Here is a 57,671-nt window from a genome sequence, read left to right on the forward strand (position 1 = left end):
TTGAGGCGTGTGCTCGGAAAGCCCGCCGGCTGATGCCGGATTATCAGATCATCACCGACGGGCAGGGTGAGGTTTTCACCCCTGAGGCGAGTCAGGCACTTCACCGTGAGGCGCTCGGCTGGCTGACCCAGGCGCTAAGTGAACCTTTTGAGGGCCCGCGCGTGGTCATCAGCCACCACGCGCCACTTCGCGACTGCATTCCCCTGCAATACGTCGGCGATGTGCTCTCCCCGGCGTTCGCCTCGCACCTGGCACCGCTGATGGGGCGCATGGATCTCTGGATTCACGGCCATGTGCACGAGCCGGTGGATCTGGTGCAGGAGGGAACGCGGGTGGTGGCCAATCCGGGCGGGTATCCGGAGGAGGTGGGCCGTTATCGCTTTCGCGAGGATCTGGTTCTGCACCTTTAACGTTGCGATCGTCTTGACGCCGTCATGACATAAAGCTTGATTCGGTTTCGAGAACAAACACCCGTTTTTTACAGTTCAACGTTGATCAAGGATTAAACTTTGGTCGCGTTTTCGGTTTTTACGCTTGCCCCGTACAGCGCTTGTTCTTAATCTCCTACTTGTATGATGTATTATCAATAACTTCTAAAGTACCGCCTGCAGTGCGCCAGACGTTGTCAACCATCAGGTGGTGGAAGGTCGCCAAGGGCCTTGAGACGAAGAGCCGTTCTCTTTAAAGCAACAACTCACTATGAACGCAAAAGGTACGCTTATGCTAACCAAAAAAACGCTGATGAGTGTTAGTGTCGCTGGTCTTATGACAGGGCTCGCCCTGAGTTCCGGTGTCGTCATGGCGCAGGATGCCCAGCTACGCGGCAACGTCCGTGTCGTGATCGGGTCGACCTCGACCGGCGGCGATACCTACCAGAATGCCAGCATCGTGGTAGACCGTCTGGCCGAGCATCTCGGTTTGAACATGAAAGTCGATGCCGTGGGCGCAAGCTCTGCGTTTCGCACGCTGGATCGGGATTCCCGGGGCAATACCCTGATGATTTTCCACGATCAGTCCTATCTTGGCCATCTTTACGGCGTCGAAGGCTACGACGACGTTTTCGAGAACTACACCGTTGGGCCGACGATCGCCATCAACCCCGGCAATGCTTACCTGGTGCCCATGGACTCGCCTTACCAGACGCTCGACGATGTCGTCGCCGCGGTAGGCAATGGCGAAACCGTGCGCGTGGCCATTCAGCCTGGCGGCGTTTCGGAGATCGGTTACAGCGCGCTTAAAAATGCGATTGCCATCGAGCATCCGGGCCAGGAAGAGAACCTGGTGGCCGTCAATACCGGCTCTCAGTCTGACAAGAACCAGCAGCTGTTCGACGGCCAGGCCGATATCATCAACGGCAGTGTCCAGGCCAACGAGCAGTACACGCGTCTGCCGGAAGACGACCAGAAGGCCATGCGCTTTATCTGGCTGACCGCGCGCCAGGACACCATCGAACAGGCGCCGGAAGAGGGGCTGGGTCAGACAAGCCGCGAGCAGCTTCTCGAATACGTCGAGCCTAACGTGACGGTCACCATGGGCGATGACGAAAACTTCACCTTCGATAAGGAGTTCTTCTTCCTTTATAACAAGGAGATGGATCAGGGCATCGTCGATCAAATCGACGAGGCGCTGGCCGAGATCTACGACGAAGGCGAGATTCAGCAAGCCCAACTGGACGCCTTCTTCATCCCCGATTTCAAGCCTTCCGCTGAAGCCTCCGAGTATCTGCAAGAGAAAATGTCGCGCTACGAAGAGATCATCAGCAACCTTGATTAAGCAAACGGCGACCGGTGGGCCTGCCCATCGGTCGCTCATCCCCAACTAGGCGCGTGACGGACTTTCTCCCGAGAGCCCGGCGCGCGCCGAGTTTACGTTCTTGGAGCCGTTATGGCGTCAGATCCGTTGAGCGTTTCGATCGATTTCGAAACGTCGCACCTGTTTTTCCCCCACATCGTTCACTGGGTATTGGCTGGGCTGTTCGCGCTCATTCTGGTAACGAAAGTGGTGCCTTTTTTGGCCGCGGTCAAACGCGGAGAACGCACGCTGCCCATCATCGGTGAGTCGAGAGATTCCGCGCGCTTTTTCGGCACGCTGGCGCTGATCTGTGCCTACTTCTACCTGATGGCCGTGGTTGGCGATCTGTTCCCCTATACCGGGTATGGCTTTTTGTTCGTGTCGATGGCTTTTGTGCTGGTCATGTCACTGATGTATCTCCACGAGTGGACGAAAAAAGCGCTCATCATCGTCGTGATCAATGCCATCGTCGCGCCGACGCTTGCCTGGTTCGTGCTCGCCAAGCTCTTCACCATTACTCTGCCGTGACCGGAGCGGGTATATCGCCATGGAATTTCTAACCTTTATCGATCTCTCCTTTTTAATGCTCGTCAGCTTTGGCACCCTCGTGGGTATCATCTTTGGCGCGATTCCAGGCATGACCGCCACCATGGCGGTGGCCGTGTGTTTGCCGCTGACCTATGCGCTGGGCTTGAATCACGGGCTTGCGCTGCTGCTGGGCCTCTACGTCGGCGGTATTTCCGGCGGCATGGTGCCGGCGGTGCTGTTGAATATTCCCGGCACGCCGTCCTCGATTACCACGACCTTTGACGGCTACCCCATGGCCCAGAAGGGGGAAGGCGAAAAGGCGCTGCGCGTCTGCGTGATCGCCTCATTGGTGGGCGGGCTGGTCAGCGCGCTGGTACTGTTTTTGTTTGCGCCGCTTCTGGCCGACTTTTCGATCAAGTTCTCCTACGTGGAGAAGTTTCTCATCATTTTGCTGGCACTTTCCGTCATCGCCTCGCTTTCCAGCAGCATGCTGATCGGCATTTTCAGCGGCGTGATCGGCATCTGGCTGAGCCTGATCGGTGATTACAGCATCTCCGATGGCGGCAACGGCCATACCCGGCTGATGTTCGATTTCATGGAACCCTATCTGTTCGAAGGCTTTTCACTGCTGCCCGTGCTGATCGGTATTTTTGGTATTTCCACCATTTTGCTCGAGGCGGAAAAGGGCGTGAAGCGCGACATGGCCGGTGAGCGTATCAAGATCGGCAAGGAAGGCAGTTTCTCGTTCTCGATTTTCAAGGGTAGCTTCACCAATCTGACGCGCTCCTCGTTCATCGGGACCTTCGTCGGCATGCTGCCAGGCGTGGGTGGCAGTGCGGCATCCGTGCTCGCCTACACCCAGGAAAAGAATCTGGCGAAGGACTCCTCGCAGATGGGCAAGGGCGCCCCGCAAGGGTTGATCGCGTCGGAATCGGCCAACAACGCGCTGACTGGCGGCGCCTTGATTCCGCTGTTATCGCTGGGTATTCCGGGAGACTCTACCACGGCCGTTTTGATCGGCGCGTTCACCCTTCAGGGCATCCAGGTCGGGCCGCTGTTCATTCCGGAAAACCACGACACCTGGTACGTCATGATGACGGCGCTGGTGCTGGCGAACTTCATCATGTTCGGACTGATGTTCTTTGCCATCAAGCACATCGCCAAGGTGGTGATGGTGCCCAAGCACATTCTGTACCCGCTCATCGTCATGATGTGTGTGGTGGGCGCTTACGCGATCAATTACGGCATCATGTTCGATGTCTGGACGCTTTTGATCTTTGGGGTGCTGGGCTATCTGATTCAGAAAATCGGGCTTGAAGTCGCGCCGCTGATCATTGGGTTCATTCTGGGTAGCCAGGCGGAAGTCTACTTCGTCAAGAGCCTTGAATCCTTCGGCACCTATGGCATTTTCTTCACCAAGAGCCCGATCGCCATGGTGCTCTGGGGGCTGATTGCCGCATCCGTGCTGTTTGCCATCGTGATGGGCTTCAAGTCCCGCGCTCGGCAGAAGATGGAGCTGAGTCAAATGCATGACCCTTCGCACACCGATTCAGGAGCGCATCATGACTCACGTAACGACTAATTCACGCGTCATTCAGGTACACCCGAGCGACAACGTTGCCATCGTGATCGAGCATGGCGGCCTCGAAGCGGGGGTGACGATCAACGACGACTGCACGACCACGATGCCGATCCCGCAGGGCCACAAGGTGGCACTCAAGCCGATCGAGCAAAACGATGACATTGTGCGCTACGGCGAGGTGATCGGCACCGCGGTCGTGGCCATCGAGCGCGGCGCGCACGTCAACGAGCACAACGTGCGCCTGCCGGTTGCCCCGGCGCTCGAGGAGCTGCCGCTGGCAACCCGCCAGCCCCCGGCGCAGGAGCCGCTCGAAGGCTACACCTTCGAGGGGTTTCGCAACCCCGACGGCAGCGTCGGCACCAAGAACGTATTGGGGATTACCACCAGCGTTCAGTGCGTGGCCGGCACCGTGGAGTACGTGGTCGCGCGGATCAAGCGCGAGCTTTTGCCGCGTTTTCCCAACGTCGATGACGTGGTCGGGCTCAATCACAGCTATGGCTGCGGCGTGGCGATCAACGCGCCGGCGGCGATCGTTCCCATTCGCACGCTCAAGAATATCGCGCTCAACCCGAATTTCGGCAACGAGATCATGGTGATCGGGCTTGGCTGTGAAAAACTCCAGCCCTCGACGCTGCTCGAAGACCGCCCGGTGAAGATTTACGAAAATACCGAAGCCGCCGATCCCGAAGCCAACGTATTGAGCCTGCAGGACGAGAGCTTCGAAGGCTTTGGCGAGATGGTCGACGGCATTCTGGCCATGGCCGAGCGCCATCTCGAGCGCCTGAACAAGCGAAGCCGCGAAACCTGCCCGGCCTCGGAATTGGCGGTCGGCATGCAGTGTGGCGGCAGCGACGCTTTCTCCGGCGTGACGGCCAACCCGGCGGTGGGCTTTGCCACGGATCTGATCGTGCGTGCCGGCGGCAGCGTCATGTTTTCTGAGGTCACCGAAGTGCGCGATGCCATTCATCTGCTGACCCCGCGGGCCATCGACCGTGACGTCGGCCAGGCGCTGATCGATCAAATGGCCTGGTACGATGACTATCTTTTGCAAGGCCAGGCCGATCGTAGCGCCAACCCATCCCCGGGTAACAAGAAGGGGGGGTTGAGCAACGTGGTCGAGAAGGCGCTGGGCTCGGTCATCAAGTCCGGTAATTCGCCGATCGTCGACGTCATCGGCCCGGGCGAGCGCCTGCGGCGCAAGGGACTTACCTTCGCGGCCACGCCGGCCAGCGACTTCATCTGCGGCACACTCCAGCTGGCCGCCGGCATGAACCTGCAGGTCTTCACCACCGGGCGCGGTACACCCTACGGGCTTGCCATGGTGCCCGTGCTCAAGGTGGCGACCAACTCGCACCTGGCCAAGCGCTGGCACGACATCATCGACCTGGACGCCGGGCGTATCGCCACCGGCGAGGCCAGTATCGAGGATCTTGGCTGGGAGCTTTTCCATCTTATCCTCGATATCGCCAGCGGCCGTAAACAGGCCGCTGCGGACCGTTTGGGCATTCACAACGACCTGGTGCTTTTCAATCCAGCGCCGGTTACCTGAACACCTTTTATCGCTTTCACTGGTTTCAACAAGAGAGTCAATCGCCATGTTTCCCAAAATCAAATCAATGAAGGTCGTTCCCGTTGCTGGCTACGACGGTTTTCTGCTTAACCTGAGCGGTGGCCACGCGCCCTGGTTCATTCGCTGCGTCGTCATCCTTGAAGACGATGCGGGCAACAAGGGGGTAGGGGAGATTCCTTCGAGCGAAGGCATTCTCAAGGGACTGGAGCAGTGTCGCGATATCGTCGAAGGCTCGACCATCAACGCGTTCAAACAGACGCTGAACAGCGCCCGCGTGGCGCTTTCAAAAAACGGGCGCGAAGAGCGCGGTCGCCAAACCTTCGATCTGCGCGTGGCGGTTCACGTCATCACCGGACTCGAGTCGGCGCTTCTGGATCTTTACGGCCAGGCCGTGGGCCTGCCGGTGGCGGATCTGTTGGGGCAGTACGGCCGCCAGCGCGATGAAGTCGAGGCGCTGGGCTATCTGTTCCTGCTGGGCGACCCGGGCAAGACGGACCTGCCTTACCCGAAAGCGACCGACCCGAAAGACGCGTGGGACGAAGTGCGCTACCAGGAAGCGCTCACGCCGGACGCGGTTGCCAACCTGGCCAAGGCCGCTTATGAGCGCTACGGCTTCAAGGACTTCAAGCTCAAGGGCGGGGTGCTCAGAGGCGAGGAAGAGGCCGACTGCATCCGCGCGCTGCACGACGCGTTCCCGGAGGCGCGCTTGACGCTCGACCCCAACGGTGCCTGGAAACTCGATGAGGCCGTTCGCGTGCTGGATCCGATCAAGCACCTTCTGAGCTACGCCGAGGACCCCTGCGGTCAGGAAGAGAGTTACTCCGGCCGCGAAACCATGGCCGAGTTCAAAAAGCGCACGGGCCTGCCGACCGCGACCAACATGATCGCGACCGATTTCAAACAGCTGCAGTACGCCGTTCAGCTCAACGCGGTCGATATTCCGCTGGCCGACTGTCACTTCTGGACCATGCAGGGTGCGGTCATGGTGGGTGAGCTTTGCAACGAGTGGGGCATGACCTGGGGCTCGCACAGCAACAACCACTTCGATATTTCGCTGGCCATGATGACCCACGTGGCCGCGGCGTGTCCGGGCGAGATCACCGCGATCGACACGCACTGGATCTGGCAGGACGGCCAGCGCATCACCAAAGAGCCGTTCCTGATTCGCGACGGCAAGCTGAAGGTACCGTCGACGCCAGGCCTTGGCGTCGAGCTCGACGAAGAGCAGCTAATGGCCGCGCATCGACTCTACAAGTCGCTGGACGTGACCCAGCGCAACGACGCCATGGCGATGCAGTACCTGGTCGCGGGCTGGGAGTTCGATCCCAAGCGCCCGGCGCTGGTTCGCTAACACGCGAGTTTTATTAGAAAGTGGTAAGGGCCATCAGGCGTTCAACGCCTGTTTGGCCCTTTTTTTTGGCCTAGCATCATTAATAAAAGAGAGGGCCGGGTAATATTTTCCCTCCACGGTTTAGCCTATCTTCAGAGCCGAACACTTTGCGTTTTTAACTTGCAATACCGCTTGTCATTTCTTCTGAAAAGTTTGATTCGTTGGCTATCGAGATTTAAAAGTTACCGCTTAGTGGTGCGCCGCTTTCGGGTGGTTTAAAACACTGACTTTGGTCGTATGTTCAAACGCTGAAACTGCGGCTAGCTTGTAGCTGTATGATTAAATACATATGACTTTAAAAACGATGTTGGTTGCAACTATCTAAAAATCAAAAGCCAATAACTGGGGCAATAATAATGAACAAGATGAACGGTTTATTCGTGGGCGCAGCGTCGCTGTCGCTACTGCTGGCGGGAAGCGCTGCCATGGCTCAGGATTTTCAGGGGCCTGTCAGGATCATTGTGCCTTTTGCGCCAGGCGGTACGTCCGACATTCTCGCGCGCTATATAGCGCCGGAGCTCTCCGATGCGATTGGTCAGCCCGTTATCGTCGAGAACAAGGCGGGCGCGGGCGGCAATATTGGCGCCGACTTCGTTGCCAAGGCCGACCCCAATGGCCATACACTACTGCTTTCCGATTTGACCGCGCTATTGGCCGCCCCCAGTGTTTTGCAAAGCGTTGCCTACGATATCGAAACGGACCTAGACCCCGTGACGATGGTGTCGTACTCGCCCTACGTACTGGGTGTTTCACCCAATCACGAGTTCGAAAGTTTCGATGCCATGGTCGAGTATTCCCGCGCCAATCCCGGCGAACTCGCCGTTGCCACGTCGGGCGTTGGCGCCAACAACCATATTACGACCGAACGGTTGATCCAGGAGCTGGGATTGGACTGGACCGTTATCGCTTACCGAGGCGGCTCTGATGCGACTCGCGCCGTGGTATCCGGTGAAAGCGATATGCTGCTAAACGGCACGACCGCTTCGCTGCCGTTTGTCCTGAACGATCAGATGCATGCGTTGGCGGTCACCGGGGAAGAGCGGCTTGAAGAGCTGCCCGACGTGCCTACGTTTCGAGAGCTGGGCCTTCCAGGCGAGCTTGATGGAACCTATCAGGGCATTCTCATAACGGCCGGTAGCCCACCCGATATCACCGAGCGCCTTCAAGCCGAGCTTGCTGCCATCCTGTCGACCGAAGAGCTTCAAGCGAAAATCGCCGAGCAGGGTGGCCAAGCCAGGCCGTCCGAGTCACCTGACGAGCTGCGAGCGTGGATGACGGCGCAGAAAAGCGAGCTTGAAAGCTTCATTGAAAGCGCGGGTATCGGTCAGTAATCGTGTTCCTGTGAACTGACTCAAACATGTCCTGCTTGAAAGAGCAGGGCATTGTTCCTTGGCTACGTTCTTTTGGATACGAGATGCGCGCCATGCATATATTTACCAACCGCGATTTTTTGGCAGGGCTCGTTTGCCTGCTCATATCGGCGCTCGTTCTCTGGCAGGCGCAGGCGTATGACATGGGCAGTCTAAGGAGCATGGGGCCCGGCTATCTTCCCCGTTTTCTTGGCATGTCGCTTTGTGTTCTTGGGCTTGTCACCATGGCAATGTCGGCTAAAACGGCAACCGCGTTTCCCAAACTCAATGTGAGAGCGTTGGTATGCATCACGGTGGCGATCGTGGTCTTCGCCTTGCTCATGAGGCCGGCGGGGCTTTTCCTGGCGACCATGATGCTGGTGTATCTATGCGGTCTTAGTGAAAAAACCTTCAAGCCCATCAAGCTCACCGCGCTGGGGTTGGTGCTGTGTTTGATCTCCTACCTCGTCTTTATCCTGAGCCTTAACATGCCCATTCGCCTGTTTCCCTGGAGTTTCTAATGGAAATTTTAAATAACCTGGCGCTCGGGGTCTCTGTTGCTTTTACCATCGAAAATCTCATGTACTGCGCGCTGGGCGTCACCGTGGGGATGCTGATCGGCGTCATTCCCGGGGTGGGGCATCTGGCCGCCATCTCGATGCTGCTGCCGCTCACCTACTACGTGCCCGCCACGACGGCTCTGGTCATGCTGGCCGGTATTTATTACGGCGCTCAATACGGAGGGTCGACGGCCGCTATTTTGTTGAACCTGCCGGGTACGCCTTCATCGTCGGTGGTATGCCTTGACGGGTATCCCATGACCAAGGACGGGCGGGCCGGCGTTGCGCTATTCATGACGACGATCGCGTCGTTCGTGGGAAGCTTTATTACCGTGATCGTGCTGGCCGCCTTCGCCCCGCCGCTGGCCAACTTCGCCGTCGCTTTCAACTCGGCCGATTACTTCGCCATGATGCTTTTAGGGCTGGTGGCGGCCGCGATTCTCGTACAGGGCAACCCGGCAAAAGGGCTGGCTGCGGTCGTGTTCGGCCTCATCCTGGGCGTGGTGGGGACCGATGTAAGCACCGGGCTTCAGCGCTACACCTTTGGTTTCACGTTTCTTTATGACGGCCTGAATATCGTTGCCATTGCCATGGGCATTTTTGGCGTCACCGAGGTGGTGGCCAACGTTGGCAAAGTGATCCAGATAAAAGACGACAAAAAGATCACGTTCAAATCGCTACTGCCGACTCGACGCGATATCAAGGAGAGCATTTTCCCGATGTTGAGGGGAACGGGCATTGGAACGGGCATCGGTATATTGCCGGGAACCGGCACCTCGATAGGGTCGTTCATCGCCTATGCCGTGGAAAAGCGAATTTCGAAAAACCCGGAAAAATTTGGCAAGGGCGCCATCGAAGGAATCACGGCGCCGGAGAGCGCCAACAACGCCGCCGCTCAGTCAGCGTTCATTCCTACCCTGACGCTGGGGATACCCGGCGATGCGGTCATGGCGCTGATGCTGGGGGCGCTTTTGATTCATGGCATTACGCCTGGACCCAACGTGATTTCCGATAGTCCGGATCTTTTCTGGGGGCTGGTCATCAGCTTTTTGATTGGGAACGTGCTGCTTTTGATTCTCAATATCCCGATGGTCGGCTTGTGGGTAAGGCTTTTGAAGATACCCTATCCGATTCTCTATCCCTCGATCATTCTTTTCATCGTTATCGGCGTTTACAGCATTAATTACTCGAACATGGATATCGTGCTGGTCGCGCTGTTTGGCGTGATGGGATGTTTGTTTTTACTGTTGGGGTTCGAGCCGGCGCCCTTGCTTCTCGGGTTCATTTTGGGGCCGATGATGGAGGAGAACTTCCGTCGCGCCATGCTGCTTAGCCGTGGCGATTTGATGGTCTTCCTCGAGAGGCCGGTGAGCGCCGCTTTCTTCGCCATGATCGCTGCATTGATCGTTTGGTCGATCGTGTCAGCGCTTCGAAAGAAGCGGGTACCCGTAAGCGCCGAGTATTAGCCTTTAGGTGTTCCATGAAAAGCGCCTTGTCGAGCTACTACAGCCGTATTATGAAGCGATCGGCCGGTCAGCCAGGGAAAATACCAGGACTCATTTTGAGTTCATGAAGGATTAGCCTAAAGTCTAGAGGTGTATTTGTATGATGTATGACAAGATGCACCAATATACTGCTGCTGCCCTCGTTTCGAGCGCCCTGCGTTGGGGCATTGCACCATCGTCAGCTACGTTAGCTTGCTAAACTAACAAGAGGATTTGTAATGAATTTTTCTAAACAAGAGCTTAAAGCCTCCATTACCGATGGCCTGCTGTCATTCCCGGTGACCGACTTCGATGCCAATGGCAAATTCGATGCCGACAGCTATCGCAAGCGCTTGCTGTGGTTGAAGGAGTATGAAGTCTCTGCGCTGTTTGTCGCCGGTGGTACGGGCGAGTTTTTCAACATCACCCTGGACGAGTTCCGCGAAATCGTCGAAGTCGCGGTCGAAACGATCGGTGGCCACGTGCCGATTATCGCCAGTGCCGGCCAAAGCGCCGAGCTTGCCCAGCAGCACGCGAAGATCGCTCAGGAAGCCGGCGCCGACGGTATCCTGCTGATGCCTCCTTACCTGACCGAGTGCTCTCAGGAAGGCATCGTCGAGTATGCGGCGAGCGTCTGCCAGTCGACGGACCTGGGCGTTATCTATTACAACCGCGCCAACGGCTATTTGAACGTCAACGCCGTCAAGTCGCTGGCCGACCAGTGCGACAATCTGATCGGTTTGAAAGATGGCAAGGGCGACATGCAGGCGCTCAACATCACTATCAAGACGCTGGGCGACCGCCTTGGCTACGTGGGCGGCGTACCGACGGCCGAAATCATCGCCGAAGCGTACCTGGCGATCGGCGTGAGCACCTACTCGTCTGCGGTCTTCAACTTCGTACCCGACATGGCCGTCAAGTTTTACAAGGCGCTGCGTCAGGGCGACAGCGAGTTCGTTGCCAAGGCCACGCGCGAGTTCTTCATTCCGTTCGTCACGCTGCGCGACACCACGCCTGGCTACGCGGTGAGCCTGATCAAGGCCGGCGCTGACATCGTGGGCTACCCCGGTGGCCGCGTACGTGCGCCGCTGACCATGCCCAACAGCGATCAAGTCGGTCAGCTGAAAAAGCTCGTCGAGAACGCCAAGTCGCTCTAAGCGTTTGAAAAAAAATCGCCGGGTAGTTCGGCCTGCCCGTTGTTGCCCGGCGAGTGCAAATGATGGTTCATGCGCGCATGGATCGATGGAGACGTGTATGCCCACCCCCAATACGCCCACTATCACCGACATGCGTGTCATTCCCGTTGCCGGGCGTGACAGCATGCTGCTCAATATCGGTGGCGCCCATTCCCCGTATTTCACCCGTAACCTGATTATCCTCACGGATAGCGCCGGCAACGTTGGCGTGGGTGAAGCACCCGGCGGCGATACGATTCAACAGTCGCTGGAGAAAGCGCGCGCGCTGGTCGTGGGTCAGTCCCTTGGCAAGCTGCGCTCGCTGGTCGCCTCACTCAACCGTGATGGCCAGAGCGCTGACTTCGAGGATTTTGGCAAGGGCTCCTGGACGTTCGAGCTTCGCATCAACGCCGTCGCCGCCCTTGAAGCCGCGCTGCTTGACCTGATGGGCAAGTTTTTGGGCGTGCCCGTGGCGGAGCTATTGGGCAACGGCAAACAGCGCGACGCGGTCGATGTGCTGGGCTATCTCTTCTTTATCGGAGAAGGGCATTCGACACCGCTGGATTTCCGGCGGGGTACGCAGGGGCTGAGCCACGATTGGTATCGCCTGCGCGACGAGGCGGCCATGACCCCGCAGGGGGTCGTCGAACTCGCGCAAGCGGCTCATGACCGCTACGGCTTCAAGGATTTCAAGCTCAAGGGCGGGGCGCTTCCCGGCGAGCAGGAGATCGAGGCGGTCACCGCGCTACACAACGCGTTTCCCGAAGCGCGCACCACGATCGACCCCAACGGCGCCTGGTCACTTCAGGAAGCGATCAGGCTGTGCAAGAACCTGCATGGCGTCATCGCCTACGCCGAAGACCCGTGTGGGGCGGAGCAGGGATTCTCGGGCCGCGAGATTCTCGCCGAGTTCCGTCATGCAACGGGCCTGCCGGTGGCCACCAATATGGTGGCGACGAACTGGCGTGAAATGGCGCACGCGCTGATGCTGCGCTCGGTCGATATTCCGCTGGCGGATCCGCACTTCTGGACGCTGTCTGGCGCGGTGCGCGTCTCGCAACTATGCCAGGACCATGGCATGACCTGGGGTTCCCACTCCAACAATCACTTCGATATTTCGCTGGCCATGTTTGCCCACGTGGGTGCCGCCGCGGTTGGGCGCACGACGGCGCTGGATACGCACTGGATCTGGCAGGAAGGCGATGCGCGTTTGACGCACAATCCGCCGGAAATCAAAAACGGCCAGGTGGCGGTCACCGATGCGCCAGGGCTTGGCATCGACATCGACATGGCCGAAATCGAGAAAGCCCACGCGCTTTATCGCAGCCTACCCGCCGGTGGCCGCAACGATGCCACGGCCATGCAGTACCTGATCGACGGATGGACGTTCGATCCCAAGCGCCCGGCGCTGGTTCGCTAACCGTCGATGCCCGGATATGACTCGCTCACTATCCGGGTTTTTCAACCTGAGTAAGAGGTCAATCAACAATGAAAAAGCTACTCGGTAGTGTCACGCTCGCCATCACGATGGTGGCCGCAGGCCAAGCGGCTGCGGATTACCCCACCAAAAACATCAGCATGATCGTACCGTTCTCTGCCGGCGGTGGTAACGATACGTTCGTGCGTGCGCTTCAGCCCTTGATCGAAGAGCAGCTGGGCCAAACGCTGGTGATTCGTAACATCGCCGGTGGCGGTGGTGCGGTCGGCATGTCGCGCGCCGTTGCCTCGCCGGCGGACGGCTACACGCTGCTGGCAGCCAGCAACGCGATGCTCACACTCGAGGCGATGGGCAACGTGGCGTTCACCCACGATGATTTCGATTTCATCGCCAAAATCGTCGAAGAGCCCTATTTGGTCGCGGTCAGCAGCGACAGCCCCTACCAGGATCTCGAAAGCCTGGTAGAAGCGGCTTCGGCCGGCTCCATTCGCGTTGGCTCTTCCGGCGTTGGCTCGTCGGCCTATATCACCGCCAACGCCATCGCCGATCGTACGGATACCACGTTCAACCTGATTCCCTACCCGGGCGGCTCGGAAGCCATTTCCGCTGCCATGGGCGGGCACGTCGAAGCCGTCGTGTTGGGCGGTGCCGAGCTTCGCTCCGCGCTCGAGTCGGGCCGCTTGGACGCGCTCGCTACCACCTACGCCGAGCGCAGCGACAACCTGCCAGACGTGCCGACGTTCCAGGAGTCCGGTTATGACCTGACGCTGACCGTATGGCGCGGCATCGTAGGCCCGAAAGGTCTGCCGGACGAAGTGGAAGAGGCGTGGGTCGCCGCCATTCAGCAGATCGTCGAAGACGGCTCCTACGAAGAAACGGCAAACAATCTGGGGACAGAGCTTGCACCGCTTTATGGTGAAGAACTCGACGCCTTTATCGATGAATCGGCCACTATCATGCGCGAAGCCGCGGGTGATCTGGCTCAGTAATCGCGACCCCCATGCGCTGTTGGGCACCCCGTGCCTGACAGCGTGGCTGTACCAGGCGTTTCTCGCTTGGGTATAAAAGTTGCCAGGTAATCGTATGGAACGTGATATTGGAAAGCCGCTGTTTGATATTTTCCTGCTGATCGTGTCGGCCAGTGCGTTCGTCGCGGCGTCGGCCTTGCCCAACGTCGACATACCCGGCGATCTGTCGGCCTCTTTTTTTCCGCAGTTTCTGTCTGCCCTCGTGTTTATTCTGGCCATTCCCTGCCTGATCAAGGATACCCGGCAGTGGCGGAGCAAACGTGGCGCCGAGCCATCTTCCAGCGCCACTTCTCCGGCGCGCGGTGTGGCCCAGTGGGGGTTCATCATTGCCGCGCTCGTTGCGTATATCTATACGTTCGAACGGCTTGGCTACATCGCCAGCACAGCGCTATTCATCTTTTTATGCGTGATGGGGCTGACCGTGATTGGCGGTACCTGGACGACGCTGTCGGCGCCGAAAAAAGGGCTGTCGGTTTTGTTCGCACTGATTTTCTCGGTCGTACTGGCGGGCTGTATTTTTTACGTCTTTACCGATCTTTTCCAAATTCCGCTCCCGACGTGACCGGACATCCTCGAGTTGATATTTAGGAGGCTTACATGATTTCCGGTTATCTCGAAGGCCTGGGCATGGTGCTTCAGCTGAGCACCTTGCTGGCGATCGCCGGCGGCACGCTGCTGGGCATCATCATGGGTTCGCTACCCGGGTTGACCTCGGCAATGGCGATCGCGCTGCTGTTACCCGTGACCTTCGGCATGCCGCCGGTTGCGGGAATCGGCATGCTGCTGGGCGCGCTCTGTGGGGCAGGGGCCAGCGGCTCGATCCCCGCCATTTTGCTCAACATTCCCGGAACGCCTTCGTCGGTGGCGACCACCTTCGACGGTTTTCCAATGGCGCAAAAAGGCGAAGCAGGGCGGGCGCTGGGTCTGGCGATCGTGGCGTCCTTCTTTGGCGGTGTTGCCAGCATGGTGATTCTCAGCCTGCTGGCGCCGCCCATCGCCGAATTCGCCCTGCGGTTCGGGCCGGCAGAGTACTTCTCTCTGAGTATCTTTGGTCTCGTCATCATCGCGTCCGTGGCGGGCAAGTCGCTGATCAAGGGGCTGATCGCCGGTATCATCGGCTTTTTTATCTCAACAATCGGCACCGACCCCATCACCGGCGTGGGGCGCTTTACCTTCGATGAGCTCTCGCTGCTGACCGGGGTCAATCTGCTGCCCGCCTTGATTGGCTTGTTCGCGGTGTCCCAGGTACTCAAGGATACCTTCGAGTACGACCCGAACGAGCGAATGAAGCAGAGCACTCACCGGATCGATATTGCCCGCCCGCGGTTCATCGAAACGTTGAAGCACTGGAAAGCGGTTTTGGTGGGCATCGTTTCGGGGTCGGTGGTCGGGCCGATACCCGGCGCCGGGGGCAGTATTGCCTCGCTGGTCGCCTACGATCAAACGCGGCGGTTCTCGAAAACGCCGGATAAATTCGGCACCGGGCACGCACCGGGCATCGTCTCTGTCGAAAGCGCCAATAACGCGCTATTGGGCGGGGCACTCATTCCGACGCTGGCGCTGGGGATTCCCGGCGAAGCCGCCACGGCGGTGCTGCTGGGCGGCCTGATGATCCAGGGCATTACGCCCGGGCCGTTACTTTTTGCCGATCAAAGTGGCACCGTTTACGGCATTTTCCTGGCGTACCTGGCGGCGAACATCTTCATGCTCTTGATTATGTGTCTGGGCATCAAGCTGTTCATTCGCGTGCTGATGGTGCCTAGAAAACAGCTGCTGGCGGCCATTCTGGTGTTCTGTTTCATCGGCGTTTACGGCGTCGATGGCGATGTTTTCAATCTCTATCTGATGCTTGGTTTTGGCGTGCTGGGGTATTTTCTCAATCGCTACGATTTTGGTACCGCGCCGGTGATTCTGGGGCTCATTCTGGGGCCCATTGCCGAGGCCAATTTGCGCCGTGGGCTGCAGTCCTTCCAGGGGGACTGGACGCCCTTTTTCACACGCCCCATTAGTCTGGCGTTTCTGGTCGTGGCGCTTGGATTGTTGGCGCTGACCCTGTGGCAAAACTATCGCTCGAGCCAGGCACGCGTGGCGTCCGAGCAGGGCGGCGATTAGTCACTCAATGCCAATTACCCGCGTGCGGGTTTGTTAAACTACACGCGTTCGATTGTGAGCTACACTTTTCGTCTTCGGGAAGGATCATGAGCTCGCTTGGGTTGTCTGACGGATGCGTCAGACAGCCAGAAAAACCACTCTCATCGCAGGAGGCAAGATGAATCTAACAGGTGAAATGCTGATCGGACAGAAAGCCGTCAAGGGCTCTCGTGATCCCATTCAGGCCATCAATCCGGCTACCAATGAGCGGCTGGAGCCTGGCTATGCTGGCGGTACGCAAGCAGAGGTAGATCAAGCCTGCCAGCTTGCATGGGATGCTTTCGATGCGTATCGGGAAACGTCGCTTGAAGACCGCGCTGTCTTTCTCGAAACCATCGCCGACGAAATCGAAGCGCTGGGCGATGCACTCGTCGAGCGTGCCGTGGCGGAGTCCGGACTGCCCCAGGCACGTATTCAGGGCGAGCGCGGCCGTACCTGTGGCCAGCTTCGCATGTTCGCTAAAACCGTTCGCGCCGGCGAGTGGCTGGACGTTCGCGTAGACCCGGCCATGCCGGATCGTCAGCCGATGCCGCGTGGCGACCTGCGCCAGCGTCACATCGCGCTGGGCCCGGTCGTGGTCTTCGGCGCCAGCAACTTCCCGCTGGCCTTCTCCGTGGCCGGCGGTGACACCGCCTCTGCACTCGCTGCGGGCTGCCCGGTGATCGTCAAGGCGCACGCCGCTCACCCGGGAACCGGCGAGCTGGTCGGCCGCGCCATTCAGGCGGCGGTCAAGAAGTGCAGTCTGCCGGAAGGCGTGTTCTCGCTGATGTTCGGCTCGGGCCGTGAAGTCGGCACCGCGCTGGTCAGCGACGAGCGCATCAAGGCGGCCGGCTTCACCGGTTCGCGCAGCGGCGGTATCGCGCTTTGGAAGGCCGCTCAGTCGCGTCCGGAGCCCATTCCCTTCTACGCGGAAATGAGCTCGATCAACCCGGTGTTCCCGCTGCCGGCGGCGCTCAAGGCGCGCGGCGAGGAGATGGGCAAGGCCTTCGTTGGCTCGCTCAACATGGGCGCGGGTCAGTTCTGCACCAACCCGGGTCTGGTCATTGCACTCAAGGGCCCGGCGCTTGACGCGTTCCTGAAAGCGGCAGGCGAGGCCGTCGAGCAAAGCGGCGCGCAAACCATGCTGACGCCCGGCATTTTCGAAGCCTACGAGCAGGGCGTTCAGAGCCTGCAGGAGAGCGGCAAGGCGCAGGAAGTGGCGCGTGGTCAGAAGGGCGAAAGCCCCAACCAGTGCCAGCCGGGTCTGTTCAAGACCAGCGCTCAGGATTTCCTCTCAAGCGAAGCGCTTCAGGGCGAAGTCTTTGGCTCGACGTCGCTGGTGGTCGAGTGCGCCGATGAAGCGGAGCTGATGAAGGTCGCCGAGCATCTCGAAGGCCAGCTGACCGCAACGCTTCAGATGGACGATGCCGATCTGGACGCAGCGCGCAAGCTGCTGCCCACGCTCGAGCGCAAGGCGGGCCGTATTCTGGTCAACGGCTGGCCGACCGGCGTCGAAGTGTGTGACGCCATGGTTCACGGCGGCCCGTTCCCGGCCACGTCCGACTCGCGCACGACCTCGGTGGGTACCGCTGCGATCCACCGCTTCCTGCGTCCGGTCTGCTATCAGGACCTGCCGGAAGGCCTGCTGCCCGAAGCCATCAAAAACGACAACCCGCTCAAGCTGCGTCGTCTGGTAGACGGTAAGCGCGAGCAGTAATCAACGCACTCGCTGGATGCTGCGTTGATGTCATCGAGGCCACCTTCGGGTGGCCTTTTTAGGTCATATCGAGCGGAAACAGGCGCGAAGCCATGCCTTGATTGACGACAAAATAACGATTACAGGATACAGGAGAGCCGTCATGGCCGACGTCAGTTTCGATACCTTGCGCGATACGCTCGAAAAAGCGCTGTTGAAGGCGGGGCTCAAGGCCGACGATGCCCGGGTCTGCGCGCGACTTCACGCCGAGAGCACGCGAGACGGCGTCCACTCCCATGGCATTGGCCGTATTCCCCGGTTCATCGAGTACGTGGGAAAAGGCTGGGTCGACGTGAACGCATCACCCGAGAAAGTGCATGCGCTCGGCGCGATCGAGGTGCTGGATGGGCACATGGGCATCGGCGTCATCAATGCGCTATACGCCACCGAGCGGGCCATTGCGCTGGCTAAAGAGCACGGAATGGGGCTGGTGGCGCTGCGTAACACCACCCACTGGATGCGCGGCGGCAGCTACGGTTGGCACGCCGTCGAGCAGGGCTTTGCGAGCCTCATGTGGACCAATACCGAGTCCTGCATGCCGGCCTGGGGCGCCTCGTCGCCCTCCATCGGTAACAACCCGCTGGTCATGGGCGTGCCCCACGCAGAAGGTCCGCTGGTGCTCGATATGGCAATGTCCCAGTTCTCCTATGGCAAGCTTCAAACGCTGGCCTCGGCCGGCGAGTTCCTGCCAGTAGACGGCGGCTTCGATGAACGCGGCGAGCTGAGTCGCGACCCGGGCGCGATCGCTGCCACGCGCAGACTGCTCCCCACTGGCTACTGGAAAGGATCCGGGCTTGCCGTTCTGCTCGATGCCCTCGCGGCGCTGCTGTCCAACGGGCGAGCAACGCCTGCGATCGATCGAGTCGAGAAAGGAAGCGGGGGAGGGAGCTGCCAGATTTTCATGGTGTTCGACCCGGCTCAAATGTCCGGTCAAGCGACCTGCGAGGCGATTGTGGCGAGCATCAAGGCGCATCTGGGTAACGCGACTCCGGCCAGGCCTGGCACCTCCGTACGCTGGCCCGGCGAGGCGACTTACCGTCGCCGCCAGGCCTCATCGGTAACGCTCTCTCTGGACGAGGACACCTGGCAGCGTGTGTGTCAGCTGGCGAAGTAGCAGACAGAACCTGGCGTTGGGCGGCCCCGGCTTTTGACCTACATCCGCACCGTCGAGCAAGACGTTAAACCGGTTGGACGAGTCGCTTACGGCGACTCGATCGTTTTCGGTAATAGTAGGCAACTCTTTTAATTCACGTTTTAATCCACGCTTTAACTCACATTGTGTCTGAGATCCAAACCGGGTCGTTCGCTTTGATATATAACCCGCGTGCGGGCGAGCCGGTTTTCAGATCGACGCTGTTTTAAAAAAGACGATTGAATCAAGGCGCTTTTATGCCTGATCGATCGTTTATGTTTTACGCGGCCACGTTTTAACGAAGCAGAGTACTTGTAGATTTGCTGCGACCTTTATCCTGTTGAATGAAATATCTCGACGTTAGGGAGCGCTTTAAAAATTCTCTTTTGATCGGCGGCGATCGCGACTCGTCACGCTCGCCGAATTTTTAATATCGGTTTTGATCGATCACTTTTTACTGGTTAAAAGCGATAGCACAAATCAGGGGCTTGGCATTAAACCTTAAAAAAAGCGCTTACTCTTGATTGGGGGCAGAGGAGTCTACTTTGGTAGGGGGGAGAACCTTGAAACTTTAGTCTATTTAGACTTTTTTCTACTTGCCGCGAAAAAATATGTTGGCTAATTTGATTCATGTTCTTTGTATGATGTACTACAAAAGCCTCTCACAATGATTTGATTGGTAAACCTTTTTCCAAGAATAACGAAATTGGGGCAGTGTTTACCAAACCTCCCCAAAAAATACTCGCAAAAGGCTTTGTAGGCATGACGCCAGATGCCATCACGATTTCGCAAGATAGTCGATGCAAGCCGTCTGCATCGATAGGCAAGTGGATATACCCCCTGCCTGCGTCGAGCGTCTGATGAGTCAGCTCGCTCAATGGAAGCTGTAAAACCAACGACATAAAAAGAGGTTTCAAGCGATGAAAACAGCATCAATCCGTCGTCAAACGGTCATGGCGTTTACCAGCGTGACCCTTCTGGCCGCCGCCGTTTCAGCTCAGGCCGATGACTGGCGCGGCTGGAATATTCACCCGGATGGCTACCCCAACACCGTGGCGCTTGAAGCGTTCGCCGAGGCCGTCGACGAGCGCACGGAAGGGCGCGTATCACCGCGTGTTTACAACAACGGCGTACTGGGCGATCAGTCCGACGCTATCGAGCAAACCCGCAACGGCGCGCTCGATTTCGCCAACTTCAACATGGGCCCGATGGGGCCGATCGTGCCCGAAACCAACGTCTTCTCGCTGCCGTTTCTATTTACCGACGTCGATCACATGCACACAGTCATGGATGGCGAAATCGGTGAGCGCTTCGCGGATGCGCTCGAGGACAAGGGCCTGGTCGTACTCTCCTGGTTCGACTCCGGCGCTCGCAGCATCTATAACACCCAGCGTCCCATCCGTACGCCGGAAGACGTTCGCGGCCTGAAGGTTCGGGTCATGAACAATGACCTCTACGTGCAGATGATGGAAGCGCTCGGCGGCAACGCGACCCCGATGGCCTACGGCGAGGTGTATCAGAGTCTGACCACCGGCGTTCTGGACGGCGCCGAGAACAACTACCCGTCGTTTGAATCCAGCAACCACTACGAAGCCGCCGGCTACTTCTCGCTCACCGAGCACCTGATCATTCCCGAGTGTCTGTGCGTGGCCAAGGCGAGCTGGGACGCGCTCTCCGAGGAAGACCAGGAGATCGTTCGCGACGAAGGCATGAAAGCCTCCGAGATGCAGCGTGAGCTGTGGGTCGAAAGCTCTGAAGAGAGCCGTCAGATCGTTCTGGATGCCGGCGTCGAGATCAATGAAGTCGACGACAAACAGGCCTTCCAGACGCTGATGGAGCCGATGTACGAAGAGTTCATCGCCAACAACCCCGGCACCGGCGAGCTGATCGAAGAGATTCGCGCCGCTCAGTAATCTTTCGTTGAATCGTTTTCCGGCGGCCAGGCGCCGCCGGGAGATAAAAGGGACGGTGCCGTGAGTATAGAAACTGAAACGCCGAGCGATCAGAAGGTCCGGGGCTCAAAAGGCTCACTCGATCGCACGCTGGATGGAGTGGCCGGTCTCTGCGTCGGCGTGGCCGGCCTCATGCTGGTCGTTTTGATCTTCATTTTCGGCTGGCTCGTGTTCGGGCGCTACGTGCTCAACGATACTCCGACCTGGGTCGAGCAGACGTCCCTGGTGCTGGTGGTCTACATCACCTGCCTGGGGGCTGCCGCCGGGGTACGGTATCGCAGCCATCTTAATATCGATTTTATCCGTGAGAGTTTTCCGCCGCTTTTGCGTGGGCTGATGCACCACATCTCTGATCTGTTCGTACTGACGTTTGGTGCGTTCATGACGGTTCAAGGGTGGCAGTTGGTCATGACCAACACGCAGCGTGCCATTCCCATGATAGGACTGCCGGAAAGTTATCGCGCCGCCCCCCTGGTGATCTGCGGCGTGCTGATTGCCTTATTCGCCGCCGCCGATATCGGCAAACGATTGATGTCTCGCTCTACTGAGAGGACCTGAGCCATGGGGCTTCTGATACTGTTTGGACTTTTCTTTCTGGGCCTGATCGCCGGGGCGCCGGTTGCTTTCGCTGTAGGCCTGGCGGCGGTGGCGACCTTTCTCTATGAAGGGTTACCGCTGTTCGTGGCCTTTCAGCGCATTCTGTCCGGTATCTCGGTTTTTTCGCTGCTGGCGATCCCGTTTTTCATATTCGCCGGCGAGTTGATGCTCCACGGTGGGATATCGACGCGGCTGGTGCGGCTGGCCTCGGCCATGGTGGGGCGGATGCGCGGTGGCCTCGGGATGGTGAATATCAGCTCCTCGATGCTGTTTGGCGGTATCTCCGGGTCGGCGGTAGCCGACACGTCAGCGCTGGGCTCGCTGCTCATTCCGGTCATGAAGGAGAAAGGCTACGACGCCGATTATGCGGTTAACGTGACCGTCACCTCGTCGGTTGCCGGGGTGGTGATTCCTCCCAGTCACAACATGATCCTTTATGCCGTGGCCGCCGGTGGCGGTATCTCGGTGACACAGCTGTTCATCGCCGGGATCGTACCGGGTATTCTGATGTGTTTGAGCCTGGCCGTCGCGGCGTATATCGTCGCGGTGAAGCGTGGCTATCGAGGTGAGGCTTTTCCGGGTTGGCAGGCGCTGTTTCTGAGTCTGGTGGCATCGCTTCCAGGACTGATGACCGCAGTGATCATTGTGGGCGGCGTGCTATCGGGTATTCTGACCGTGACCGAGTCCGGCGCTTTTGGAGCGATCTACGCCATTGTCGTGACGGCACTGGTCTATCGTGAGCTAACGTGGTCCTCCTTCAGGGCGGCCGTCATTCAGTCGGTCAAGACCACGTCACTGGTCATGATTCTGGTGGGGTGTGCATCTGCTTTCTCGTATCTGCTGGCGCTTTACAACGTGCCCGAAATGCTGACCACGGGGCTGGTCTCCATTTCGGACAGGCCGCTGGTCATCTTTTTGATGCTCAACATCATCCTCCTGATTCTGGGCATGATCATGGATATGGCGGCGCTTATCCTGATCTGTACGCCGATCTTTTTGCCCGTGGCCATGCAGTTCGGCATGGACCCGATTCAGTTTGGTATCATCATGATGATGAACCTTGGGCTTGGTCTGTGTACGCCACCAGTCGGATCGTGCCTGTTCGTCGGCTGCGTCATTGGCAAGATCAAGATCGAGCACGCCGTACGCACCATCTGGCCGTTCTTTCTGGCGCTGTTCGTGGCGCTGATGTTGGTCACCTATATTCCGGCAGTGTCGCTGACGCTTCCCGGTCTTTTTAGATAACGCCAATGCGCCGGGGGCCCGTGGTGTGCGCATCATGGCGCTTCCCGGCAACGCCTGACAGCGCGTGTATCGCCTTTGACGTCACATCCATTTTTACGAGGAGTCAGCATGTTGAATCGTTTACTGGTCACGGGAGCCGCTGGGGGCTTGGGTAAAAGTCTGCGCCCACATCTGAAAACGCTTGCAAGCCACGTTCGCCTTTCCGATATTACCCCGCTCGATAATGCCGAACCCCATGAGGAGCTCGTTCAGGCCGATCTAAGCGACCCGCAAGCTGTCACGGAGCTGGTGCGCGACTGCGATGGCATTATCCATCTTGGCGGTATGTCGGTAGAGAGCCCGTGGCAGGATATCCTGAACATCAATATCGCCGGGACCTATAGTCTTTTTGAGGCGGCGCGTCTCAACGGCAAACCGCGTATCGTGTTTGCCAGCTCCAACCACACGATCGGCTTTTATGAGCGCCATCAGCGAATCGATAATCAGGTGCCCCAACGGCCCGACTCGCTTTACGGCGTATCCAAGTGCTTTGGCGAAAACCTGGCAAGCCTTTACTACGACAAGTTCGGCGTCGAAACCTTGAGCGTTCGTATTGGTTCCTGTTTCGAAAAGCCGGCGGATACCCGCATGATGGCGACCTGGCTTAGCCTCGAGGATTTCGTCAGCCTGCTCAAGCGCGCATTCACGACGCCACGTCTGGGGCACACGGTCGTTTACGGCGCCTCGAACAACGCCGAACAGTGGTGGGACAATACCCACGCCGGTTTTCTGGGGTGGGTGCCCCGGGATAGCTCCGAGCCCTGGCGCGAGGAAACCGAGGCGAAGGATCAGGGAATTGATGGCAATGACGCGGCGGTGCGCTATCAGGGCGGCAAATTTGCGTCCATTGGCCATCCTGACGACGCGCAGTAGCCACAGCCCGGGGTTTTTAAGTTAGAGTGCTAATAACCAACAAGGAACGGATAGCGGGTATGGCCAGGCCAACATCGGAGATAGCAGCGTTTAACGTCAAACGGGTGACCCAAAAGGGAAGTCTGGCCGTCAACGTGGCGGATCAGCTGGAAGCGCTGATCGTTCAAGGGAAGGTCGCCGTTGGCGACAAGCTCCCCACGGAAAACAGTCTATGCGACTCCTTTGGCGTTAGCCGTACGGTCATTCGTGAAGCGATCACTCATCTCAAGTCGCTTGGACTGGTCGAAACCCGCCGAGGGGTCGGCACCTCGGTACTGCGCGCCTCGAAAGTCGAGGCGCTGCCCGCCGAGCGTATCAATCCCACCACCGTCGAAGATATCCTGCATTTGTTGGAGCTGCGTTTGGCAATCGAGCCGGCAGCCGCCGAGCACGCCGCGCTGCGCCATGACGACGATGACAAGGGGCGGCTGGAAAAACAGCACCGCGCTTTTGAGAACGCCTGCGCCGCGCGCTCACAGGCGCGCGAAGAGGATTACCTCTTTCACTTCGCCATCGCACAGGCGACGAAAAACCCCTTCTTTCAATCCTTTTACGAGCAGTGGAGCCAAAGCGTGATTCCCCGGGCCAAACTGGTCAGCAGTGAAATCAACCCGCTTTCGTCCCAGCGCTATCTTGAACGAGTGCAGGAAGAGCACACCCGCATACTCGAAGCCATCCTGGCCCGCGATAGCAAGGCCGCGTACAAGGCGATGCAGCAGCACCTTGGCCGCGCCCGCGATACCTACGCGCAATATCGCGACCAAACGTGATATTTCCGCTTTTACGACGCAGGCCGGCACCCTGTTTGGCCTGGTTTCTTCCTGTCGAACAGGAAAAGGTGCTTTTGGCCATTATCAGGCGGCCTTTACGGAGCTGCAGTTCATTGCCAGCGCGCTGACCGCTTACCGAATCACGCGTCTTTCAATGCTCGCGGTCGAGTGAGCATGCGCCTCACCGCTCGAGCGTCTCAAACGTGCGGGTCAGCGTATCGACGAACAGCGCGATCTCTTCATTGTTGATGCAAAGCGGCGGGCGAATTTTCAGGGTATGTCCGTAAAGGCCCGCCGCGCCGATCAGCACGCCGTTCTCCTTGAGCACATTGATCACCCGAGCGGTCAGCGCTGCGTCGGGGGCGCCTTCTGGCGTGGCGATATCGAGCCCGACGAACAGCCCCGCGCCGCGCACCGCAGCAATCGCCTCGAAGCGGGGCTCAAGCGCTGTCAGCGCCGCCTTGAGAGTGTCGCCCTGGCGTTTGGCATTGTCGATCAGCGCCTCGTTTTCCAGCACGTCGAGTACCGCCATGCCCGCGGCCACGGCCACCGTCGAGCCGCCGAAGGTATTGAAGTAGCCCACCTCGGCGTTGAGCGAAGCCAGAAGCGCTTCGCCGGCCGCAAGCCCGGCCATGGGGAAGCCGTTGCCCATGGGTTTGCCCATCGTCACGATATCCGGCGTTACATTGTGGCGAGCAAAGCCCCACATCCCAGCCCCGGTACGCCCGAAGCCAGGCTGCACTTCATCGGCGATCAAAAGCCCCCCCTGGGCCTGCAGCCAGGCAACGCCGGGCGCCATGAAACCGGGCGGGTCGGCGATAACGCCGTCGCTCGAGAAGATCGAGTCCACCAGCAGCGCGGCGCAGCCGTGGCCGCGGGCATTCAGCGTTTCTACCCCACGCTTTACCTGTGCCTGGAACCAGGCGGCGGGGTCATCGGTGCCGGGCATGTCAGCAATGGGGATCACGTAGACGCTGTCCGGCGGGGCGCCTTTTTTGTAGGAGGCGGGCGAAACCTCGGTCACCGCCGCGGTGTTGCCGTGATAGGCCGCCTCGGACACGATGACGCCGCGCTTGCCCGTCCAGTGCCGCGCCAGGCGCAGCGCCAGGTCGTTGCTTTCGCTGCCGGTGCAGGTGAGTACCAGCCGTGAAAGCGAATCGGGGAGGGTAGCCAGCAGGCGCTCGGCGTAGCGGTGAATGCCATCATGCAGATAGCGGGTATGGGTGTTGAGCGTGCCCATCTGCGCGGTCACGGCCTGGGTGACGTGCGGGTGGCTGTGGCCGATCGAAGGCACGTTGTTGTACATGTCGAGATAGCGCCGGCCCTGGTCGTCGAAGAGCCACACGCCTTCGCCGCGCACCAGGTGCAGGGGCTGCTCGTAAAAAAGCATCGAGGTCGGGCCGACGGTGGTCAGGCGCTTTTGCACCAGCGCGCCCAGCGCCGTGTCGTTGGGGTCGAGCTGCTCAAAACGGAACGCGTTTTGGTCGAGAATGCCGCGGGTATCGCTCATGCTGGTCTCCTCAAGCTCGAGCGGCGTCGCGCGCGGTGCTCAGGTAGGCGCGCGCGAGCGTGGCGGTGCCCGCAATGAAGTCCTCCTCGAGTGCCTGGGCGGCTTGGCTATCGGCGTGGGTGGCAAGCCAGGCGCTCAGCATGATGCGGCGAATCATGATGAACGTGTCGAGCGCGGCGACGTCCTCGGTGTCGAAGTCGCCAACGCGTCGATAGCCGCGAATCCACGCCTCGCGAAGCGTTGGAATCAGCGGGTCGAGCTCGAAAAAGCTGATGGCGGCGGCGAAGTCGAACGCGTACCAGCAAAAGCCGCAGTCGTCGAAGTCGATCACCGCAAGCTCGCGACCCTCGACCAGCAGGTTGGCCAGGCGCAAATCGGCGTGGATGAGCCCGTAGCGCCCGGCGCGCGCCTCATACGTGTCGATCGCGCGGTGAATCTGCTCGACCGCCTGCTCAATGGCGCGCTCGTCTGCCGGTGAAAGCCCCGGCGTGCGGCGCCAGTCGCCCCACAGCGCCTCGGGGCCGATCATCGACGCCAGGTGCCAGCGCTTGCGCACGAAGCCCGCCGGCGGTGCCCAGCGCCGGCTGTGGTCGTGCAGCGTGGCGGTGAGGGCGCCGAGCTTCTCGAACCAGTCGGGCAGCGTCTCGTTCATGGTCGGGGCGTCGCCGGGCAGGTGCTCGAAAGCCACCGCGTGAAAGCGCTGCCCGTCGAGGTCGAACGCGACGACCGGGCCCTGGCCGGTGGTTGGCAGCGGCGCCGGTGTCGTGATGCGCCCATCAGCGCGCAGCGCCGCCGTCCAGGCAAGCTCCGATTCGATCTCTTCCCGGCTGTGGTAATCCGGGCGGTGAACCCGCAGCACGTGCCGGCGCTCGGTCCACGGACAGCGCGCCAGAAACGTCGCATTTTCCGAGGTGGTCAGAAGCTCGATATGGGTATCGGTGGGCAGTTGCCACTCGCCAAGCGAGGCGCTCAGCCGCTCTTCGAGTCGGGCCAGCAGGGTCGAGGTATACATCGCGTCGCTCGAAAGTGCTGGTTCAGGCGCGCGAAGCGGCGGCGGTGTCGTCGAGCTGCTCGGCGGCCTGCTCGGCGTCGAGAATCAGCGCCAGCTCCTCGTCGGCGGTTTTCGCTACCAGATGGTGCCTGGCGTAGGCGAAGTAGTAGGCCGCGCCCAACAAAAACAGCACGATGGTGTAGTTGAACGCGCGCGGGTCGAACGCGTACACCCCGGTCAGCGCGACGAGCGAGAGCACCAGCGCGATACCGGAGGTCACCACGCCGCCGGGCGTCTTGTAGGGGCGGGCGAGCTCCGGGCGGCGCAGACGCAACAGGATATGGCTCAGCGCCATCAGCGCGTAGGAGAGGGTCGCGCCGACCACCGCCATGGCCAGAATGAGATCGCCTTCACCGGTCAGCGAGACCAGAAACCCGAGCGCACCGGGCACTACCAGCGCCCACACCGGCGCCTTGCGCTTGCTGGTCAGCGACAGCGCCTTGGGCAGATATCCCGCCCGTGAAAGCGCAAACACCAGGCGGCTGTAGCCATAGATGATCGAGAAGAACGAGGCGATCAAGCCGGCAAGGCCCAGCACGTTGATCGCGGTGGCCAGTCCTGGGCGTCCGATCACGTTCAGCGCATCGACCAGCGGCACGCCGCTGTCGGCGATCACATCGGCACCCGCCGCGCCGGCGAGCAGAAAGGTGACCAGAGCGGCGGTGAAGAGCAGAAACGCCATGGCGGCGATGATGCCGCGCGGCATGTCGCGGGCAGGCTCGCGCGCCTCTTCGGCGGCCAGCGGTACGCCTTCGACCGCCAGGAAGAGCCACATGGCGAACGGCAGCGCCGCCCACACGCCGTACCAGCCAAAGGGCAGCCAGCCGCCTTCGCCATCGGTGGCGGTGATGGTAAACAGATTGGCGCTATCGAAATCGCCCACCAGCGCCACGGCGGTGGCAAGAATCGCGATGACCGCCAGCGCACTGATGGCCACCATGACCTTCAGCGCCTCGCCGACGCCGGCCAGGTGGACCCCGATGAATACGGCGTAAAAGAGTGCATAGACCAACGGCCCGTTGATACCCACAAGCTCCTCGACGGCAGAGCCAATGAAGATCACGATGGCCGCCGGCGCGAGCGCGTACTCGATCAACACGGCAAGCCCCGTGAGATATCCGCCGGCCGGGCCCATGATTTGGCGGGCGAAGCTGTAGCCGCCGCCGGCGGCGGGAATCGCCGCCGACATTTCGGCAAGCGAAAGCACCAGCGTGAAATACATGATCGCCATCAGCACGGCGGCGATCAAAAAACCGCCCCAGCCGGCCTCGGCCAGGCCGAAGTTCCATCCGGCGAAATTACCGGAAATGACGTAGGAAACCCCAAGCCCGGCCAGCAATATCCAGCCGGCGGTGCCTTTTTTGAGCTGGCGCTTGGCCAGGTACTCCTGATCGACTGCGTTCCCCATGGATATTCTCCCCGTTGTCCGACGACGCGGCCAAGGCCCCGCCTTTGCCCTTTTATTAGTGCCCTTTGCATCGTCTCGCCTACAAGCGATGTAAAAGGAATGAATCTTGCTTGTTATTCGAGAGTAGAGAGCCTCATCCGAGAGCGGTATCGAAATTCGGCAAAAGTAGTCCGGACAGCGTAATGATAACCAGAGCAGCAACCAATAGCGCCACCGCGCGCAATCCCGCCAATCGCCCCGAGGTAAGTACCTTGGGGGCGCGGGCATTTGGGAGCCAACCCACCGGCTTCGCCCCGGTGCCCCATAATGGGCCAGCTATCCCTGCGTCTGCACCCAAGCGGCGCAGCATCGTCAGCCTTGAGGTCAACGAGCAGGCGCTCAACCTGACGCGCTGGGAGCAGGAGTACAACCAGTGTAGCGCCGGCCATTTTACCGGGCGGGTGGACGAGTGCTGCTTCGACGGCGTGCAGGTCATCAACGAATATACCCGCCTGGCGCTTCACCAGCACTGCGCGCCCTGGCACGATTCGCTGTGGATTGCGCTGCCGGTGCGTCACGAAGGCGTGCGCGCCGATGGGCAGTGCGTCGAGCGTAACGAGGTCATATGGCGCATGGGCAGCCGCGCGGTCGAGCTGATGACGCCGGATGATTGTGATCTCATGAGCATGGTGGTGCCGCTCGAGGCGCTTGCCACGCTTGCCGAGCGCGAAGGGGTGGATCTGGCGCACTTGAACCGGGCCTCGACGCCGCGCCTTGCGATCGATGATCGCGATATCCGCTGGTTCACCGACCAGGTCACGCGCATTTTGCGCGAGGACAGCGCAGCCTCTGGCAGCCTGCCGGAGCAAGAAACGCTGCTTCACGGCGTGCTCACGTTGTTGGGGCACGCGCAACTGGATATCCGCGCCGCGCCCAGCTACGCCCGGCGGCGCGCGGTGGTCGACCGCGTGCAGGCGTATCTTAAAAGCGTGGAGCAGGCGCCGGTGAGTATTGGTACGCTTTGCAGCGTCGCCTGTGTGAGCCGGCGCACGCTACAGTACAGCTTCGAGAGCATTCTAGGCATCAGCCCGGTTCAGTTTCTACGCGCCACGCGCCTCAACGACGTGCGTCGCGAGCTGCTGTCTCAAAGCGGCGCCACCATTTCGGATGTCGCCGCCAACCACGGCTTTTCCCACTTCAGCCAGTTTGCCACCGACTATAAAAGCCTCTTCAACGAGCGCCCTTCGGATACGCTCAAGCGTCGGCTGCATTAGCGTTGGGGCAATTTCGCCTAATGAATTTGGCGAACCAACAGCCCGCTGGTGGGCGCGGCCCAGCGGGTATCGACGGTAAAGACGACGTCGCACACCGCGGGCGAATAGTGGCGGCGCACCTGCTCATCGACCCGGTCGCGTAGCTGGTCCTGGGTGGTGAGCGACATCGAATCCTCTTCCCTGGGCAGCACCACGTGGACCATCACGTACAAGAGCCGCCCCGGGCGCACGATGCGCACGCGCACCTCCAGCGCCTCGACGCCTTCGAGCCCTTGGGCCACGGCCGCGCGAACCGGCGCCGCGACCTCCTCCGTAGGGGCCTTGTTGACCAGCTCACCGAGTGACTGGCCCGCCATGCGCACCGGCACGCCCAGGCAAAGCAGCACCACGGCGATGACCAGAATCGAATCGACGTAGGGCAGAACGCGCTCGAATTCCAGGTACTGAAACAGCATCACCAGACAAAAGGCCGAGAGCACCGCCGCGGAGATGATACTGTTCACCACCCAGTTGAGTTTGTCCGCAGCGACCAGCGGGCTTGCGACATGGCGCTCGCTTTTATGCATCACCCAGGCGGTCAGCGAGCAGACGAGTGTGGCAAAGACGGCGTAGAGCACGGCGATGCCCGCCGCGATCTCCCGCCCGCCGGTCAACAGCGCCGCTATGGCGTCCACCAGCGCAAAGATCGAGACTCCAAAAATCAAGAGCCCCTTGCACAAATTGACCAGCGACTCGAAATAGCTGTAGCCGAACGGATAGGCGTCGCTGTCCGGCTGGCTCGCCAGCCGGCTTACCTTGATGGTGACCAGCGCCACCACGAAGTAGATCAGGTTGAAAAGCCCGTCCAGCAGGATCGCCTGCGAGTTGGTGGCAAGCGTTGCAACAATACCGACCACGCCGATCAACAGCGCCATCAAGGCGGAAAATCCCAGAGTACTCGCTTCTGTCTTCACCGATGCTGGCTCTCCTGTGGCAACGTTGGCGACAATTCGACTCCGCCTCAGCATAGCAATTTTCCCGCCCGGCGACGTTTTGGAAAGCTTTTGGGAGTTGTACTAGCCTTTCAAGACAAGCCGTTAGCACGTTCAACCACGTGTTCAGACGACTGTTCAACCAATCTGGAGGGTGACTCGATGCCGCTTTTGAACGCTGGAACCGAACAAGGAACGCCGGTCGAGCTCTATTACGAAGTCCACGGGGCGGGGAAGCCCGTCGTCCTGATCCACGGCTGGCCGCTCAGCTCCCGCTCCTGGGAGCCGCAGGTGCCGGCGCTGGTCGAGGCGGGCTACAAGGTGATCACCTATGACCGCCGCGGTTTCGGCAAATCCACCCAGGCCGACGGTGGCTACGACTACGACACTCTGGCGGCGGATCTCAAGAAGCTGCTGGATGCGCTCGACGTTCACGACGCCACGTTGGTCGGCTTCTCCATGGGCGGCGGCGAAGTGGCGCGCTACATCGCCCACTACGGCACCGAGCGCGTCAGCAAAGCGGTGCTGGCCGCCGCCGTGCCGCCGTACCTGTACAAGACCGATGATAACCCGGAAGGCGGCCTCGATGACGCGACCATCAACGAGTTTCTCGACGGCGTTCGCGGTGACCGACTGGCGTTTTTGGAAGACTTCACCAAAAACTTTTTCACCGCCGGCGACAAAAGCGACCTGGTCAGCGAACCGAATCGTCAGTATCACCGCGACATCGCGGCGTTTGCCTCGCCGAAAGCGACGTTTGATTGCGTCAAGGCTTTCAGCTACACCGACTTTCGCGAGGACTTGCCAAAGATGAAGCTGCCCACACTGATCATCCACGGCGATGCCGATGGCATCGTACCGTTCGAGGTCAGCGGCAAGCGCGCCGGCGAAACGCTGCCGCACTCAAAACTCGAAGTGATCGAAGGCGGGCCCCACGGGCTGAACGTTACCCATGCAAAGGCGTTCAACGAGGCGCTGATCGCGTTTCTGGACAGCGACGAGTAAGCCTGACAGCGCCGGATGATCGTTCGGCCACGCCAACCGCTATGAAAAACGCCGCCTCTTTGAGGCGGCGTTTTCGTGGGTGAGTGGCGCTCAAGGCTTTATCAGCACGCAATCGTTTTCCAGGCGAACCGGCCAGGTGCGAAGCTTCACGCTTTCGTCCTCGAGACACTGGCCGTCGCTCAGGCGAAAGTGCTGCTTGTAAAGCGGCGAGGCGATCACCGGCTCAGCGTCGATATCGCCCACGATCCCCCGGCCGATCACGAACGCGTTGGAGAAGGGGTCAAAATGATCCAGCGCGTAGAGCTCCGGCATTTGGCCCGGCAGGTAGAAAAGCGCGATTTGACAGGGCTCGCCCTGGGGCGCATCAATCCAGGCGACCACGCCGGAAAACGCCACCAGATCGGCTCGTTGGCAAAGGGGCTGCCAGGCGGTCGCGGATACATCATTGAGCGTGAGAGCGGCTGGGGTCATAACGGTCTCCTTGAAAGACAATCGGTCGATGATCAGGCCGGGCGCAGTTGACCGCGCTCGGAGGTCATGATGATGGACGGGTCCGGGCGGGTGTCGTTGACGAAGCTTCGAAAGCGCTTGAGCTTGTCCGGGTCACTGATGGCGCCCGCCCACTCGCACTGATAGTTATCCACCACGGTTTGCATCTGGCGCTCGAGTTCCTCGCCCATGCCCAGGCTGTCGTCGAGAATCACTTCTTTCAGATACTCCAGCCCGCCTTCGAGGTTTTCCCGCCAGACCGAGGTGCGCTGTAGCCGGTCGGCGGTACGCACGTAGAACATCAGAAAACGGTCGATGGTGCGGTAGAGGCCTTCGTCGTCAAGGTCCGTGGCGAAGAGCTCGGCGTGGCGCGGGCGCATGCCGCCGTTGCCGCACACGTAGAGGTTCCAGCCGTTTTCCGTGGCGATGATGCCGATATCCTTGCTCTGCGCTTCGGCGCATTCGCGCGTGCAGCCGGAAACGCCGAACTTGATCTTGTGCGGCGCGCGCAGCCCCTTGTAGCGGTTCTCGAGTCGGATCGCCATGCCCACGCTGTCCTGCACGCCGTAGCGGCACCAGGTACTGCCCACGCAGGACTTCACCGTGCGCAGCGACTTGCCGTAGGCGTGGCCGGTTTCGAAGCCGGCGTCAATCAACTCTGCCCAGATATCCGGCAGATCCTCGAGCCGGGCGCCGAACAGATCGATCCGCTGGCCGCCGGTGATCTTGGTGTACAGGCCGTACTTCTGCGCTACCTGCCCCAGCACCACGAGCTTCTCTGGCGTGATTTCACCCCCGGCAATGCGCGGTACCACCGAATAGGTACCGTTTTTCTGCATATTGGCCATGAAGGTGTCGTTGGTATCCTGCAGCGGAATATGCGCGGCGTCGGTAATCGGCTCGTTGAAGCAGGAGGCAAGAATGGAGCCGACGGCAGGCTTGCAGATCTCGCAGCCAAGACCCTGGGTGTGCGGATTGCCGTGCCTTTTCATCAGCTCGCTGAAGGTCTTGATGCCCTCCACGCGCACGATGTCGTAAAGCGCCTGGCGGGTATGGGCGAAGTGCTCGCACAGTGACGTGTCCACCTCGACGCCGCGGGCGGTCAGCTCATGATCCACCACGCTTTTCAAAAGCGAGGCGCAGCCGCCGCAGCCAGTGCTGGCGCGGGTATCGTTTTTTACTGCGCCCACGTCGCTGGCGCCCGCATCAATGGCGCTGCAGATACTGGCCTTGGTAACGTTATGGCACGAGCAGATCATGGCGGTGGCCGGCAGCGCGTCCGGGCCAAGCGTGGGGGCCACGCCGCCTTGCGGCAGAATCAGCGAAGCGGGCTCCTTGGGAAGCTCGAGGGCGTTGGCGTAGTACTGAAGCAGGGTATCGTAGGCGGCGTTGTCGCCCACCAGCATGGCGCCCAGAAGCTTTTTGCCGTCGCTCGAGACCACCAGTTTGCGATACACCTGCGTCAGCGGGTCCAGATAGCGGAACATGCGAGCGCCGGGGGTGCGATCGCCGTGGGCGTCGCCAATGGCGCCGACGTCCACGCCCATAAGCTTCAGTTTGGTGCTCATGTCGGCGCCGCCAAAGCGGGCCTCGCCGCCGGTGAGCGTGGTGGCGGCCACCTTGGCCATCTGATAGCCCGGCGCCACCAGCCCAAAGATACTCTGATTCCAGAGCGCCACTTCGCCGACGGCGAAAATGGCCGGGTCGCTGGTGCGGCAGTGATCGTCGATCACCACGCCGCCACGCTCGCCAAGCGTGAGCCCGCAGGCGCGCGCCAGCTCGTCCTGGGGGCGTATGCCGGCAGAAAACACGATCAGGTCGGTCTCGAGTATCTTGTCGTCCTGAAACACCAGGCGCAGCCGGCTCTGCTCGCCTTTTTCGATGCGCTGGGTGGCGCGCTCGGTCAGCACCTGTACGCCCAGCGATTCGATCTTTTCCTTCAACAGCGCGCCGCCATCGGTGTCCACCTGCATCGGCATCAGGCGTGGGGCGAACTCCACCACGGCGGTGTCGAGGTTCAACCCGCGCAGCGCGTTGGCGGCCTCGAGGCCCAGAAGCCCGCCGCCGACGACCACGCCGTTGGTGGCGTGCTCGGCGGCGGCGCGGATGGCGTCGAGATCCTCCAGCGTGCGATAGACCAGGCATCCCAGCTCATCGCGCCCCTCGATCGGCGGCACGAACGGGTAGGAGCCGGTGGCAAGCACCAGATGATCGTAGGCGTAGCGCCCCTGAGGGGTGATCACGTGCTTCGCCTCGCGGTCGATTTCGAGCACCTTTTCACCGCTTTTGAGCGTGACACCCTGAACGTCGTAATAGTCGGCGTCACACAGCGCCAGCGACTCGGCGTCGCGGCCGGTGAAGTACTCGGAGAGGTGTACGCGGTCATAGGCGCGGTGGCGCTCCTCGCCAAACACGGTGATGGTGAGGTGCTCGCACGCGCCGGCCTCGACCAGCCGTTCGACCAGGTGATGGCCGACCATGCCGTTACCGATGATCAGCAGGTTCTGTTTGGTTGTCATGGTTAAGCCGCCTCTTGGGTGGGGGAGGGGTGGGCGATATCCGCCGCTAAAAGCGTTTCGACGTCCGCCTGACCGAACACCAGTGCCGGGCGCGCTGTGCTGAGATCCGCTGCTTTGAGGGCCTGGTCGAAATACCACGGGCCCTGAGCGGTATCGCCAAACAGCACCGCGCCTTCGATGCGCCCGTTTTTGAGCAGCAGGCGGCGGTACTCGTTGGCCTCGGGGTCGCAGTAGTAAAGCGTGTCGTGGGCATCACTTGGCTCGACGGGGCCGAAGGCGTAAAGGTCGATGCCGCTGATCTTGAGTCGGGTAGCGGTGGGCGCCTCAAGGTAGGGCGTGATGGGGGCGCCACTGAGCACCTGGGCGAGTGTCTCGACCTGGCGCCAGATCGGCTCGACCAGACCAAACGTATGCGACTGGAACTGGCAGCACTCGCCGAGCGCAAAAATCGCCGGGTGCGAGGTGCAAAGGTGGTGATCCACCAAAATCGCGCGCTCGCAGTCGAGCCCGGCGCGCAGGCCAAGCTCCCTGTTGGGCGTCACGCCGGCGGCGACGATGACGCTAGTGGCCTCGAGCGTGCGGCCATCTTCGAGCGTGACGCCGGCCACGCGGCCCTGGCCGTCGCTTTCGATCGCGACGATCGAGGCGCCGGTGTGAACGTCGAGCCCGCGACGCGCCAGCACGGCGTGTAAAAGCCCGCCGGCCTCGGCGTCGAGCTGGCGGTTCATCAGCCAGGTGCTGCGGTGCAGCACGCTGACCTTCAGGGCGTCGCCGCCACGTTTGCGCAGTCCTTCCGCGGCTTCCAGCCCTAACAGGCCACCGCCGATGACGACGCTTTTACCGCCGCGCCGAGCGATGGCGTCGAGCGCGCCGGCATCACTCAGGTTGCGAAAGGTGTGAACGCCGTCAAGCTCGATGCCGGGAATGTCGGGCAGCGTCGGCCGTGATCCGGTGGCAAGCACCAGCGTGTCGAAGGCGAGCCGGCCCCGGTCGGTATCGATGTGGCGCGCGGCGGTGTCGATGGCCAGCACCCGCTCATTCAGGCGAAGCGTAATGGCGTTATCCGCATACCACCGCGCGTCACGAAGCGTGATTCCATCGCGGCTCGTTTCACCGCTCAAAAGCGGCGAGAGCAGAATGCGGTTATAGGCGGGCACCGGCTCTTCGCCGATCACGGTGATGCGTGCCGGCCGGCCGGGCGCCTTGACCAGGGCTTCAAGCAGGCGGTGACAGGCCATGCCGTTACCCACGATGACCAGATGAAGCGATTCGCGGTCGAGCCGCTTTTCATCACGGCAAGCGTCTGGATATGTAAAAGAGCGCATGGGGCCTCCTTGTTCGGGGCGACGCCGGCGCGGGCGCCAAAAACGAAAAACGCCCCTAACGCCGCCGGTGAAAGCGGGAGTTAGGGGCGTCGTTGCCCAAATGGCGAATCAGGCGCGACATGCCTTCGTTGGCGGCGCGCTCCCATACTCAAGGCAAGAAACTCGCCAGGCGCACCAATAGCGCTTTTTCAAGCCGTTTTTCAGTGGCTTGAGTGTTTTTTGAGTATCCGTGACCGGTGATCGCTCAACGCCTGGTGCGCTCTTGTGGTGCGCGGGGCGTTCAGGCTGCACGTCAATGGCTCCATGCCTGCGTCCAGGATAAGTCGGACGCTCAAAAACATTTTTTCATCGATTTATAATGTAATTGTTTTAAAAGCGTTATTTTCCTTTTTCAGCGAGACGGCCCATGGTTTGCAGAGAAGATGGGGAAACAAACATACAAATGTTACGGGCGATTTAGCGCACTCCAATAACAAGCGCGGCCCGACAACAACAAAGAGCGGCGACCAACAATTCCAAGCGCCGAAAGAACATCGTTAACGACGGCACCTGCTCGGTGTCCCTGAGACAACGGCGTCCAGGCAAGCTTCCAACGAGGCTTCCTGGGCGCTTTTTGCGTTTGGGCCAAATAAAACGCGGGAGATTCGATGCACAAAGCGCCAGGCAGTTCGTACACCGTATCCACCACCTGCCCCTACTGCGGCGTCGGGTGCGGCGTCAGCGCGACCGTGGAGAGCGGGCGCGTCTGCTCCGTCAAGGGCGACGCAACGCATCCGGCCAACTACGGGCGGCTCTGCGTCAAGGGCAGCGCCCTGGCTGACACCCTGGGCGAGCAGGGGCGGCTTTTGCAGCCGCGCCTCGACGGCGTTCCCGCCAGCTGGGACCAGGCGCTTTCGGCGCTGGTCGAGCGGCTCACCGCGCTGCAGGCGGCCCACGGGCGTGACACCGTGGCGGCCTATCTCTCCGGTCAGCTGTTGACCGAGGATTATTATGTGGCCAATAAACTCTTCAAGGGCTTTCTCGGTACGCCGCATCTGGATACCAACTCGCGGCTCTGCATGGCCTCGGCGGTGGCGGGCTACAAGCGTGCCTTCGGCGCCGACGCGGTGCCGTGCAATTATGAAGACCTGGAAGAGGCGGAGCTTTTAGTGCTGGTCGGCTCGAATCTGGCCTGGAACCACCCGGTGCTCTACCAGCGAGTGAAGCTCGCCAAAGAGCGCAACCCGCTGATGCGCGTGGTGGTGATCGACCCGCGGGTGACCGATACCTGCGATATCGCCGATCTCTACCTCGGGCTCAAACCCGGCAGCGACGCCACGCTGTTCAACGGCCTGCTCGCCTTCATGGTCGAGCGCGGCCATATCGATCGTATCTATCTAGAGCGCCATACCGACGGCTTCGAGGAGGCGCTCAAAGCGGCGCAAAAGAGCGCCCCCAGCGTGGCGGAAGTAGCCGCAGCCTGCGATATCGATGCCGAGCGCCTCGAAACGTTCTACTACTGGTTCGCCCGCCATCTGCACGTGGTGACGCTGTACTCCCAGGGGGTGAATCAGTCCACCAGCGGCACCGACAAGTGCAACGCGATCATCAACGCCCACCTGGCCGGCGGCAAGCTCGGCCTGCCCGGTGCCGGGCCTTTTTCGATCACCGGCCAGCCCAACGCCATGGGCGGGCGCGAGGTAGGCGGGCTCGCCAATCAGCTCGCCGCCCATATGGATTATCACACGCCAGGCGCGCGCGACTGCGTGACCCGGTTCTGGGCGACCGAGTCGCTCACACCCCAGCTTCCCGAAGGCCCCGGTTATAAAGCGATCGAGCTGTTCGAGGCGATCGAGCGCGGCGAAATCACCGTGCTGTGGGTAATGGCGACCAATCCGGCGGTGAGCCTGCCGGACGCCGTGCGGGTGCGCCGGGCGCTTGAAAAGTGCCCGCTGGTGATCGTCTCCGAGTGTGTGGCGAACACCGATATGCTGGCGTTTGCGGACATCGTGTTGCCGGCGAGCGGCTGGTCGGAAAAGGACGGTATCGTGACCAACTCAGAGCGGCGGCTTTCGCGCCAGCGCGGCATGCTCCCCCCGCCGGGTCAGGCGCGCCACGACTGGCAGATCCTCTGCGACGTGGCCGGGCGACTGGGCTTTGGTGAGGCGTTTTCCTACGCCCACCCTTGGGAGATCTTCGACGAGCACGCCAGGCTCTCGGGCTTTGAAAACGAAGGCGCCACCCGGCGGCTTTTCGATATCTCGGCGTTGGCCGGGCGCGACCGGGCCGCTTATGATGCGCTGTCGCCGATTCAGTGGCCGGTCACGGCAAGCGCGCCCCGCGGCACGGCGCGGCTTTTCGAACAGGGCGTTTTCGCCACGCCAAACGGGCGCGCGAGATTCATACCCATTACGCCGACGCCGCCGCAGCAGACGCTCTGCCCGCGCTATCCGCTGCGCCTCAATACCGGGCGCATTCGTGATCAGTGGCATACCATGACCCGCACCGCCCGCGCGCCCCGGCTGATGAATCACCGCGCCGAGCCGTTCATCGAGCTACACCCGGCGGATGCCGAGCGGGCAGGGCTTAGTGATCAGGCGCTGGCGATTATCAACGCGAAAGAGGGTGAGTATCGCGGGCGCGTGCGGATTTCAAGCGCCCAGCGCCCGGGCGAGGTGTTCGTGCCCATGCACTGGAGTGATCAGTTCACCGGCGCCGGGCGCAGCGGGGCGCTGCTGGTCGGACGCACCGATCCGGTCTCCGGCCAGCCGGAAACCAAGCACGGCGCGGTCAACGTTGTCTCGCTCGAACCGGCTTGGCAGGCGACACTGATCCTGCGCGATGACGCCTTGCCGGAAGAGATGCCCTGGCAAGCGCTCGATTACTGGGCGCGTATCCCCATGGCCGGCTGCGTGCGTTTTCAGCTGGCGAGCACCACCCCGGTTCACGACTGGCCCGCCCAAATAGAGGCGTGGCTGGACACGCCCGCCACGCTTTTCAGCGAAGACGCGGCGGCGAACAGGTTTCGTGGTGCAGGTGTGTATAATGGCCGCCTGGCCTGGTGGCTCATGGTGGGCCCGCCCCGGGAGCTTCCCGGCACCGAGTGGCTGTCGGCGCGGTTCAACGACCATTCGCTTACGTTTGAACATCGCCGCCGCGTTCTGGCGGGCTGCGACAGCGGCGCAGAGGATACCGGCCCGGTCGTGTGTAGCTGCCATCAGGTGGGCGAGCGCGTGATCAAAAAGGCGATACGATCCGGCGATGACAGCGTCGAGGCGCTGGGCGCGCGGCTTGCCTGCGGCACGCAGTGCGGAAGCTGCTTGCCGGAACTCAAATCACTACTGGAAGAGGAGCGGGGCCGTGCGCGTTTTGAACAAGCACCTGCGACACAAATGGCCTGAGGCGCTCGCGCGCGTGGGCAGGCACGTATGGTCCTCGGTGGCGCCTGCGAAAGAGCGGCAGTGCCTGCCGATACGCGGCGAGTGCGAGAAGGGCACGGTGTACCTGGTCGGCGCGGGTAGCGGCGACGTGGAGCTTCTCACGCTCAAGGCCGCGCGGCTTTTGATGCAGGCCGACGCCGTGGTTTATGACCGGCTGGTGGAAGACGACGTACTCGCGCTGATCCACCCCGGCGCCGAGCGCTACTACGTGGGCAAGAGCCGCGGCCACCACAGCGTGCCCCAGGCCGACATCGGCGCACGGCTGGTCACCCTGGCCCAGGCGGGCAAATCGGTGGTGCGCCTGAAAGGCGGCGACCCGGGCGTGTTCGGGCGCATGGGTGAGGAGCTTGCGAGCCTGGCCCAAGCGAACATCAAGGCGTGCATCGTGCCCGGCATCACGGCGGCCTCCGCGGCGGCGGCCAGTATGGGCATTCCGCTGACCGACCGCGGCCACGCTCAGCAGCTTCGCTTCGTCACCGCTCAGCTTTGCCGTGAAGGCGGCGCGCCGGACTGGGCCGCACTGGCGCGCAAGGACGAAACCCTGGTGTTCTACATGGGGCTCTCGAAAGTCGAGGCGATCTGCCAAAGTCTGCGCCAGGCGGGCCTGCCGGACGACTGGCCGGTCATGCTGGTGGCCAACGCCAGCCAGCCCGAGCAGCGCTCGCTTATCGGCACGCTCGAAAACATGCCTGCAAAACTCGCCGCACACCCGCTGCCGTCGCCGTGTTTGATCGTGGTGGGCAGCGTGGTCAGCATGGTGGCGACGAGCCCCGCGGCGCGCTCAGCGGGCATCGTCGAAACGGTCGACCCGGCGTAGCGTCGGGAAGAGCTTCATCCAGGTGCCCACCACGACGAGCGTGCCCACCCCGCCAATCAGCGCGGCGGGCACCGCGCCCATCGCCGCCGCCATGCTGCCCGCACGAAACTCCCCAAGCTCGTTGCTCGAGCCGATGAACAGCATATTCACCGCGTTCACTCGCCCCCGCATGGCGTCCGGCGTTGCCAGCTGAATCAGCGTGGTGCGCACGTAGACGCTGACCATGTCCGCGGCCCCGGCGACCAGCATGGCGAGCATCGATACCCAGAACAGATGCGACAGCGCGAACACCAGATTCGCCAGACCAAACACGGCAACAGAAGCGAACATCACGTGCCCCGCCCGGCGGGTGATCCCCTTCACGCCGAGATAGAGCCCCATCAGCAGCGCCCCAACGGCGATGGCGCTTCGTAGCGCGCCAAGCCCCTGGGCGCCGACCTGCAGCACTTCCTGGGCGTAGATGGGCAAAAGCGCCACCACGCCGCCAAGCAGCACCGCGAACAGATCCAGCGAGATGGCGCCGAGAATGATCGGCTGATGGCGAATGTAGGCGATGCCCGCCGAGAAGCGCTGCCAGGCGGTGCTTTCGAGCGCTTTCGCTTTCTCAACAAAACGCACCGGCACCCACAGCAAAAAGGCGAGCGCGACGATGAAGCAGCCCAGGCATACCGCGTAGGCCAGCCGCCCGCCGCCGAGTGCGTAGAGCCCCCCACCGAGCAGCGGCCCGGTGATCACGGCGATCTTCATGATCGAGCTGTTCAGCGCGATGGCCTGGGGCAACTGCGCGCGCGGCACCAGATTGGGCAGCATGCTCTGAAGCGTCGGGCCGGTGAACGCCCGCCCGCAGCCGAACAGCGCCAGTACCAGATAGATCGGCACCACGTTCTGCGGGTCGGTCTGCGCGATGAGTAACAGCAGCGCGCTGCAAAGCCCCTGCACGGCCCAGCTGAGCTGCAAAATGCGCTTGCGCGCGAAGCGGTCCACCACGTCGCCGGCGGGCAGCAGCAGAAGCACCATGGGAATGAACTGGGCAAGCCCGACGTAGGCCAGCGACATGGCATCGCGGGTAATATCGTACACTTGCCAAGCCACCACCACCGCCTGGATCTGCATGGCGAAGACCGCCGCCAGTCGCGACAGCAGAAAGCTCAGAAAACCGGGCTGGCGGTGAAGAGGCAGGGCGGCGTCGTCAGATGCGGGCATGGCGGGCTTTTCGTTAGCAGGCGAAGCGAGCAGTCTACCTCAACCGCGCACGGCGCGCCTGGGTCATGGGTTGAAGTCGACACAAGACGCCCCATATCTTCACTGCGTCGATGACACACGCATGTGTCTCACTGGAAAAGGATGACTGATCATGACCGCAAGCACGCTACCCAATCCCGGTTTCGGTACCTATCGCCTGGAAGGCGACACGCTCAAGCAGGGCATTCATACCGCGCTGGAAGCCGGCTACCGGCATATCGACACCGCCCAGTTTTATGGCAACGAATCGACCGTTGGCGAGGCGATTCGCGACTCGAGCGTCCCGCGTAGCGACATCTTTCTGACCACCAAGGTGTGGTTCGACCAGCTCGAACCGGCGGCGCTGAAGGCGAGCGTTGACGAGTCGCTTTCCAAACTCAAGACCGAGTACGTGGACCTTCTGCTGATTCACTGGCCGTCACCCAACGACGAGGTGCCGATGCGCGACTACCTCACCGCGCTCAAGGAAGTGAAGGCGGAAGGCAAGGCGCGCCATATCGGCGTCTCCAACTTCACCATCGCCCAGATCGACGAGGCCATCGACATTCTTGGCGAGGGCGAGATTCTCACCAACCAGATCGAAGTGCATCCCTTCCTGCAAAACCGCAAGTTGGTGGATCACTGCAAGGCGAAGGATATCGAAGTCACCGCGTTCATGCCGCTGGCCGTTGGCAAGGTAATGGAGGATCCGGTGCTCAAGCAGATCGCCGGCGTTCACGGCGTCACGCCCGCGGAGATCACCATGGCCTGGATCAAGGCGCGCGGGCTCGTGACCATTCCATCCTCCACCAAGGCGCGCAATATCGAAAGCAACATCAAGGCGTTCGACATCGAGCTAAGCGAGGCGGAAATGGCCGACATCGCCACCCTCGACCGCGGTGAGCGCATCGCCAACCCGGACATGGCGCCGGCGTGGGATGAGTAAGACACTGGCTAAAAGCAACTAACGCACTGGTTATCCATGAAAAGCCACCAGGCTCATCGATTTGAGTCAGTGGCTTTTCAAAATAAGAAAGCACAGGAAACATCTATCGCCATTGAGCTGCATTTCGACGAAGAATATCGCAAAACCCAGTTACCGGCTCACCGTAATAAGTGTCTTTACGCGTGAGTAGCCCAAAGGGAGGGAGAGTTCGCCCCAAGATTAACGGCAATTTTTTGATCAGTCCCGCCGCCAAGTAATCCGCTAAAACGGATTCTGCCATCATTAACAGCGCATCGCTTTTTTGAACAAGCTGTAAGGCTGCAAAGATGGATCCGCATTCGATAATGTCTTTGGGCGAGACCAGTCCTTCGATCTCGAGTTCTTTTTCCATTACTTGTCGTGCGGGCGTCGAGATCGGCTGCAGGATCCAGGGCCAAGTTTCAAGCAGCTCCTTCAAGGGCGGTGGTGAACCATGGGTTAGTGGATGCTCACTGCGTACCACCGTGATCATGTTTTCATTACCCAGCGGCTCGAAATCGAACTGATTGTGCTGGATCGAGGTGGCATAGCGTGCAATGGCAATATCCACTTTTCCCTGCTCGAGCAATTCAATCAGCTGGTCGCTGGTTTCGCCCATCAAACGTATCTGTAATAGAGGTCGCAGCCGCTTCATCTCAATGATGGATTGCGCTACCAGATCAGGTGCGGCGCCCATGATGGCACCTACTGTGAGTTGACCTCTTCCTCCCAACTGGTAGCGATGCATTTCTTCTGCACATCGATCAAGCCGCGCCAGGGCGTTGTCGGCAAACTCGATCAGCATATCCCCTAGCCCGGTTGGCTGCATACCGCGTGGGGTACGTTCGAATAGCTGGCAACCGAATATGCGCTCGATTTCGCTCAACATTCGCGTCGCTGCGGGTTGAGACATGTACATGGAAGCCGCTGTCTGATGAAGATTTCGACGTTTTCCCAGGGTCGAAAGCATCAATAGATGCTTGTAGCGCAACCTTGTAGTCAGCGAATGAAGACTTTCCATGGTTTCCTCAGGTGGCTTTATACCTAAATAGTATGGCGATCATGGCTATCCAATATCTGAGACATTAGTCTAATCCTGAAGAACGCCCATGTCATCGGGTTTGGGTCCAAGCGCCATGGTTACGGCTTTCAGCCTTATTGATAAGTAAAAGGTATCAAGTGAAGCTTGATAAGCATTGGTCGAGAGGTTCTCTTTTTATATACAACGTTATTCAGCAGACCGTGACGTTGAGAAACAAAAGGAACATCCATGAGCGATATCACTATCAAGCAGGTGCGTGCCTATACCGTTCGCGGCGGCGGTGCGGATTATCATGATCAAGCGGATGGGCACTGGATCGATTCGCAAATCGCCACACCGATGAGCAAGTATCCGGAATACCGCATGACGCGCAGTAGTTTCGGCCTCAATGTTTTGGGGACGCTGGTAGTTGAAGTCGAGGCCAGCGATGGCACGGTCGGATTCGCCGTGACGACGGGCGGCGAAATCGGTGCCTGGATCGTCGAAAAGCATCTGGCACGCTTTATTGAGGGCAAGCAGGTAGGCGAGATAGAGAAGATTTGGGATCAGATGTTCAATGCCACGCTCTATTACGGTCGCAAAGGCGTGGTGATCAATACGATCTCTTGCGTGGATTTGGCCCTGTGGGATCTGTTGGGCAAGGTCCGCCAGTTGCCGGTACATCAGCTGCTGGGTGGCCCGGTGCGCGACGAGCTGGTCTTTTACGCGACTGGGGCCCGTCCCGATCTGGCCAAGGATATGGGCTTCATCGGCGGTAAGATGCCGCTGGTGCATGGCCCTGCCGAAGGGGAAGAAGGTCTCAAGAAAAACCTTAAGCATCTGGCCAGCATGCGTAGCGCCGTGGGCGATGACTTCTGGTTGATGTATGACTGCTGGATGAGCCTAGATCTCAACTATGCCACGCGATTGGCACAGGGGGCCAAGGAGTATGGGCTCAAGTGGATCGAGGAGGCCCTGCCGCCCGATGACTATTGGGGCTACGCGCAGCTTAAGCGCGATGTTCCGAAAGGTATGTTGGTTAATACCGGTGAGCACGAAGCGACCCGGTGGGGGTTTCGTATGCTGCTCGAAATGGAGTGCTGCGACATCATTCAACCCGATGTGGGCTGGTGCGGTGGTATTACCGAGCTGATCAAGATTTCAGCGCTTGCCGATGCGCATAACAAGCTCGTCGTGCCCCATGGCTCTTCCGTCTACAGCTACCATTTCGTGATCACACGCCATAACAGTCCGTTCGCTGAGTTCTTGATGATGGCGCCCAAGGCAGACGAGGTCGTTCCCATGTTTAATCCGCTGTTGCTGGATGAACCGGTACCCGAGAACGGACGTATGCCCGCCTCCAAGCTGGACAAACCAGGGTTTGGGGTGCGTTTGAACCCCGACTGCGAGCTGGCGCGCCCCTATACCCACTGAGCAGGTCGTCAAGGAGTTGTTTTATGCCCATTCAAGCGCTGCGTATGACGCTTCACGAGGGGCAGGAAGACGAGTACCGGCGCCGGCATGATGAGCTGTGGCCAGAGCTTGCAAGGGCGCTAGCCGATGCCGGCATCGAAGAGTACCGAATTTTTCTTGACCCTCGAAGCCTGCACCTATTCGCCATCATGTACCTTCGTGAGGCGCACAGCGTCGATCAGCTATCGGCCTTGCCCGTTATGAAGCACTGGTGGACGTATATGGCCGACATCATGGATTCCGCCGCCGACAATTCGCCGGTCAGCATTCCTCTCGAGGAAGTCTTCACTTTCTTGCCGGGAGAGCTCGCGTGCAAGTAGTCGATCCGCATCTTCATTTTTGGGCGCTTGACCAAGGCAATCAGCCCTGGCTTGAGAATCCCACACCGAACCTGTTAGGCGATTACACCCCCATGGCGCGTGACTTCGGGCCGTCAGAGCTACTTGAACAGCTCGATGACATCGAACTGGTGGGGCTGGTTCACGTAGAGGCGGATGCCGAAGACCCTATGGCAGAAACTCAGTGGTTGACTCGCACGCTTGCCGAGCACCCTGCGTTGAACGCGGCAATGGTGGTGGGGGTGGATCTATCGCAGCCGGAGGCGCCTGCCGGGCTCGAAGCGCAGTGCGCGCTCTCCAGTGCTGTACGCGGGGTACGACAGATCCTCAACGTGCATCAGGACCCGCTTTACGATTACGTCGGGCACCACTACATGAAAGAGACGCTTTGGCAGCAGAATCTGGCTCGGCTGGCGCCGCTGCGGCTCTCGTTCGATCTTCAAATCTATCCTTCACAAATGGTTCAGGCCGCCTCTTTGGCTGCGCGCCACCCCGATATTCAGTTCGTGCTCAATCACGCCGGGATGTACGTGGACCGTCAAGGCGTGCGCGGCTGGCGTGAGTGGCGTGACGGTATGCGAGCGCTGGCTTGCCAGCCCAACATTGCGACCAAGCTGAGTGGTTTTGGCATGCTCGACCATCAATGGAGTCTTGGCAGCATCCGTCCGCTGATTCTGGAAGCAATAGATGCGTTCGGCGTCGAGCGCTGCCTGTTTGCGTCCAACTATCCTGTTGACGGGCTTTATGCTCGGTATGCGGATATCTGGCACGCCTATTCACAGATCATCGCCGATGCAAGCCACGCCGAGCAGCAATCGCTCTTCGTAAGCAATGCTCGACGTATCTATCGTATTTGAATCTGATTCATCCATTTTAAGGAGGTGTGCATGTTACTGGCAGACAAGAGCGTCATCATTACCGGAGCCTCTCGGGGTATCGGCCGCGCTGCCGCTATCGAGTGCGCGCGCCAGGGCGCCAATGTCGTCATCGGTTATAGCGGTAGCCCTTCCAGCCGCGCTGCGGTAGACGAGCTGATTCAGGAAATAGAAGCACTGGATCGTCGCGCCGTCGCGGTGGGGGCGCCTGCAGAAGATCCGGATACCGGCCAGCTACTGGTTGACGCCGCCGTTGAGCATTTCGGCGGGGTCGATGTGTTCGTGAATAACGCGGGTATATGTCCTTTCCACAGCTTTCTGGATATGCCGCGAGAGACCTATCTCGACACGGTCAATACAAACCTCAACGGTGCCTTTTTTGCGGTTCAGGCTGCCGCCAATCAAATGAAGCGTCAGGGCCGCGGCGGCGCGATCATCGCGGTAAGTTCTATTAGCGCACTCGTGGGTGGGGCTATGCAAACGCACTATACCCCCACCAAGGCAGGGCTGTTGTCGTTGATGCAGTCCTGTGCGGTAGCGCTTGGGCCCTACGGGATTCGTTGTAATGCACTGCTTCCGGGAACCATCGAAACCGATATTAACAAGGATGACCTTTCCGATCAGCAGAAACGGGATTACATGACCGAGCGCACACCACTTGGCCGTCTAGGTCGCCCTGAAGACTTAGCCGGGCCACTAGTATTTCTTGCCTCCGACATGGCGCAGTACGTTACCGGAGCCTCGCTACTGGTGGATGGCGGCATGTATGTCAATTTGCAGTAACTGGTCATTACCTTTTGGGAGTTGCAAGCATGCAGATGCCCGTTAATAACTTTAAAAATGCGCTGGCCGAACAGGTTCCCCTGTTTGGCTGTTGGGCCGGTTTTGCGACTGGTTACGCCGCTGAAATTATAGCTGGTACCGGCTTTGACTGGTTGCTCATCGATGGTGAGCATGCGCCGAACACGGTGCCCACGATCCTGGCCCAGCTACAAGCGGTAGCGCCTTACCCGACCGCGCCTGTGGTGCGCTGTGTCAATCAGGACCCGGCATTGATCAAGCAACTGCTCGATATCGGTGCCCAGACGTTGATGGTGCCCATGGTCGAAAGCGCCGAGCAGGCTGCAGCGTTGGTGCGAGCGACGCGCTACCCCCCGCACGGTATCCGCGGCGTGGGCGGCGGCCTGGTACGGGCAACGCGCTGGGATGGCGTCGACGACTATTTGCATAAGGCTCATGAGTCGCTTTGCTTGATTACTCAAGTGGAGTCGCCCAAAGGTGTTGAGCATGCTGAGGCGATTGCCAACACCGACGGGGTGGATGCGATATTTATCGGCCCTGCCGATCTGTCGGTGGGAATGGGCCATGCAGGTAACCCAGGTCACCCCGACGTTCAACGGGCGATCGAGAAGGTAATCAAAATTGTCCAAGCCGCGGGCAAGCCGGTCGGCATTCTAGCGCCGCTGGAAGAGGATGCCCGCCGATACCAAGCGCTTGGCTGCCAATTCATTGCGGTAGGAATCGACATCAGCCTGCTGCGCCAAGGCGCCCTAAGCACGGTGGCCCGCTATAAAGCGCATTCGACGCAAGCACCGTCCAGCACCTACTAAACCACTGAGCCATGGCGGCGACGCCGCCGCGACCTATAACGATAACAGGAGACTCACGATGTCCCAGCCCACCACCTATCAAAATTATATCAATGGTGCCTTCGAGGCGAGCGAGCAACACCTGGAGGTTTTCAATCCGGCGACTCAAGCGCTGCTGTCGCGTGTGCCCAATGCCAACGCAAAAGAGGTTGACCGGGCACTCGAGGCAGCCCGAGGCGCGCAAAAGGCCTGGGCCGCGACACCGGCTGTCGAGCGGGCGGCATTGTTGCACCAGCTCGCCGATAAGCTGCGCGATCACGTGTCATCGCTGGCGCGCACGATTACTCAGGAGCAGGGTAAGGTCAGCGGGCTAGCCGAAGTCGAGGTCAACTTTACCGCGGACTACCTGGATTACATGGCCGAATGGGGGCGGCGTATCGAAGGGGAGATCATCCAGAGTGACCGGCCCAAGGAGAATATCTTTCTGTTCCGTAAGCCGCTTGGCGTCGTCGCCGGCATCCTGCCCTGGAACTTTCCGTTTTTTCTCATCGCGCGCAAGATGGCGCCTGCCTTGATCACGGGTAATACCATCGTCATCAAACCAAGCGAAGAGACGCCCAACAACTGCTTCGAGTTCACTCGGCTGCTTGACGAAGTTGGCTTTCCGAAAGGCGTGTTCAATGTAGTCAGTGGTACAGGGGCGGAAGCGGGCAACGCGCTGACCGCCAGCTCTCAGATCGATATGATCAGCTTTACTGGCAGCGTAGAGACCGGAGCCCGCATCATGAGCAATGCGGCTAATAATATCACCAAGCTAAATTTGGAGCTGGGCGGCAAAGCTCCTTCAATCGTGCTTGATGACGCCGATCTTGACTTAGCGGTGAACGCCATTCGCGGCTCCCGTATCATTAATACCGGGCAGGTGTGTAACTGTGCCGAGCGTGTTTATGTTCAGCGTGGTGTCGCCGATGAGTTTATCGCACGAATGGCCAAGGCAATGGAAACCACTCGCTATGGTGACCCGTTAGCCGATAGCGATGTCGAAATGGGGCCCATGATCAACCAGGCAGGGCTGGATAAGGTCGCGCAGATGGTCGAGACCGCGCGTCGTGAAGGGGCTGAGCTGGTCACAGGGGGACGCATCGCGGATCTCGGCACTGGTTTTCACTACCAGCCAACGGTGCTTTCCAACTGCCGGCAGGATATGGAAATCATGCGCAAGGAGATCTTTGGCCCCGTCTTGCCGATACAAATAGTCGATACCCTCGATGAGGCCATTGCGCTTGCCAATGACTGCGAATATGGCCTGACCTCTTCGATCTATACTCGCAGCCTCAATAGCGCCATGCAGGCGGCGCGTGAGCTGGACTTTGGCGAAACCTACATCAACCGTGAAAACTTCGAAGCCATGCAGGGCTTCCACGCCGGGGTACGCAAATCCGGCATCGGCGGGGCGGATGGTAAACATGGCTTGTACGAGTATACCCACAGCCACGTGGTGTACCTGGAAACCTGATCAACCATCCAATCGAGGTACCTTGCCATGAGTCATACAAACGGCTCCTCTGCCACTCAAGACACCTCTGGCGTGGTAGGCGGAGAAGTAACGGGTGGCGAATACGAACGTACGCCGGTGCCTGCCAAGGCCCGGCTCGGCTTCAAGAGCTTCATCGGCATGTATGCCGGTGAACATGCGGCGGGCACCGAGCTGATGATCGGTCCTTTGTTCGTATTGGCCGGCGTGGCGGCCTTTGATGTCGTGATCGGGTTATTGATCGGTAATTTGCTGGCGGTACTGAGCTGGCTGTTCTTGACGGCGCCTATCGGCACGCGGGTTCGGCTGACGCTTTATCGCCATCTCGAAAAGATTGCCGGTCGTCATACGGTTATTCTCTACAACTTGGCTAACGGCGTGTCATTCTGCTTTCTTGCGGGCGCGATGATCACGATTTCGGCGACCGCCGTCGGCGTATGGTTCGGGTTTCCCTTGCCGACGCTGTCAGACCTGCTGCCCAATAGCCTTGGATGGGTGTTGAGCGTCATCGGTGTCGGTGTCGTCATCACCGCTGTCGCGGCGTATGGTTACCGCTTTGTTTCCTGGTTTGCCAATATCGCGGCGCCCTGGATGGTACTGATGTTTCTGGGCTTCGGTATCGTGTCACTCAAGTGGTTCATCGATGCAACGGGTGCCGAAGCCAGCTCGTTGAGCGATCTCTGGACGCTGGCGGATACCGCGATATGGACCGGCGTGGAAGTACCCGGGCAGCCCAGCTTCTCGATTTGGCACGTCATCTTCTTTGCCTGGTTCGCCAATATGGCAATGCACGTAGGGATGTCCGATTTGACAGTGCTCCGGTTTGCACGCAAGAGCTGGTACAGCATTGCGTCTGCCGCGGGTATGTACGTGGGCCACTTCATGGCATGGCTGGCTGCCTCCATGCTGTTTGCTTTCCAGATGTACGATGCTGGACTCACCAGTGAAGCCGCCGTGATTGCCGCCTCGGAAGCAGGACAGATACCCACCCCGTTGCCCGGGCCGCTGGCCGACCAGGCACTGGGAGTCGCCGGGCTGATCTGCGTCATCATTGCCGGCTGGACGACCGCCAACCCAACCATCTATCGCGCGGGTCTCGCCTTTCAGGCGATCGTTCCCAATGTGTCGCGCTTCAAGGTGACCATTGGTACGGGGATTCTGACCACCATAGTGGCACTGTTCCCGGGGGTGGCGATGCAGCTACTGGACTTCGTTGCGCTATATGGTCTGCTGCTCATGCCAGTGGGAGCGATGATCTTCATTGATTACTGGGTATTGCCCAAACTGGGTCTGAAGAGTTTCTATGCAGAGTATACCGGGCAGCAGTTCACGCTTCCTGTGATAGCTACGTGGTTGATTACGCTGGCTATCTGCCTGTTCATGGTGCAGTTCGCCGGTATCGAAATCTTCTTTGTGGCCCTGCCAGGCTGGTTTATTGCCGCTGGACTGTTTGCTCTGCTCAGCTTCATTGCCCAGCGCAAGCGAGTCGAGCCTTCAGCAGCGCCTTCTTCATCAACGCTGGAGACGAGCTGATGCGTAAACTGCTCCAAGGTATTTCGCTTTTGATGCTAGTGCTAATAGTACTTTTACCGCTGTTCTATTTGTTCGATGTGGTTAGTGAATCGACCATGAAAGGAGCCATTCTTGCGGTGACCGCGCTTTGGTTCGTCATAACCCCTTTATGGATGAAAAAGGAGGGAGCATCGACTGCCGGAAATCCATAATCGACAGGTAACTCAATATTAATAAAAATTAAATTCAGCCTTTGAAAGCTGTAAAGGTAACTGGCTATCACTTGCGCGCAGGGTGAGTCTTGCTGAGCAAGTTACTTTTTGGCTTATAAATACGATAATAGTGGAGAACACGCCATGGAAGTATTGCACCTTGCGGTAGCGATCTTGTTGATCCTGCTGCTCATTCTTTACGTGAAATTAAACGCTGCCATTAGCCTGGTAGTGGGTTGCCTCTATCTTGGGTTATCCATGGGCCTTGGAATGACGGGAACCGTCGACGCCATCGGCGCGGGTTTTGGTAATATCATGACGGCCATCGGACTGCCGATTGGCTTTGGCGTCATCATTGGTCAGCTCATGAGCGATTCGGGGGCTGCGCACAAAATCGCCTACCGGCTGGTCGACAGTGCACCCAAAGGTGCCGGGTTATACGCCTTGGGGCTGACCGGGTTTCTGTTATCGATCCCGGTGTTTTTCGATGTCACGTTTGTGATACTCGTGCCTCTCGGCGTAGCCTTGGCCAAAACTCTTGGAAAGCCCCTGCCTTACGCCATTGGTGCGCTTGTCATTGGCGCAGCTACCTCGCACACCATCGTGCCGCCTACCCCCAACCCGTTGGCGGCTGCCTCCATCCTTGGTTTTGATATCGGCATCATGACCTTTGCTGGATTGACCGTCGGGCTGATTACCGCACTGATCGTCATGAAACTCTATTTCATGCTGCTCGATGCCGGTATCTGGAACGCTGCCAAGGACGAGCTCGCGATCAATGAGATCGATGAGCAGGAGCAAAGCGTTACTGCAACCCCCGAATTACCCGATATGCCGCTGTGGCAGGCGTTGGCGCCCATTGCCATTCCAATTTTGCTTATCCTGAGTGGAACACTTTACGACTACGCGCAGCAAATCGGCATGCTTGGTGGTACAGACCTGCCTGGTTTCGTCGCCTTTGTGAGCGACCGAATCGTGGCCTTGATGCTCGGGGCTATTGCCGCCTACGCCATTGCCATTCCATTGATGTCTCGAGATCGTTGCGATGTGTCGGCATCGAAAGGTTTGCAAACGGCGGGTCTTGTACTGTTGGTTACAGGAGCTGGCGGCTCGTTGGGGGCCGTGATCCAGCAAACGCAAATCGGCGAAATGCTCGTTGATCAACTGTTTCGAGATACCCAATCCGCCTTGGGCATGGTGCTGTTGACCTACTCCCTGGCGGCCATTTTCCGTATTGCGCAGGGCTCTGGTACCGTGGCCGGTATCACCGCGATGACGATAATGGCGGGGGCAGCCTCAACAGGGGTCGTCGAGCCTTTATGGATTGCCTTGGCTGCCTTGGCTGGGGGTATTAGTATTGGCCACGTTAACGATAGTGGCTTTTGGATTACCACTCAGTTGGCCCGATTCACCGTTCGCGGTGGATTTAAAACTTATACGCTGGGTGAGGCTATGGTGTCATTGACAATTCTTGCGCTGACCATCGTTGGCGTGTTGATCTGGAATTGACCCGACGATTTTTGGGTCTTTACTAGCTAACAGGTTGGCGCCGACTTGTTACCGGGGCTGATTGCTGATGGTAGAGCCGACGTTTCCCAGGGACTCAATAAAGGCTAGGCTTGCTTCAATATCCTTTGCATGAATTTCATCCATGATGATATCGATGTAAGGCTTTTTATCGATTAACTGCTCAAATATCAGCTGATAATCGAGCAAGCCTTTGCCCAGCGGCGCAAACTTTAGGCGATCGTCCTCAACAACGAAGTCTTTGGCGTGAATAACGGCGACTTTGTCGCCCCACTCGGAAATGGCGCTGCTTAGAATCTCTCGTTGGTTATGGTAATTGTCACTCGTTAATAGATTGACTGGATCGAAAATAATCTGCAGATTGTTCGAAGGCACGGCGTTCACCAAGCGGCGTACTTTATCAACGCTGTGTAAGGGGTGATTAACGCCAGGCTCTATCCCTACAATAACTCCGAAGTTCTCTGCTTCCAGGACCAGCTCTTTGACGCTCTCAACCATATCAGCAAAGGCTTTTTCCGTAAAATTTTCTTCGGTGTACACGATCTCAGCGTTTACATTGCCGGTTTCGGTGCCCACAATACTACAACCGAAATCCCGAGCATATTTCAGGTGCTCCTTGAACAAGGTTAACGCCCGCTGACGCTTTTGCTGGTCAGGGTGGATGATATTAACGTAGCAGCCCAGCACCGATATTCGCAGACCCTTTTTGCTAAAAGCCGTCTGGATATGGTTAGCCAATCCTGGAGTAATAAATCCCGTTTCAGGGGTAAGGTCGAAGGATTTACCTAGTGCGAGCTGTACTGTATTAATTTGCCGTGATGACAAGTCGCTGACAAGATCACTCAGTGTCTGTTTAGGCAAATCATGGGCTCTGATACCAATGTTCATGATATATCCTTTAAGTAAATCGATTAAAAGTAGGAGTTGGCAAAAAAGGCGTAGCCATTAATGCTACGCCCATGGTAAATAAAATACTCTTACTGAGTGCTAACTGCTTTTATCTGTTGATAGACTGCGAGCTCTTCCGGCGTACTCTCTAACGTTTCGTAAATAGGTTGAACGGCCTGCTGGAAGGGAGCGATATCCACTTCATTAATGGTAACCCCGAACTCATCCTGAATTTGTGTGCGAGCAGTGGTGATTGCTTCTCGCCAATGTTCTACTTGAGACTGGGTCGACTCTTCTAGCGCTTCCATTACCGCCGTTTGCTGTTCGTCCGATAGTGAGTCTATTACACGGTTGCTAATCAAAATGATGTCGGGAATTCGGGTATGGCCGTCCAGAGTATAGTAGTCAACAACCTCACCATGGCGGGCCGCGGTGAGAGCGAACTCGTTGTTTTCAGCACCGTCTAGTACTCCTTGTTGTAGTGCTGTATAGACTTCTTCTTGAGCCATCACTACCGGTGAGGCGCCCAGCAGCTTCATGGTGTCGATAGCGGTTTGACTTTGCATTACTCGGATTTTTTTACCCGCTAAATCTTCGACCTGCTCGATGGGCTCGTTGGTCATGTAAAAGTTGCGCTGTCCGGAGTCATACCAGCCAACACCAACGAATCCTTGATCTTGTGTCGATTGATAAACGTCCGACATGATCTCTTCATCGTTCATAACGCGATAAAAGTGTTCTTCGTCATCGAACAAGTACGGCATCGAAAAAACATCATAAAGAGGTGAGAAACTGCCCATTAGCCCACCGGATACTTTGGTCATATCGACGGCGCCCGCTTGAAGCAGTTCGACGAGCTCGCTTTCGCCGCCTAACTGGCTATCTGGAAAATAGGAGACCGTGATTGATCCATTGCTCTTCTCCTCTACCAGCTCTCCAAAGAGCGCCAGTGCATCCTTGACTGGTTGCGCATTCTGGGCATAAGCCAGCTTCAGATTGATATTTTGCTCCGCTAAGGCGTTCCCGGAGGCGAGTGCAAATATAGTGATCGTGGCGGACAAGATTGTTTTTGGGTAGCGAGATGCGATCATTGTTTACTCCATATTGGTATTGTTGATATTAATGATGCGTTTAACACACTGAATCAAAGGTATGTCCTCATATACTCGGAAAGGCATAATATAGACATGGCTTGACCGTATGGCATTGATGTCAATGGTATTTCTTTATAAAAGTCGAGGCTATCTCCCATGGCTGTTCCAAATGAAACCTGTTCTAGTTCACCTTCAGAATTTATATTGTCGATAACGCCCCTAACTGCTTTTTCCGCGACGTGAGCGTAACTTTTATCGATATAGCGTAAGCGCACTGCCTTGAGTAAGCCGTAGGCAAAGCCGGCTGTTGCCGAAGCTTCAAGGTAAGAGTCCGAGTCATTCATCAGGGTGTGCCAAAGACCATTGCCCGCTTGCCATTGGGCAAGCGCTTCAACTTGTGAATTCAGTACCTGAACGAGGTGACGACGAAACGCATCGTGTTTCGGCAGATCAAGTAGCTCTAAGAAATCAGGAATGACGATAGTTAACCAGCTGTTGCCCCTTGCCCAAAGTGCATTAGCGTAATTGTGGTTGCCGTCAAACGTCCAGCCATGAAACCAGGCACCGGACTGTTTATCCATCAGATATTGGATATGAATCAGAAATTGGTATTTCGCCTCCTCCACATACTCTGGTTTATTCAACAGCTGACCGATCTTGGCAAGAGGCATCACGCTCATCATCAGCGTGTCATCCCAAAGCTGCTGATGGTTTTCGTTATTATAAACGATATGCTGAAGCCCGCCTTTTTCCGTGCGCGGCATGTCATACATGACCCACTCTGCCCAAGCTTCCAGGTAGGGTAACCACTCCCTGTTACCATTTTCTTCATAACGATAGGCAAGAGTCAAAAATGGGCAGACGGTATTTACGTTCTTGGTTGCCAGTGGTTCTGCGAAGCGATCTTCAAACCACTGATCAATGATGGCGAGCGCCTCTTTATCGGATGTTTGCTCATAATACTTGTACATACCGTAAAGGCCGATACCGTGGGTCCACTCCCAGCCAGCCCACCCCTTGGTATCGATCGTTCTTCCGTCGTCAAGGTGGAGCAGATATTCACCGGTCTGATCATGTATATTAACCAGGTTATGAATGTTGCTTTTTATTAAACCGATCAGTTCTCGACGTCCAATAAAATGCTCTTTCTTTCTCAATAATTCGCTGTGTTTTACTTCAAATACTTTCATTGACGTATGCTCCACTAATAAGGAATGGCGTTATAGACCCATGAGTCTAGGTAGAAATAGTGTGATTTGAGGAATGTAAGTAATCAATAAAAGAATAGCCACGATTACGAAATAGAAAGGAAGTAGAGGCAGCAGCAGTTTTTCGACTTTTTCTTTAGCAACGCCTGCACCTACGAACAGGCCCGTTCCAACCGGTGGCGTGATGGTGCCGATACAAAGATTGAATACCATAATAATGCCAAAGTGTACTGGGTCGATGCCGATTTGTGTGGTTATCGGCAATAAAATTGGAGTGAAAATAAGAATGGCTGGGCCTATATCTAAAAAGCAGCCGATGACGAGCAACATCAGAGTGATGACCAGTAAGACAATGGTCGGGTTGGCCGAGATTTCTAAAATAGCAGTACTTAATGCACCAGGTAGGCCAGTTATTGACATCGCAAATGACATGGCTGCAGAGGCAGCTAAAAGAAACATGATGACGCCAGTCGTCTCGAGTGCTTTTATCAACGCCATCATGAAAGAGGAAAAGTTGATAGTCCGGTAAATGCCTATGGTTAGCAACATAGTGTAGAGAACAGAAATCGCAGATGCCTCAACTGCCGTAAAAATGCCCAGTACGATCCCGCCTATAATAATGAAAATTAATAACAGACTTGGCAGCGCATCGGTAATTATCTTCCTAACCGAGGAGTTATTTAGATCGATATAGTTAGTATAACCCCGCCCTTTTGCTATCAGGTAGGCGACCAACATGCAGCCTACTCCCCATAGACAGCCAGCAATAAGGCCTCCGGCGAAAAGAGCAGAAATGGAAGTTCCTCCACTAGCAAGGGCGTAGAGAATAAATGCCGTAGTGGGTGGAATAAGCATTCCGGTCGGGGCCGATGCAATATTGGCGGCTGCCGAGAAAGGACGGCTATAGCCTTCTTTTTCGCTCATGGGCACCATGACACCGCCAATCGAAGTAGACGCGGCAATTGCCGAGCCCGAGATGGCGCCAAACATCATATTGCCAACGATATTTGTATGAGCCAGAGAGCCCGGGATTCTCCCACTGAACAATTTGGCAAAATTGACCAAGCGTAATGCAATCCCACCATGATTCATCAAGACACCTGACAGGATAAAAAAGGGTATGGCAAGTAGCGTAAAGCTATCCAGGCTCGATACCATCTTCTGCGCGGTAGTGAAAATAGCGATTTCCATTGGTAGCGCCATCAGGATCGTTGCCATCGATGAAACGGCGATACAAATCCCAATAGGTGCGCCGATGAGGAGTAGAACAAAAAACGTCACGATTAATAAAAGACCGGCATCCAGCATCATGGTGTGACACTCCTGGAAGGAACCCTTTTCTTGATGAGGAGGGCACAGTTATTAAGACAGTAAATGATGATCAATACGCCCGAAACGGGAAGAGATAGATATAAGTACCCCTTGGCAATGTTAAGAAGAGGGTACATCTGCGCCATGCTATTGCTGGTCGCCTTGACTCCGCCATAAATAAGCACGATGGCTGCGAATAATATGAAAAGTACTTCCATCAGCACGCTCGAGATGATTCTCCACCGACCGGTAAGGCGGTCGGTTAGTAGTGTCAGGCTAACGTGCTCTCTTTGTCCAACCACATAGGCAATAGCCAGCATCGAAAGCCATACCAATGAGAATCTCAGTAAGGTTTCAGAAATAGTGCTGGGGTTATTGAGTAAGTAGCGTGCGATTACTTGCCAGCTGGCCACGCCCACCATGCTTATGAACAGAAGGCAGCATAAGTATTTCAAGGCGAAATCCATAGCGGCATGTATTCTCAACATCGCGTTTACCCTACTTTACGAGGAAATAATGGTAGAGCTTGCCAGCCCGGTTAAATCGTGTGGAACACCCTACCTGCGCTTATCTTTAAAATTTATATTGATAGCCCAGTAGCCAAGAGCTATTGCGTTGGCCGGGATCAATGACAGCCTCATCGCTGTTCTGATCGCGCCTTATATAGCCACCAAAAATCGTGTTACTGGCATTGAGTTGGTTGAAGACC

General features: G+C 58.7%; 50 protein-coding genes (2 of these 50 only partly in view). 35 read left to right on the forward strand and 15 right to left on the reverse strand.

The window, feature by feature from the left end:
- The 21 genes from OCT39_RS03985 to OCT39_RS04085 form a co-directional block, all read left to right on the forward strand.
- Positions 1-410, forward strand: partial view of a metallophosphoesterase gene (locus OCT39_RS03985; protein WP_263586402.1) — the 3' portion only. Its footprint begins 352 nt before the window's first position; 410 of the gene's 762 nt are visible here — the last part of the coding sequence; the start codon falls outside the window, past its left edge; its stop codon occupies positions 408-410.
- A gap of 388 nt (positions 411-798) precedes the next feature.
- Positions 799-1,773, forward strand: a complete 975-nt coding sequence (locus tag OCT39_RS03990) for an ABC transporter substrate-binding protein (RefSeq protein WP_263586403.1) — start codon at positions 799-801, stop codon at positions 1,771-1,773.
- A gap of 111 nt (positions 1,774-1,884) precedes the next feature.
- Positions 1,885-2,319 (forward strand): tripartite tricarboxylate transporter TctB family protein, encoded by a 435-nt coding sequence (locus tag OCT39_RS03995; RefSeq protein WP_263586404.1) that lies wholly within the window; start codon positions 1,885-1,887, stop codon positions 2,317-2,319.
- A 19-nt stretch (positions 2,320-2,338) separates the two neighbouring features.
- Entirely contained in the window at positions 2,339-3,901 is a 1,563-nt protein-coding gene (locus OCT39_RS04000) for a tripartite tricarboxylate transporter permease (protein WP_263586405.1), read from the forward strand.
- Positions 3,882-5,450 carry a galactarate dehydratase gene (gene garD, locus OCT39_RS04005; protein ID WP_263586406.1) on the forward strand — a complete coding sequence of 523 codons (1,569 nt, stop codon included), beginning with the start codon at positions 3,882-3,884 and terminating at the stop codon, positions 5,448-5,450. Before OCT39_RS04000 ends, garD begins: the two co-directional genes overlap by 20 nt.
- 46 nt (positions 5,451-5,496) lie before the next feature.
- Positions 5,497-6,822: a glucarate dehydratase family protein gene (locus OCT39_RS04010; RefSeq protein ID WP_263586407.1), complete on the forward strand. Its 1,326-nt coding sequence runs from the start codon at positions 5,497-5,499 to the stop codon at positions 6,820-6,822.
- 404 nt (positions 6,823-7,226) lie between these two features.
- Positions 7,227-8,192: a Bug family tripartite tricarboxylate transporter substrate binding protein gene (locus OCT39_RS04015; RefSeq protein WP_263586408.1), complete on the forward strand. Its 966-nt coding sequence runs from the start codon at positions 7,227-7,229 to the stop codon at positions 8,190-8,192.
- A gap of 26 nt (positions 8,193-8,218) precedes the next feature.
- The gene (locus OCT39_RS04020) at positions 8,219-8,731 is read left to right on the forward strand and encodes a tripartite tricarboxylate transporter TctB family protein (RefSeq protein WP_263586409.1); all 513 of its coding nucleotides are present in this window, start codon (positions 8,219-8,221) and stop codon (positions 8,729-8,731) included.
- A complete protein-coding gene (locus OCT39_RS04025; protein WP_263586410.1) occupies positions 8,731-10,236 on the forward strand; it encodes a tripartite tricarboxylate transporter permease in 1,506 nt (501 codons plus the stop codon). The genes OCT39_RS04020 and OCT39_RS04025 overlap by 1 nt, the downstream gene beginning before the upstream one ends.
- Before the next feature lie 257 nt (positions 10,237-10,493).
- A complete protein-coding gene (kdgD, locus tag OCT39_RS04030) occupies positions 10,494-11,411 on the forward strand; it encodes a 5-dehydro-4-deoxyglucarate dehydratase (RefSeq protein ID WP_263586411.1) in 918 nt (305 codons plus the stop codon).
- 97 nt (positions 11,412-11,508) lie between these two features.
- The gene (locus OCT39_RS04035; RefSeq protein ID WP_263586412.1) at positions 11,509-12,849 is read left to right on the forward strand and encodes a glucarate dehydratase family protein; all 1,341 of its coding nucleotides are present in this window, start codon (positions 11,509-11,511) and stop codon (positions 12,847-12,849) included.
- A gap of 68 nt (positions 12,850-12,917) precedes the next feature.
- Entirely contained in the window at positions 12,918-13,856 is a 939-nt protein-coding gene (locus tag OCT39_RS04040) for a Bug family tripartite tricarboxylate transporter substrate binding protein (RefSeq protein WP_263586413.1), read from the forward strand.
- A gap of 94 nt (positions 13,857-13,950) precedes the next feature.
- Positions 13,951-14,457, forward strand: coding sequence for a tripartite tricarboxylate transporter TctB family protein (locus OCT39_RS04045; RefSeq protein ID WP_263586414.1), 507 nt, complete (start codon positions 13,951-13,953; stop codon positions 14,455-14,457).
- 35 nt (positions 14,458-14,492) lie between these two features.
- Positions 14,493-16,007: a tripartite tricarboxylate transporter permease gene (locus tag OCT39_RS04050; RefSeq protein ID WP_263586415.1), complete on the forward strand. Its 1,515-nt coding sequence runs from the start codon at positions 14,493-14,495 to the stop codon at positions 16,005-16,007.
- Positions 16,008-16,164: 157 nt separating this feature from the next.
- The gene (locus OCT39_RS04055) at positions 16,165-17,742 is read left to right on the forward strand and encodes an aldehyde dehydrogenase (NADP(+)) (protein WP_263586416.1); all 1,578 of its coding nucleotides are present in this window, start codon (positions 16,165-16,167) and stop codon (positions 17,740-17,742) included.
- A gap of 142 nt (positions 17,743-17,884) precedes the next feature.
- Entirely contained in the window at positions 17,885-18,895 is a 1,011-nt protein-coding gene (yiaK, locus tag OCT39_RS04060) for a 3-dehydro-L-gulonate 2-dehydrogenase (RefSeq protein WP_263586417.1), read from the forward strand.
- A gap of 938 nt (positions 18,896-19,833) precedes the next feature.
- Positions 19,834-20,826, forward strand: coding sequence for a TRAP transporter substrate-binding protein (locus OCT39_RS04065; RefSeq protein WP_263586418.1), 993 nt, complete (start codon positions 19,834-19,836; stop codon positions 20,824-20,826).
- A 60-nt stretch (positions 20,827-20,886) separates the two neighbouring features.
- Positions 20,887-21,423, forward strand: coding sequence for a TRAP transporter small permease (locus OCT39_RS04070; RefSeq protein WP_263586419.1), 537 nt, complete (start codon positions 20,887-20,889; stop codon positions 21,421-21,423).
- A 3-nt stretch (positions 21,424-21,426) separates the two neighbouring features.
- Positions 21,427-22,707, forward strand: coding sequence for a TRAP transporter large permease (locus tag OCT39_RS04075; protein ID WP_263586420.1), 1,281 nt, complete (start codon positions 21,427-21,429; stop codon positions 22,705-22,707).
- A 108-nt stretch (positions 22,708-22,815) separates the two neighbouring features.
- Positions 22,816-23,619, forward strand: coding sequence for an NAD-dependent epimerase/dehydratase family protein (locus OCT39_RS04080; protein WP_263586421.1), 804 nt, complete (start codon positions 22,816-22,818; stop codon positions 23,617-23,619).
- 59 nt (positions 23,620-23,678) lie between these two features.
- Positions 23,679-24,428 (forward strand): FadR/GntR family transcriptional regulator, encoded by a 750-nt coding sequence (locus OCT39_RS04085; protein ID WP_263586422.1) that lies wholly within the window; start codon positions 23,679-23,681, stop codon positions 24,426-24,428.
- A 181-nt stretch (positions 24,429-24,609) separates the two neighbouring features.
- Here OCT39_RS04085 and OCT39_RS04090 read toward each other — a convergent pair whose 3' ends face one another.
- From OCT39_RS04090 to eat, 3 genes are read right to left on the reverse strand one after another with little or no spacing between them, the layout of a single operon-like run.
- A complete protein-coding gene (locus OCT39_RS04090) occupies positions 24,610-25,938 on the reverse strand; it encodes an aspartate aminotransferase family protein (protein WP_263586423.1) in 1,329 nt (442 codons plus the stop codon).
- A 10-nt stretch (positions 25,939-25,948) separates the two neighbouring features.
- On the reverse strand, positions 25,949-26,950 hold the full coding sequence (locus tag OCT39_RS04095) for a phosphotransferase enzyme family protein (RefSeq protein ID WP_263586424.1): 1,002 nt from the start codon (positions 26,948-26,950) through the stop codon (positions 25,949-25,951).
- 22 nt (positions 26,951-26,972) lie between these two features.
- A complete protein-coding gene (eat, locus tag OCT39_RS04100) occupies positions 26,973-28,397 on the reverse strand; it encodes an ethanolamine permease (protein ID WP_263586425.1) in 1,425 nt (474 codons plus the stop codon).
- Between the two features lie 182 nt (positions 28,398-28,579).
- On the opposite strand from eat, the gene OCT39_RS04105 reads away from it, so the two are divergent.
- Positions 28,580-29,650 carry a helix-turn-helix domain-containing protein gene (locus tag OCT39_RS04105; protein ID WP_263586426.1) on the forward strand — a complete coding sequence of 357 codons (1,071 nt, stop codon included), beginning with the start codon at positions 28,580-28,582 and terminating at the stop codon, positions 29,648-29,650.
- 17 nt (positions 29,651-29,667) lie between these two features.
- Here the strand turns inward: OCT39_RS04105 and OCT39_RS04110 are convergent, their stop codons facing one another.
- Complete coding sequence (locus tag OCT39_RS04110) at positions 29,668-30,603, reverse strand: cation diffusion facilitator family transporter (RefSeq protein ID WP_263586427.1); 936 nt, start codon at positions 30,601-30,603, stop codon at positions 29,668-29,670.
- 180 nt (positions 30,604-30,783) lie between these two features.
- Here OCT39_RS04110 and OCT39_RS04115 point away from each other — a divergent pair, with 180 nt between their 5' ends.
- Entirely contained in the window at positions 30,784-31,626 is an 843-nt protein-coding gene (locus OCT39_RS04115) for an alpha/beta fold hydrolase (protein ID WP_263586428.1), read from the forward strand.
- A gap of 90 nt (positions 31,627-31,716) precedes the next feature.
- On the opposite strand, the gene nirD is transcribed toward OCT39_RS04115, so the two are convergent.
- From nirD to OCT39_RS04130, 3 genes are read right to left on the reverse strand one after another with little or no spacing between them, the layout of a single operon-like run.
- Positions 31,717-32,097, reverse strand: coding sequence for a nitrite reductase small subunit NirD (gene nirD, locus OCT39_RS04120; protein WP_263586429.1), 381 nt, complete (start codon positions 32,095-32,097; stop codon positions 31,717-31,719).
- A gap of 32 nt (positions 32,098-32,129) precedes the next feature.
- Entirely contained in the window at positions 32,130-34,634 is a 2,505-nt protein-coding gene (nirB, locus tag OCT39_RS04125) for a nitrite reductase large subunit NirB (protein WP_263586430.1), read from the reverse strand.
- A gap of 2 nt (positions 34,635-34,636) precedes the next feature.
- Positions 34,637-35,959 (reverse strand): NAD(P)/FAD-dependent oxidoreductase, encoded by a 1,323-nt coding sequence (locus tag OCT39_RS04130; RefSeq protein WP_263586431.1) that lies wholly within the window; start codon positions 35,957-35,959, stop codon positions 34,637-34,639.
- Between the two features lie 647 nt (positions 35,960-36,606).
- Between OCT39_RS04130 and OCT39_RS04135 the strand changes: the two genes are divergently transcribed.
- Together OCT39_RS04135 and cobA are read left to right on the forward strand one after the other, a co-directional pair.
- Entirely contained in the window at positions 36,607-39,339 is a 2,733-nt protein-coding gene (locus tag OCT39_RS04135; RefSeq protein WP_263586432.1) for a nitrate reductase, read from the forward strand.
- Positions 39,340-39,352: 13 nt separating this feature from the next.
- The gene (gene cobA, locus OCT39_RS04140) at positions 39,353-40,195 is read left to right on the forward strand and encodes a uroporphyrinogen-III C-methyltransferase (RefSeq protein ID WP_263586433.1); all 843 of its coding nucleotides are present in this window, start codon (positions 39,353-39,355) and stop codon (positions 40,193-40,195) included.
- Here the strand turns inward: cobA and OCT39_RS04145 are convergent.
- Entirely contained in the window at positions 40,160-41,398 is a 1,239-nt protein-coding gene (locus tag OCT39_RS04145) for an MFS transporter (RefSeq protein WP_263586434.1), read from the reverse strand. The two genes, cobA and OCT39_RS04145, sit on opposite strands and share 36 nt — an antisense overlap.
- A gap of 151 nt (positions 41,399-41,549) precedes the next feature.
- Here OCT39_RS04145 and dkgB point away from each other — a divergent pair, with 151 nt between their 5' ends.
- The gene (gene dkgB, locus OCT39_RS04150) at positions 41,550-42,362 is read left to right on the forward strand and encodes a 2,5-didehydrogluconate reductase DkgB (protein ID WP_263586435.1); all 813 of its coding nucleotides are present in this window, start codon (positions 41,550-41,552) and stop codon (positions 42,360-42,362) included.
- A gap of 103 nt (positions 42,363-42,465) precedes the next feature.
- On the opposite strand, the gene OCT39_RS04155 is transcribed toward dkgB, so the two are convergent.
- On the reverse strand, positions 42,466-43,401 hold the full coding sequence (locus tag OCT39_RS04155; RefSeq protein WP_263586436.1) for a LysR family transcriptional regulator: 936 nt from the start codon (positions 43,399-43,401) through the stop codon (positions 42,466-42,468).
- A 249-nt stretch (positions 43,402-43,650) separates the two neighbouring features.
- Here OCT39_RS04155 and rhmD point away from each other — a divergent pair, with 249 nt between their 5' ends.
- The 9 genes from rhmD (at position 43,651) to OCT39_RS04200 (ending at position 52,443) form a co-directional block, all read left to right on the forward strand.
- Entirely contained in the window at positions 43,651-44,835 is a 1,185-nt protein-coding gene (rhmD, locus tag OCT39_RS04160) for an L-rhamnonate dehydratase (protein WP_263586437.1), read from the forward strand.
- Positions 44,836-44,858: 23 nt separating this feature from the next.
- On the forward strand, positions 44,859-45,194 hold the full coding sequence (locus OCT39_RS04165; protein ID WP_263586438.1) for an L-rhamnose mutarotase: 336 nt from the start codon (positions 44,859-44,861) through the stop codon (positions 45,192-45,194).
- The gene (locus OCT39_RS04170) at positions 45,185-46,069 is read left to right on the forward strand and encodes an amidohydrolase family protein (RefSeq protein WP_263586439.1); all 885 of its coding nucleotides are present in this window, start codon (positions 45,185-45,187) and stop codon (positions 46,067-46,069) included. The genes OCT39_RS04165 and OCT39_RS04170 overlap by 10 nt, the downstream gene beginning before the upstream one ends.
- A gap of 30 nt (positions 46,070-46,099) precedes the next feature.
- Positions 46,100-46,870: an SDR family NAD(P)-dependent oxidoreductase gene (locus OCT39_RS04175; RefSeq protein WP_263586440.1), complete on the forward strand. Its 771-nt coding sequence runs from the start codon at positions 46,100-46,102 to the stop codon at positions 46,868-46,870.
- 29 nt (positions 46,871-46,899) lie between these two features.
- Positions 46,900-47,697 (forward strand): HpcH/HpaI aldolase family protein, encoded by a 798-nt coding sequence (locus OCT39_RS04180; RefSeq protein WP_263586441.1) that lies wholly within the window; start codon positions 46,900-46,902, stop codon positions 47,695-47,697.
- A gap of 58 nt (positions 47,698-47,755) precedes the next feature.
- Positions 47,756-49,192, forward strand: a complete 1,437-nt coding sequence (gene aldA / locus OCT39_RS04185) for an aldehyde dehydrogenase (RefSeq protein WP_263586442.1) — start codon at positions 47,756-47,758, stop codon at positions 49,190-49,192.
- Between the two features lie 27 nt (positions 49,193-49,219).
- Positions 49,220-50,743 (forward strand): purine-cytosine permease family protein, encoded by a 1,524-nt coding sequence (locus tag OCT39_RS04190; protein WP_263586443.1) that lies wholly within the window; start codon positions 49,220-49,222, stop codon positions 50,741-50,743.
- Positions 50,743-50,934, forward strand: a complete 192-nt coding sequence (locus tag OCT39_RS04195) for a hypothetical protein (RefSeq protein ID WP_263586444.1) — start codon at positions 50,743-50,745, stop codon at positions 50,932-50,934. Before OCT39_RS04190 ends, OCT39_RS04195 begins: the two co-directional genes overlap by 1 nt.
- Positions 50,935-51,078: 144 nt before the next feature.
- A complete protein-coding gene (locus OCT39_RS04200) occupies positions 51,079-52,443 on the forward strand; it encodes a GntP family permease (protein ID WP_263586445.1) in 1,365 nt (454 codons plus the stop codon).
- A gap of 48 nt (positions 52,444-52,491) precedes the next feature.
- On the opposite strand, the gene OCT39_RS04205 is transcribed toward OCT39_RS04200, so the two are convergent.
- The 6 genes from OCT39_RS04205 to OCT39_RS04225 all read right to left on the reverse strand — a co-directional run.
- Positions 52,492-53,349: a sugar phosphate isomerase/epimerase family protein gene (locus OCT39_RS04205; RefSeq protein ID WP_263586446.1), complete on the reverse strand. Its 858-nt coding sequence runs from the start codon at positions 53,347-53,349 to the stop codon at positions 52,492-52,494.
- 89 nt (positions 53,350-53,438) lie between these two features.
- Positions 53,439-54,440 carry a TRAP transporter substrate-binding protein gene (locus OCT39_RS04210; protein ID WP_263586447.1) on the reverse strand — a complete coding sequence of 334 codons (1,002 nt, stop codon included), beginning with the start codon at positions 54,438-54,440 and terminating at the stop codon, positions 53,439-53,441.
- Positions 54,441-54,493: 53 nt separating this feature from the next.
- Entirely contained in the window at positions 54,494-55,633 is a 1,140-nt protein-coding gene (locus OCT39_RS04215) for a glycoside hydrolase family 105 protein (RefSeq protein ID WP_263586448.1), read from the reverse strand.
- Between the two features lie 30 nt (positions 55,634-55,663).
- Positions 55,664-56,962 (reverse strand): TRAP transporter large permease, encoded by a 1,299-nt coding sequence (locus OCT39_RS04220; RefSeq protein ID WP_263586449.1) that lies wholly within the window; start codon positions 56,960-56,962, stop codon positions 55,664-55,666.
- The gene (locus OCT39_RS17435; RefSeq protein ID WP_412031134.1) at positions 56,959-57,450 is read right to left on the reverse strand and encodes a TRAP transporter small permease; all 492 of its coding nucleotides are present in this window, start codon (positions 57,448-57,450) and stop codon (positions 56,959-56,961) included. Before OCT39_RS17435 ends, OCT39_RS04220 begins: the two co-directional genes overlap by 4 nt.
- An 85-nt stretch (positions 57,451-57,535) precedes the next feature.
- A protein-coding gene (locus tag OCT39_RS04225; RefSeq protein WP_263586450.1) for an oligogalacturonate-specific porin KdgM family protein crosses the window boundary here: on the reverse strand, positions 57,536-57,671 show its end. The gene runs 614 nt beyond the window's last position; only the last 136 of its 750 coding nucleotides appear in the window; its start codon lies off the right edge, out of view — the gene reads right to left on this strand; its stop codon occupies positions 57,536-57,538.

The organism is Halomonas sp. GD1P12 (assembly GCF_025725645.1).
Lineage (GTDB): Bacteria > Pseudomonadota > Gammaproteobacteria > Pseudomonadales > Halomonadaceae > Vreelandella.

Excerpts from the sequence above, each read along its gene's own strand:
- OCT39_RS03990 (WP_263586403.1), top strand. The coding sequence starts at position 799 with ATGGCGCAGGATGCCCAGCTACGCGGCAACGTCCGTGTCGTGATCGGG.
- OCT39_RS03995 (WP_263586404.1), top strand. The coding sequence starts at position 1,885 with ATGGCGTCAGATCCGTTGAGCGTTTCGATCGATTTCGAAACGTCGCAC.
- OCT39_RS04000 (WP_263586405.1), top strand. The coding sequence starts at position 2,339 with ATGGAATTTCTAACCTTTATCGATCTCTCCTTTTTAATGCTCGTCAGC.
- garD (WP_263586406.1), top strand. The coding sequence starts at position 3,882 with ATGACTCACGTAACGACTAATTCACGCGTCATTCAGGTACACCCGAGC.
- OCT39_RS04010 (WP_263586407.1), top strand. The coding sequence starts at position 5,497 with ATGTTTCCCAAAATCAAATCAATGAAGGTCGTTCCCGTTGCTGGCTAC.
- OCT39_RS04015 (WP_263586408.1), top strand. The coding sequence starts at position 7,227 with ATGAACGGTTTATTCGTGGGCGCAGCGTCGCTGTCGCTACTGCTGGCG.
- OCT39_RS04020 (WP_263586409.1), top strand. The coding sequence starts at position 8,219 with ATGTCCTGCTTGAAAGAGCAGGGCATTGTTCCTTGGCTACGTTCTTTT.
- OCT39_RS04025 (WP_263586410.1), top strand. The coding sequence starts at position 8,731 with ATGGAAATTTTAAATAACCTGGCGCTCGGGGTCTCTGTTGCTTTTACC.
- kdgD (WP_263586411.1), top strand. The coding sequence starts at position 10,494 with ATGAATTTTTCTAAACAAGAGCTTAAAGCCTCCATTACCGATGGCCTG.
- OCT39_RS04035 (WP_263586412.1), top strand. The coding sequence starts at position 11,509 with ATGCCCACCCCCAATACGCCCACTATCACCGACATGCGTGTCATTCCC.
- OCT39_RS04040 (WP_263586413.1), top strand. The coding sequence starts at position 12,918 with ATGAAAAAGCTACTCGGTAGTGTCACGCTCGCCATCACGATGGTGGCC.
- OCT39_RS04045 (WP_263586414.1), top strand. The coding sequence starts at position 13,951 with ATGGAACGTGATATTGGAAAGCCGCTGTTTGATATTTTCCTGCTGATC.
- OCT39_RS04050 (WP_263586415.1), top strand. The coding sequence starts at position 14,493 with ATGATTTCCGGTTATCTCGAAGGCCTGGGCATGGTGCTTCAGCTGAGC.
- OCT39_RS04055 (WP_263586416.1), top strand. The coding sequence starts at position 16,165 with ATGAATCTAACAGGTGAAATGCTGATCGGACAGAAAGCCGTCAAGGGC.
- yiaK (WP_263586417.1), top strand. The coding sequence starts at position 17,885 with ATGGCCGACGTCAGTTTCGATACCTTGCGCGATACGCTCGAAAAAGCG.
- OCT39_RS04065 (WP_263586418.1), top strand. The coding sequence starts at position 19,834 with ATGAAAACAGCATCAATCCGTCGTCAAACGGTCATGGCGTTTACCAGC.
- OCT39_RS04075 (WP_263586420.1), top strand. The coding sequence starts at position 21,427 with ATGGGGCTTCTGATACTGTTTGGACTTTTCTTTCTGGGCCTGATCGCC.
- OCT39_RS04080 (WP_263586421.1), top strand. The coding sequence starts at position 22,816 with ATGTTGAATCGTTTACTGGTCACGGGAGCCGCTGGGGGCTTGGGTAAA.
- OCT39_RS04085 (WP_263586422.1), top strand. The coding sequence starts at position 23,679 with ATGGCCAGGCCAACATCGGAGATAGCAGCGTTTAACGTCAAACGGGTG.
- OCT39_RS04090 (WP_263586423.1), bottom strand. The coding sequence starts at position 25,938 with ATGAGCGATACCCGCGGCATTCTCGACCAAAACGCGTTCCGTTTTGAG.
- OCT39_RS04095 (WP_263586424.1), bottom strand. The coding sequence starts at position 26,950 with ATGTATACCTCGACCCTGCTGGCCCGACTCGAAGAGCGGCTGAGCGCC.
- eat (WP_263586425.1), bottom strand. The coding sequence starts at position 28,397 with ATGGGGAACGCAGTCGATCAGGAGTACCTGGCCAAGCGCCAGCTCAAA.
- OCT39_RS04105 (WP_263586426.1), top strand. The coding sequence starts at position 28,580 with ATGATAACCAGAGCAGCAACCAATAGCGCCACCGCGCGCAATCCCGCC.
- OCT39_RS04115 (WP_263586428.1), top strand. The coding sequence starts at position 30,784 with ATGCCGCTTTTGAACGCTGGAACCGAACAAGGAACGCCGGTCGAGCTC.
- nirD (WP_263586429.1), bottom strand. The coding sequence starts at position 32,097 with ATGACCCCAGCCGCTCTCACGCTCAATGATGTATCCGCGACCGCCTGG.
- nirB (WP_263586430.1), bottom strand. The coding sequence starts at position 34,634 with ATGACAACCAAACAGAACCTGCTGATCATCGGTAACGGCATGGTCGGC.
- OCT39_RS04130 (WP_263586431.1), bottom strand. The coding sequence starts at position 35,959 with ATGCGCTCTTTTACATATCCAGACGCTTGCCGTGATGAAAAGCGGCTC.
- OCT39_RS04135 (WP_263586432.1), top strand. The coding sequence starts at position 36,607 with ATGCACAAAGCGCCAGGCAGTTCGTACACCGTATCCACCACCTGCCCC.
- OCT39_RS04145 (WP_263586434.1), bottom strand. The coding sequence starts at position 41,398 with ATGCCCGCATCTGACGACGCCGCCCTGCCTCTTCACCGCCAGCCCGGT.
- dkgB (WP_263586435.1), top strand. The coding sequence starts at position 41,550 with ATGACCGCAAGCACGCTACCCAATCCCGGTTTCGGTACCTATCGCCTG.
- OCT39_RS04155 (WP_263586436.1), bottom strand. The coding sequence starts at position 43,401 with ATGGAAAGTCTTCATTCGCTGACTACAAGGTTGCGCTACAAGCATCTA.
- rhmD (WP_263586437.1), top strand. The coding sequence starts at position 43,651 with ATGAGCGATATCACTATCAAGCAGGTGCGTGCCTATACCGTTCGCGGC.
- OCT39_RS04165 (WP_263586438.1), top strand. The coding sequence starts at position 44,859 with ATGCCCATTCAAGCGCTGCGTATGACGCTTCACGAGGGGCAGGAAGAC.
- OCT39_RS04175 (WP_263586440.1), top strand. The coding sequence starts at position 46,100 with ATGTTACTGGCAGACAAGAGCGTCATCATTACCGGAGCCTCTCGGGGT.
- OCT39_RS04180 (WP_263586441.1), top strand. The coding sequence starts at position 46,900 with ATGCAGATGCCCGTTAATAACTTTAAAAATGCGCTGGCCGAACAGGTT.
- aldA (WP_263586442.1), top strand. The coding sequence starts at position 47,756 with ATGTCCCAGCCCACCACCTATCAAAATTATATCAATGGTGCCTTCGAG.
- OCT39_RS04190 (WP_263586443.1), top strand. The coding sequence starts at position 49,220 with ATGAGTCATACAAACGGCTCCTCTGCCACTCAAGACACCTCTGGCGTG.
- OCT39_RS04195 (WP_263586444.1), top strand. The coding sequence starts at position 50,743 with ATGCGTAAACTGCTCCAAGGTATTTCGCTTTTGATGCTAGTGCTAATA.
- OCT39_RS04200 (WP_263586445.1), top strand. The coding sequence starts at position 51,079 with ATGGAAGTATTGCACCTTGCGGTAGCGATCTTGTTGATCCTGCTGCTC.
- OCT39_RS04205 (WP_263586446.1), bottom strand. The coding sequence starts at position 53,349 with ATGAACATTGGTATCAGAGCCCATGATTTGCCTAAACAGACACTGAGT.
- OCT39_RS04210 (WP_263586447.1), bottom strand. The coding sequence starts at position 54,440 with ATGATCGCATCTCGCTACCCAAAAACAATCTTGTCCGCCACGATCACT.
- OCT39_RS04215 (WP_263586448.1), bottom strand. The coding sequence starts at position 55,633 with ATGAAAGTATTTGAAGTAAAACACAGCGAATTATTGAGAAAGAAAGAG.
- OCT39_RS04220 (WP_263586449.1), bottom strand. The coding sequence starts at position 56,962 with ATGATGCTGGATGCCGGTCTTTTATTAATCGTGACGTTTTTTGTTCTA.
- OCT39_RS17435 (WP_412031134.1), bottom strand. The coding sequence starts at position 57,450 with ATGTTGAGAATACATGCCGCTATGGATTTCGCCTTGAAATACTTATGC.